General features: G+C 61.1%; 51 protein-coding genes (1 of these 51 cut by a window edge). 24 read left to right on the top strand and 27 right to left on the bottom strand.

Annotated features, from left to right (window positions below):
• Positions 1–17 precede the first annotated feature (17 nt).
• Both ASG55_RS02805 and ASG55_RS02800 read right to left on the bottom strand, forming a co-directional pair.
• On the bottom strand, positions 18–770 hold the full coding sequence (locus ASG55_RS02805; RefSeq protein WP_056783433.1) for a TPM domain-containing protein: 753 nt from the start codon (positions 768–770) through the stop codon (positions 18–20).
• Positions 771–783: 13 nt separating this feature from the next.
• The gene (locus ASG55_RS02800) at positions 784–1,392 is read right to left on the bottom strand and encodes a LemA family protein (RefSeq protein WP_024011957.1); all 609 of its coding nucleotides are present in this window, start codon (positions 1,390–1,392) and stop codon (positions 784–786) included.
• A gap of 257 nt (positions 1,393–1,649) precedes the next feature.
• On the opposite strand from ASG55_RS02800, the gene bglX reads away from it, so the two are divergent.
• Entirely contained in the window at positions 1,650–3,941 is a 2,292-nt protein-coding gene (gene bglX, locus ASG55_RS02795) for a beta-glucosidase BglX (protein WP_056783430.1), read from the top strand.
• Between the two features lie 132 nt (positions 3,942–4,073).
• Here bglX and ASG55_RS02790 read toward each other — a convergent pair whose 3' ends face one another.
• The 5 genes from ASG55_RS02790 to ASG55_RS02770 all read right to left on the bottom strand — a co-directional run bounded on the left by ASG55_RS02790 (position 4,074) and on the right by ASG55_RS02770 (position 8,409).
• Entirely contained in the window at positions 4,074–5,231 is a 1,158-nt protein-coding gene (locus ASG55_RS02790; RefSeq protein ID WP_056783426.1) for a phospholipase D-like domain-containing protein, read from the bottom strand.
• A gap of 1 nt (position 5,232) precedes the next feature.
• A complete protein-coding gene (locus ASG55_RS02785; protein ID WP_016771320.1) occupies positions 5,233–5,823 on the bottom strand; it encodes a YceI family protein in 591 nt (196 codons plus the stop codon).
• A gap of 170 nt (positions 5,824–5,993) precedes the next feature.
• Positions 5,994–6,290 (bottom strand): hypothetical protein, encoded by a 297-nt coding sequence (locus ASG55_RS02780; RefSeq protein ID WP_056783423.1) that lies wholly within the window; start codon positions 6,288–6,290, stop codon positions 5,994–5,996.
• Positions 6,287–7,366, bottom strand: a complete 1,080-nt coding sequence (locus ASG55_RS02775) for a serine hydrolase domain-containing protein (RefSeq protein ID WP_056783422.1) — start codon at positions 7,364–7,366, stop codon at positions 6,287–6,289. The genes ASG55_RS02780 and ASG55_RS02775 overlap by 4 nt, the downstream gene beginning before the upstream one ends.
• A gap of 164 nt (positions 7,367–7,530) precedes the next feature.
• Entirely contained in the window at positions 7,531–8,409 is an 879-nt protein-coding gene (locus tag ASG55_RS02770; RefSeq protein WP_056783420.1) for an acyl-CoA dehydrogenase family protein, read from the bottom strand.
• A gap of 153 nt (positions 8,410–8,562) precedes the next feature.
• Here ASG55_RS02770 and olsB point away from each other — a divergent pair, with 153 nt between their 5' ends.
• Both olsB and ASG55_RS02760 read left to right on the top strand, forming a co-directional pair.
• A complete protein-coding gene (gene olsB, locus ASG55_RS02765; RefSeq protein ID WP_016771324.1) occupies positions 8,563–9,318 on the top strand; it encodes an L-ornithine N(alpha)-acyltransferase in 756 nt (251 codons plus the stop codon).
• Positions 9,318–10,112, top strand: a complete 795-nt coding sequence (locus ASG55_RS02760) for a lysophospholipid acyltransferase family protein (protein WP_056783419.1) — start codon at positions 9,318–9,320, stop codon at positions 10,110–10,112. The genes olsB and ASG55_RS02760 overlap by 1 nt, the downstream gene beginning before the upstream one ends.
• 106 nt (positions 10,113–10,218) lie before the next feature.
• On the opposite strand, the gene ASG55_RS02755 is transcribed toward ASG55_RS02760, so the two are convergent.
• Positions 10,219–10,803 (bottom strand): acyl carrier protein phosphodiesterase, encoded by a 585-nt coding sequence (locus ASG55_RS02755; RefSeq protein ID WP_056783417.1) that lies wholly within the window; start codon positions 10,801–10,803, stop codon positions 10,219–10,221.
• A gap of 168 nt (positions 10,804–10,971) precedes the next feature.
• Between ASG55_RS02755 and ASG55_RS02750 the strand changes: the two genes are divergently transcribed.
• Genes ASG55_RS02750 through ASG55_RS02740 form a run of 3 tightly spaced genes read left to right on the top strand, consistent with a single transcriptional unit; the run spans position 10,972 to position 13,556 of the window.
• Positions 10,972–11,274: an ArsR/SmtB family transcription factor gene (locus ASG55_RS02750; protein ID WP_016771327.1), complete on the top strand. Its 303-nt coding sequence runs from the start codon at positions 10,972–10,974 to the stop codon at positions 11,272–11,274.
• 34 nt (positions 11,275–11,308) lie between these two features.
• The gene (locus ASG55_RS02745; RefSeq protein WP_056783415.1) at positions 11,309–12,475 is read left to right on the top strand and encodes an MFS transporter; all 1,167 of its coding nucleotides are present in this window, start codon (positions 11,309–11,311) and stop codon (positions 12,473–12,475) included.
• Between the two features lie 31 nt (positions 12,476–12,506).
• Positions 12,507–13,556 carry an alkene reductase gene (locus tag ASG55_RS02740; RefSeq protein WP_041478907.1) on the top strand — a complete coding sequence of 350 codons (1,050 nt, stop codon included), beginning with the start codon at positions 12,507–12,509 and terminating at the stop codon, positions 13,554–13,556.
• A gap of 211 nt (positions 13,557–13,767) precedes the next feature.
• On the opposite strand, the gene emhR is transcribed toward ASG55_RS02740, so the two are convergent.
• The gene (gene emhR, locus ASG55_RS02735) at positions 13,768–14,400 is read right to left on the bottom strand and encodes an efflux system transcriptional repressor EmhR (protein WP_016771330.1); all 633 of its coding nucleotides are present in this window, start codon (positions 14,398–14,400) and stop codon (positions 13,768–13,770) included.
• A 266-nt stretch (positions 14,401–14,666) separates the two neighbouring features.
• On the opposite strand from emhR, the gene emhA reads away from it, so the two are divergent.
• The 3 genes from emhA to emhC are packed head-to-tail and all read left to right on the top strand — an operon-like array spanning position 14,667 to position 20,449.
• Entirely contained in the window at positions 14,667–15,824 is a 1,158-nt protein-coding gene (emhA, locus tag ASG55_RS02730; RefSeq protein ID WP_056783413.1) for an efflux RND transporter periplasmic adaptor subunit EmhA, read from the top strand.
• Positions 15,825–15,827: 3 nt separating this feature from the next.
• Entirely contained in the window at positions 15,828–18,992 is a 3,165-nt protein-coding gene (gene emhB, locus ASG55_RS02725) for an efflux RND transporter permease subunit EmhB (RefSeq protein WP_041478908.1), read from the top strand.
• On the top strand, positions 18,989–20,449 hold the full coding sequence (emhC, locus tag ASG55_RS02720) for an efflux RND transporter outer membrane subunit EmhC (RefSeq protein ID WP_016771333.1): 1,461 nt from the start codon (positions 18,989–18,991) through the stop codon (positions 20,447–20,449). The genes emhB and emhC overlap by 4 nt, the downstream gene beginning before the upstream one ends.
• 27 nt (positions 20,450–20,476) lie before the next feature.
• On the opposite strand, the gene ASG55_RS26730 is transcribed toward emhC, so the two are convergent.
• A complete protein-coding gene (locus tag ASG55_RS26730) occupies positions 20,477–20,698 on the bottom strand; it encodes a hypothetical protein (RefSeq protein ID WP_156388160.1) in 222 nt (73 codons plus the stop codon).
• 128 nt (positions 20,699–20,826) lie between these two features.
• On the opposite strand from ASG55_RS26730, the gene ASG55_RS02715 reads away from it, so the two are divergent.
• Together ASG55_RS02715 and ASG55_RS02710 are read left to right on the top strand one after the other, a co-directional pair.
• Positions 20,827–22,086, top strand: coding sequence for an OprD family porin (locus ASG55_RS02715; RefSeq protein WP_056783411.1), 1,260 nt, complete (start codon positions 20,827–20,829; stop codon positions 22,084–22,086).
• A 293-nt stretch (positions 22,087–22,379) separates the two neighbouring features.
• Entirely contained in the window at positions 22,380–23,186 is an 807-nt protein-coding gene (locus ASG55_RS02710; protein ID WP_056783409.1) for a methyltransferase domain-containing protein, read from the top strand.
• 103 nt (positions 23,187–23,289) lie between these two features.
• On the opposite strand, the gene pcaC is transcribed toward ASG55_RS02710, so the two are convergent.
• The 11 genes from pcaC to pcaR form a co-directional block, all read right to left on the bottom strand.
• Positions 23,290–23,682: a 4-carboxymuconolactone decarboxylase gene (gene pcaC / locus ASG55_RS02705; protein WP_007917093.1), complete on the bottom strand. Its 393-nt coding sequence runs from the start codon at positions 23,680–23,682 to the stop codon at positions 23,290–23,292.
• A 10-nt stretch (positions 23,683–23,692) separates the two neighbouring features.
• Positions 23,693–24,484 (bottom strand): 3-oxoadipate enol-lactonase, encoded by a 792-nt coding sequence (pcaD, locus tag ASG55_RS02700; RefSeq protein ID WP_056783407.1) that lies wholly within the window; start codon positions 24,482–24,484, stop codon positions 23,693–23,695.
• Between the two features lie 11 nt (positions 24,485–24,495).
• Positions 24,496–25,860, bottom strand: coding sequence for a 3-carboxy-cis,cis-muconate cycloisomerase (locus ASG55_RS02695; protein ID WP_056783405.1), 1,365 nt, complete (start codon positions 25,858–25,860; stop codon positions 24,496–24,498).
• Between the two features lie 45 nt (positions 25,861–25,905).
• Complete coding sequence (locus ASG55_RS02690; protein ID WP_041478914.1) at positions 25,906–27,201, bottom strand: MFS family transporter; 1,296 nt, start codon at positions 27,199–27,201, stop codon at positions 25,906–25,908.
• 262 nt (positions 27,202–27,463) lie between these two features.
• Positions 27,464–28,030, bottom strand: coding sequence for a protocatechuate 3,4-dioxygenase subunit alpha (gene pcaG / locus ASG55_RS02685; protein ID WP_056783404.1), 567 nt, complete (start codon positions 28,028–28,030; stop codon positions 27,464–27,466).
• A gap of 1 nt (position 28,031) precedes the next feature.
• Positions 28,032–28,736: a protocatechuate 3,4-dioxygenase subunit beta gene (gene pcaH, locus ASG55_RS02680; protein ID WP_041478916.1), complete on the bottom strand. Its 705-nt coding sequence runs from the start codon at positions 28,734–28,736 to the stop codon at positions 28,032–28,034.
• Between the two features lie 36 nt (positions 28,737–28,772).
• Complete coding sequence (pcaF, locus tag ASG55_RS02675; protein ID WP_177342704.1) at positions 28,773–29,978, bottom strand: 3-oxoadipyl-CoA thiolase; 1,206 nt, start codon at positions 29,976–29,978, stop codon at positions 28,773–28,775.
• The gene (locus ASG55_RS02670; RefSeq protein WP_016771341.1) at positions 29,975–30,754 is read right to left on the bottom strand and encodes a CoA-transferase subunit beta; all 780 of its coding nucleotides are present in this window, start codon (positions 30,752–30,754) and stop codon (positions 29,975–29,977) included. Before ASG55_RS02670 ends, pcaF begins: the two co-directional genes overlap by 4 nt.
• The gene (locus tag ASG55_RS02665) at positions 30,754–31,611 is read right to left on the bottom strand and encodes a CoA transferase subunit A (protein ID WP_056783400.1); all 858 of its coding nucleotides are present in this window, start codon (positions 31,609–31,611) and stop codon (positions 30,754–30,756) included. The genes ASG55_RS02670 and ASG55_RS02665 overlap by 1 nt, the downstream gene beginning before the upstream one ends.
• 269 nt (positions 31,612–31,880) lie before the next feature.
• Positions 31,881–33,227, bottom strand: coding sequence for an MFS transporter (locus ASG55_RS02660; protein WP_041478919.1), 1,347 nt, complete (start codon positions 33,225–33,227; stop codon positions 31,881–31,883).
• A 292-nt stretch (positions 33,228–33,519) separates the two neighbouring features.
• Positions 33,520–34,362 carry a pca regulon transcriptional regulator PcaR gene (gene pcaR / locus ASG55_RS02655; protein WP_041478920.1) on the bottom strand — a complete coding sequence of 281 codons (843 nt, stop codon included), beginning with the start codon at positions 34,360–34,362 and terminating at the stop codon, positions 33,520–33,522.
• Between the two features lie 630 nt (positions 34,363–34,992).
• On the opposite strand from pcaR, the gene ASG55_RS02650 reads away from it, so the two are divergent.
• Both ASG55_RS02650 and ASG55_RS02645 read left to right on the top strand, forming a co-directional pair.
• Positions 34,993–35,193 (top strand): hypothetical protein, encoded by a 201-nt coding sequence (locus ASG55_RS02650; RefSeq protein WP_008080067.1) that lies wholly within the window; start codon positions 34,993–34,995, stop codon positions 35,191–35,193.
• Positions 35,194–35,563: 370 nt separating this feature from the next.
• Positions 35,564–37,039, top strand: coding sequence for an inorganic phosphate transporter (locus ASG55_RS02645; RefSeq protein ID WP_016771345.1), 1,476 nt, complete (start codon positions 35,564–35,566; stop codon positions 37,037–37,039).
• A gap of 987 nt (positions 37,040–38,026) precedes the next feature.
• Here ASG55_RS02645 and ccoM read toward each other — a convergent pair.
• From ccoM to ASG55_RS02635, 3 genes are all read right to left on the bottom strand, one after another.
• Positions 38,027–38,140: a cytochrome c oxidase subunit CcoM gene (gene ccoM, locus ASG55_RS27455; protein WP_016771346.1), complete on the bottom strand. Its 114-nt coding sequence runs from the start codon at positions 38,138–38,140 to the stop codon at positions 38,027–38,029.
• A 149-nt stretch (positions 38,141–38,289) separates the two neighbouring features.
• On the bottom strand, positions 38,290–38,451 hold the full coding sequence (locus ASG55_RS26945; RefSeq protein ID WP_016771347.1) for a hypothetical protein: 162 nt from the start codon (positions 38,449–38,451) through the stop codon (positions 38,290–38,292).
• A 94-nt stretch (positions 38,452–38,545) separates the two neighbouring features.
• A complete protein-coding gene (locus tag ASG55_RS02635; RefSeq protein WP_056783398.1) occupies positions 38,546–38,887 on the bottom strand; it encodes a hypothetical protein in 342 nt (113 codons plus the stop codon).
• Positions 38,888–39,138: 251 nt separating this feature from the next.
• Between ASG55_RS02635 and rapA the strand changes: the two genes are divergently transcribed.
• On the top strand, positions 39,139–41,985 hold the full coding sequence (gene rapA, locus ASG55_RS02630) for an RNA polymerase-associated protein RapA (RefSeq protein ID WP_041478023.1): 2,847 nt from the start codon (positions 39,139–39,141) through the stop codon (positions 41,983–41,985).
• 110 nt (positions 41,986–42,095) lie between these two features.
• Here rapA and ASG55_RS02625 read toward each other — a convergent pair whose 3' ends face one another.
• Positions 42,096–43,445 carry a spinster family MFS transporter gene (locus tag ASG55_RS02625; protein WP_056783397.1) on the bottom strand — a complete coding sequence of 450 codons (1,350 nt, stop codon included), beginning with the start codon at positions 43,443–43,445 and terminating at the stop codon, positions 42,096–42,098.
• Between the two features lie 301 nt (positions 43,446–43,746).
• On the opposite strand from ASG55_RS02625, the gene ASG55_RS02620 reads away from it, so the two are divergent.
• Positions 43,747–44,115 carry a YkgJ family cysteine cluster protein gene (locus ASG55_RS02620; protein WP_024011928.1) on the top strand — a complete coding sequence of 123 codons (369 nt, stop codon included), beginning with the start codon at positions 43,747–43,749 and terminating at the stop codon, positions 44,113–44,115.
• A gap of 150 nt (positions 44,116–44,265) precedes the next feature.
• A complete protein-coding gene (locus tag ASG55_RS02615) occupies positions 44,266–46,548 on the top strand; it encodes a putative bifunctional diguanylate cyclase/phosphodiesterase (RefSeq protein ID WP_056783395.1) in 2,283 nt (760 codons plus the stop codon).
• Here ASG55_RS02615 and ASG55_RS26080 read toward each other — a convergent pair.
• Positions 46,439–47,335, bottom strand: a complete 897-nt coding sequence (locus ASG55_RS26080; protein WP_162245410.1) for an NAD(P)-dependent oxidoreductase — start codon at positions 47,333–47,335, stop codon at positions 46,439–46,441. The genes ASG55_RS02615 and ASG55_RS26080 overlap by 110 nt on opposite strands.
• A 196-nt stretch (positions 47,336–47,531) precedes the next feature.
• On the opposite strand from ASG55_RS26080, the gene ASG55_RS02605 reads away from it, so the two are divergent.
• Complete coding sequence (locus ASG55_RS02605) at positions 47,532–49,730, top strand: hypothetical protein (RefSeq protein ID WP_056783394.1); 2,199 nt, start codon at positions 47,532–47,534, stop codon at positions 49,728–49,730.
• A 284-nt stretch (positions 49,731–50,014) separates the two neighbouring features.
• Here ASG55_RS02605 and ASG55_RS02600 read toward each other — a convergent pair whose 3' ends face one another.
• A complete protein-coding gene (locus ASG55_RS02600; RefSeq protein ID WP_016771353.1) occupies positions 50,015–50,320 on the bottom strand; it encodes a DUF2288 domain-containing protein in 306 nt (101 codons plus the stop codon).
• Between the two features lie 351 nt (positions 50,321–50,671).
• Here ASG55_RS02600 and ASG55_RS02595 point away from each other — a divergent pair, with 351 nt between their 5' ends.
• From ASG55_RS02595 to bufB, 7 genes are all read left to right on the top strand, one after another.
• Positions 50,672–51,799, top strand: a complete 1,128-nt coding sequence (locus ASG55_RS02595; RefSeq protein WP_016771354.1) for a branched-chain amino acid ABC transporter substrate-binding protein — start codon at positions 50,672–50,674, stop codon at positions 51,797–51,799.
• Between the two features lie 229 nt (positions 51,800–52,028).
• Positions 52,029–52,952 carry a high-affinity branched-chain amino acid ABC transporter permease LivH gene (gene livH / locus ASG55_RS02590; protein ID WP_016771355.1) on the top strand — a complete coding sequence of 308 codons (924 nt, stop codon included), beginning with the start codon at positions 52,029–52,031 and terminating at the stop codon, positions 52,950–52,952.
• The gene (locus ASG55_RS02585) at positions 52,949–54,205 is read left to right on the top strand and encodes a high-affinity branched-chain amino acid ABC transporter permease LivM (RefSeq protein ID WP_016771356.1); all 1,257 of its coding nucleotides are present in this window, start codon (positions 52,949–52,951) and stop codon (positions 54,203–54,205) included. Before livH ends, ASG55_RS02585 begins: the two co-directional genes overlap by 4 nt.
• Positions 54,202–54,969 (top strand): high-affinity branched-chain amino acid ABC transporter ATP-binding protein LivG, encoded by a 768-nt coding sequence (livG, locus tag ASG55_RS02580; RefSeq protein ID WP_016771357.1) that lies wholly within the window; start codon positions 54,202–54,204, stop codon positions 54,967–54,969. The genes ASG55_RS02585 and livG overlap by 4 nt, the downstream gene beginning before the upstream one ends.
• The gene (locus tag ASG55_RS02575) at positions 54,970–55,671 is read left to right on the top strand and encodes an ABC transporter ATP-binding protein (RefSeq protein ID WP_003222380.1); all 702 of its coding nucleotides are present in this window, start codon (positions 54,970–54,972) and stop codon (positions 55,669–55,671) included.
• A gap of 291 nt (positions 55,672–55,962) precedes the next feature.
• Positions 55,963–56,268 (top strand): BufA1 family periplasmic bufferin-type metallophore, encoded by a 306-nt coding sequence (locus tag ASG55_RS02570; protein ID WP_041478029.1) that lies wholly within the window; start codon positions 55,963–55,965, stop codon positions 56,266–56,268.
• 25 nt (positions 56,269–56,293) lie between these two features.
• Positions 56,294–57,007, top strand: the 5' portion of a protein-coding gene (bufB, locus tag ASG55_RS02565) for an MNIO family bufferin maturase (protein ID WP_056783393.1). 174 nt of this gene lie beyond the right edge of the window; 714 of the gene's 888 nt are visible here — the first part of the coding sequence; its start codon is at positions 56,294–56,296; its stop codon lies off the right edge, out of view.

Genomic DNA, 57,007 nt, shown 5'->3' with positions numbered 1-57,007 from the left:
TCATTATTCTTTTGATCTCACCAGCCGCCGGACGAACCGCCGCCGCCGAAACTGCCTCCGCCACCGCTGAAGCCGCCACCGCCACCGCCGCCGAATCCGCCGCCACCGCCAAAGCCGCCCCCTCCTCCGGAGCCACCACGGCCGGCAGGCAGGATACCGAGCATCTGGCAGACAAACACCGTCAGGATGAACAACATCACCAGAAACATGAACAGCGCCGGATGCCGTGAGATGAAATCATCCGCCGGGTCGCCGCTGGATTCGTACACGGTCGACGGTTCGTCCAGCGGATTGCCACCGAGCACCACCAGCATCGCCGCAACGCCATCGCTGATGCCTTTGCTGAAGTTGCCGGCCTTGAACGCCGGCGTGATGACCTGATGAATGATCACCGACGACTGCGCATCGGTCAGGCGATCCTCCAGGCCATAGCCGACTTCGATGCGCAGTTTGCGCTCGTCACGGGCGACGATCAGCAAGGCGCCGTTGTTCTTGTCTTTCTGACCGATGCCCCAGTGCCGACCGAGCTGAACGCCGAAATCCTCGATGGTGGTGCCCTGCAGATCCGGCAGCGTGACCACCACCAATTGCTCGCCGGTGGCCTGTTCGTGCGCCTGCAATTGCTGGCTCAGTTGAGTGCGAATCGATGGCTCGAGCATTTGCGCCTGATCGACCACGCGCCCGCTCAGCGGCGGAAACGTCAATTCGGCCCGGGCGCTGACGGCGAACAGCCACAGCATCAGCACCAGGCTTAGTTTCAACACACGCATGGACGACCTCGAATCAGAATTTCACTTCCGGGGCCTTCTCCGCGCCGGGCGTGGTGGCTTCGAAGGTTTCGCGCATCGGCAGATCGCTGTACATCACGCTGTGCCACAGGCGACCGGGGAAGGTGCGGATCTCGGTGTTGTACTTCTGCACCGCCAGAATGAAATCGCGACGCGCCACGGCAATGCGGTTTTCCGTGCCTTCGAGTTGCGATTGCAGGGCGAGGAAGTTCTGGTTGGCCTTCAGATCCGGGTAGCGCTCGGAGACCACCATCAAACGGCTCAATGCGCCGGTCAGTTGATCCTGCGCCTGCTGGAACTGCTTGAGCTTCTCGGGATTGTCGAGGGTGCTGGCATCGACCTGAATCGAGGTGGCCTTGGCTCGCGCCTCAATCACTGCGGTCAGGGTTTCCTGTTCGTGGGCCGCGTAGCCCTTCACGGTTTCCACCAGATTGGGGATCAGGTCGGCACGGCGCTGGTACTGGTTCTGCACCTGACCCCAGGCGGCTTTGGCCTGTTCGTCGAGCGTCGGGATATTGTTGATGCCGCACGCGGTCAACAGCGTGGCGAACACCAGCAACGTGGCGATCTGTAACCGTGAACGGGAGGTTGAGCTGATATTCATTGCAGTGATGCTCCATGACACATTTGATTTAAAACCGAGCGCTGGGCATTCCCGGCCAGCGGTTGGGGCATAATCGGCGCCGCCACTGGCATGCGACGGGTTAATCGGCTAAAAAGTGCCCTTCGCGTTCACGTTGCCGCTGTCGGCTGCGGTTTTCCGGCTCAGGATTTTGCGCCGGCACCCGAACAACAATAGTCGCTCCCTACATTTTGGCTGGCCGGTGTTGCATCACCGTTTGGGCTCTAGAGAAAAAATTCATGAAGAAGCTGTGTTTGCTGGGTCTGTTCGTCAGCCTGGCCAGTCATCAGGTACTGGCCGCCACGACCCCGGTACCTTTGGAAAACAAGGACGCTTTCATCAGCAACCTGATGAAAAAAATGACCCTCGACGAGAAGATCGGCCAGTTGCGCCTGATCAGCATCGGCCCGGAAATGCCCCGCGAGCTGATCCGCAAGGAAATTGCCGGCGGCAACATCGGCGGCACGTTCAACTCGATCACCCGCGCGGAAAACCGTCCGATGCAGGACGCTGCCATGCGCAGTCGCCTGAAGATTCCGATGTTTTTCGCGTACGACGTGATCCACGGTCACCGTACGATTTTCCCGATTCCGCTGGCCCTTGCGTCGAGTTGGGACATGGACGCCATCGGCCAGTCCGGCCGCGTTGCGGCTAAAGAAGCCGCCGCCGACAGCCTCGACATCACCTTCGCGCCGATGGTGGATATCTCCCGCGATCCGCGCTGGGGCCGCAGTTCCGAAGGTTTCGGCGAAGACACCTACCTGACCTCGCGCATCGCCAAAGTCATGGTCAAGGCCTATCAGGGCGAGACCCCGAGCGCCGCCGACAGCATCATGGCCAGCGTCAAGCACTTCGCCCTTTACGGCGCGGTCGAGGGCGGCCGCGACTACAACACCGTCGACATGAGCCCGGTGAAGATGTACCAGGATTACCTGCCACCGTACCGCGCCGCGATCGATGCCGGCGCTGGCGGTGTGATGGTGGCGTTGAACTCGATCAACGGCATTCCGGCCACGGCCAACACCTGGCTGATGAACGACCTGCTGCGCAAGGACTGGGGCTTCAAAGGCCTGGCGGTCAGCGATCACGGCGCGATTTTCGAACTGATCAAGCACGGCGTCGCTCGCGACGGTCGCGAAGCGGCGAAGCTGGCGATCAAGGCCGGCATCGACATGAGCATGAACGACACCCTCTACGGCAAAGAACTGCCGGGGTTGCTCAAGTCCGGCGAGATCGAACAGAAAGACATCGACAACGCTGTGCGCGAAGTGCTCGCGGCCAAGTACGACATGGGCCTGTTCAAGGACCCGTACCTGCGCATCGGCAAGGCTGAAGATGATCCGGCCGACACCTACGCCGAAAGCCGCCTGCACCGCGCCGAGGCCCGCGAAGTCGCGCGTCGCAGTCTGGTGCTGCTGAAGAACCAGAACGAAACCCTGCCGCTGAAGAAAGACGCGAAAATCGCGCTGGTCGGTCCATTGGCGAAAGCGCCGATCGACATGATGGGCAGCTGGGCCGCCGCCGGGCGGCCGGCGCAATCGGTCACTTTGTTCGATGGCATGAATTCCGTGATCGGCGACAAGGCCAACCTGATCTACGCCCGTGGCGCCAACATCACGGGCGACAAGAAGGTTCTCGATTACCTGAACTTCCTCAACTTCGATGCCCCGGAAGTGGTCGATGACCCGCGCCCGGCCAACGTGCTGATCGACGAAGCGGTGAAAGCGGCGAAGGATGCTGACGTGATCGTCGCCGCTGTCGGCGAGTCCCGTGGCATGTCCCACGAATCCTCGAGCCGCACAGACCTGAACATCCCGGAAACCCAGCGCGAATTGATCCGTGCGTTGAAAGCCACTGGCAAACCGCTGGTACTGGTGCTGATGAACGGCCGTCCGCTGACGATTCTCGAAGAGAACCAGTCGGCCGATGCGATTCTGGAAACCTGGTTCAGCGGCACCGAGGGCGGCAACGCCATCGCCGACGTGCTGTTCGGCGACTACAACCCGTCGGGCAAACTGCCGGTGACTTTCCCGCGTTCCGTGGGCCAGATCCCGACCTACTACAACCACCTGAGCATCGGCCGGCCGTTCACTCCGGGCAAACCGGGCAACTACACATCGCAGTATTTCGATGACACCACCGGCCCGCTGTTTCCGTTCGGTTATGGCTTGAGCTACACCACCTTCGCCCTGAGCGATATGGCGCTGTCATCGACCACCCTGAACGCCAGCGGCAAGCTCGACGCCAGCGTCATGGTCAAGAACACCGGCAAGCGTGACGGCGAAACCGTGGTGCAGTTGTACATCCAGGACGTCACCGGTTCGATGATCCGCCCGGTGAAAGAACTGAAGAACTTCCAGAAGATCATGCTCAAGGCCGGCGAACAGAAGGTCGTGCACTTCACCATTACCGAGGAAGACCTGAAGTTCTACAACGCCCAGCTCAAATACGCGGCCGAGCCTGGCAAATTCAACGTGCAGATCGGCCTGGATTCGCAGGCGGTGACGCAGCAGAGTTTTGAATTGCTGTAATTTTTTCAGGTAACACATAAACCTGTGGGAGCTGGCTTGCCAGCGATGGCGGCCTGACAGTCAACTGATATGTTGAATGTGATGGCCTCATCGCTGGCAAGCCAGCTCCCACAGTGGTTTTGGGTGTCCCCGCTATCCGCGTCGATCGAGAATATTCACCACCAACCGATCCACCCAGCCCCACACCCGCTGCTTGACCCGCCGCCACAACGGTCGGCGCTGCCATTCCTCCAGGCTCACCAGCTGACTCAAGCCGAAGTCCTTCACAAAGCTCGCCTCCACCGCTGCCGTCAACGCCGGGTCCAGCGCCTCCAGGTTCGCCTCCAGATTGAAACGCAGATTCCAGTGATCGAAGTTGCACGAACCGATGCTTACCCATTCGTCGACCAGAACCATTTTCAGGTGCAGGAAGCACGGCTGGTATTCGAAGATCTGCACCCCGGCCTTGAGCAGGCGCGGGTAGTAGCGATGCCCGGCGTAGCGCACTGACGGGTGATCGGTGCGCGGCCCGGTCAGCAGCAAGCGCACATCGACGCCGCGCGCGGCAGCCTTGCGCAGGGAGCGGCGGATTTTCCAGGTCGGCAGGAAGTACGGCGTGGCCATCCAGATGCGTTTTTGCCCGCTGTTCAACGCACGGAACAACGACTGCAAAATGTCGCGATGTTGACGGGCATCGGCATACGCCACGCGGCCCATGCCTTCGCCCTTGTCCGGTACGCGGGGCAGGCGCGGCAAACCGAAATGCGCGGCCGGGCGCCAGGCGCGGCGGTAACGGTTGGCGATCCACTGGCGATCAAACAGCAATTGCCAATCGATCACCAACGGGCCGCTGATCTCGACCATCACTTCGTGCCACTCGCTGACATCATGGCCCGGCGTCCAGAATTCATCGGTCACGCCGGTGCCGCCGACCACTGCCAGGCATTGGTCGACCAGCAGCAATTTACGGTGGTCGCGATAGAAATTGCCGACCCAGCGCCGCCAGCTCAGGCGATTGTAGAAACGCAGCTCGACGCCGGCCTGGGTCAGGCGCTGGCGCAGATGCAGCGTGAACGCGAGGCTGCCGTAATCATCGAACAGGCAACGCACGCGCACTCCGCGCTCGGCCGCCGCGACCAGCGCCTGGACGATGGCTTCGGCGCAGGCGCCGGCCTCGACCAGGTACAGCTCCAGTTCGATCTGTTCTGTAGCTCCAGCGATGTGCTCGAGCATGCGCGGAAAGAACTGCGGGCCGTCGATCAACAGTTCGAAACGGTTGCCGTCACGCCAAGGGAACACCGCACCGCGCATGTCAGCGCGCCGTGAAAATCAGCACCGCACCCACCGGCACCGACAGACTGATCGCCGACAGATCGGCGAGTTTGCGCAGGTTTTCCAGGCCAGGCGCCAGATCGAAATCCTCGGCATTGATCACCAGCGGCTCCAGCGTGACCACCTGAAAACGCCGGTCATCGAGACGAGTGGCGAGCAACTCGGCCGGGTATTCGTGCTGCTTGCCGTGCAGGCTGACGGTCAGCGGCAGGCGCAACTCCAGCTGCGCGCCCGGGGCCAGATCGTTGATCGGACGCAGGTCGATCTGGGTAGTGATGGTGGCTGCGGGAAACTGCTCGATCTGGAACAGCTCCTTGCGCATGCGCTCATCACGCAGCGGAATGCCGCTGTTGATCGATTCGAGCTCGACTTCAACTTCGGCGCGACCGTTGGGGTCGACCTTGCCGTGCAGCACCAGAAAGCGCTGCACCTCCGACACGCTGGCATTTTTTGTGCTGACGAATGACAGCCGCGACGACTCGCCGTCCAGATACCAATTGGCCTGGGCCGGCAGCGCAACGGCGGTCAACAGCAGACTGGCGAAGGTTGTATAGAGGGAGCGGTTGAACATTGAACACTCGTGTGGGCGATAAACCTGCACGAACCTTAACCGCCCGCCAAGTTATTGCAAGCCCTGTGGGAGCGAGCCTGCTCGCGAATGCAATGCTCGCCGCACAGCATGTATTGCGGCTTGCGACGATTTCGCGAGCAGGCTCGCTCCCACAGGGGAGACCAGATAATTCAGGGATTCAGGCGACAGCCCTGGCGTTCGCTCAGCCACTGCGCGCTGTTGCTGCGGCCCATGCCGCTGACGGTGATGGTTTTGCTCGAAGCGTCATCGGTAAAACCGCTGGTTGGCAGCCATTGCTTCACATAGCCACGGCAATACCCGGCGTCGTTGTTCATCACATAACGACACGAGCAATATTCCTTGGCGGTGTAGGCGCTGATGATGTCCGGGAAAGCCCAGAGATTCTCCCGCTCATACCAACCCCAGCCGAGCAGCACGACCAACAGCAACAATAGAAAGCGCTTCATCGCCGCACCGCCTGCAACACGCGTTTGAGCAGTTCGTTGTGCCGGTAGCTGCCATCGCGGTCATCGCCGTAACGCACGATCACCAGTTTCTGGCTGGGCATCACATACAGCGCCTGGCCCCAGTGGCCGAGGGCGGCGAAGGTGTCGGGTGGGGCGTCGGGCCATGGTGATGTGGCGCCGTCGACACGACGATTGAGCCACCAGTGGCCGCCGGGTACGGCTTCGTCCTGATGCGCCTTGTAGCCGGCAAACGGTGTGAGGTTGAACGCGAGCCAATCCTCGGGCAGCAACTGCCGATCGTTCCAGCGCCCGCCCCGCGCCATCAATAGACCGACCCGCGCCAGATCCCGCGCGGTGAGATAGGCGTAGGACGAGGCGACAAAGGTGCCGCTGGCATCGCTTTCCCACACGGCGTGGCGAATGCCCAACGGCTCGAACAATGCTGTCCACGGATAATCGGCATAACGCTCTGCGCCGACCATGGTTTTCAGGGCAGCGGCGAGCAGATTGCTGTCACCGCTGGAATAACGGAAAGCCTGACCCGGCGCGGCGTAGGCGTCGTGGCCCGCAGTGAACGCGGCCATGTCGCGATGGCCGCGGGTGTAGAGCATCGCCACCACCGAAGATTTCAGCGGGGCGTATTCGTAGTCTTCCTGCCAATCCAGACCGGAGGCCCAGTTCAGCAGATGGCCGAGGGTGATCGCCGGGTGTTTGTCCAGCGTCGGGTAGAACTTCAGCGCCGGATCGTCGAGTTTGAACCGGCCTTCGCCGTAGGCCACACCGAGGACCGTTGCCAGCAGGCTTTTGCTGATCGACCAGGTCAGATGCGGTGTCTGAGCAGTGGTCGGAGCGGCGTAGCGTTCGTAAATGATCTGGCCGTCGCGGATGATCAGCAAGGCGTCGGTGCGGATGCCTTCGCGGGTGGCGTCGTTGCGCGGCGCGAAGGCGTAGTTTTCCAGCGCCTCGACGGCCGGGCCGGTGATCTGCGGGGCGATGGGCCATTGCTCGCCGGGCCACTGTTCGGCGCGGACGGTGAGGCTGATCAGCAGCAGGAACAGGGACAGGCCTTTGAACATGGTGGGCGCTCTGGGAATGAACCTGTCGAGACTAGTCGGGGTTTATGACAGATGTATGGTGATTTTGAGGCCGCCTTCGCGAGCAGGCTCGCTCCCACAGTTGATCGCATTTCAATTGAAGAATACCGTCCCTGTGGGAGCGAGCCTGCTCGCGAAGGGGCCGCTCAGGTCACCGCCAAAGCCTTGGCCAACCGCTTCGCCCTCGCCCCTGCCGCCAACTGCATCACGCCCTTGTCCCGCTGCCACATCTGCGCCCACTCCACCGGGCCATTGCCCAATGCCTGGTCCACCTCCCCCGCCAGCGCTTCAAACTGCGCAAACAACCCGCCCAACAGCACATGCCCGGGCGGATTGTTCGGCGCTTGCCGGCTGGCCTCGGCGCACCCGGCCAGCAGCGCCAGCAATCGCAGTTGCAGGGCCTGCGGCCAGTCGCTGTCCTGGCCGATGCCGTACAGCCACGCAGTCATGGCGCTGAGCACGTAGACATCTTCAAGGGTGCGAAACGGTTTGACGTAGGCGTCCCAGCCATCGCCAGCGAGCAATTCGCACAGGGCGCCGTCGAGGTACAGGCGACCGTGGCTGATGTCCGGCATCAACGGCAACGCCGGAAGTTTTTCCACCTTCACGCCGGGCTCGCCGGGATACACCACCGCCAGACTCAGGCGCGGTGGTTCGCCAGGCTCCTCACTGCGCGCAGCCACCAGTAACCAATCGGCGGCGTCGCCTGCGGTGACGAAATCCTTGCGCCCACTCAAGCGCAAATCGCGCAGCCGCGTTTGCATATCGGCCGGACGCAGGCTGCGTTGCTCGGTCGCGCACAAGGCGCCGAGGCTCAGCGGCGCGCTCGGCCACAACATGCGCAGCGCCGCCTGATAACCCACCAGAAACGCCAGCCCCGGCGTCGCCATCCGCCGCCCGCCGGCCACCGCCAATTCGAACGGCGTGACGTTGCCCAGCGTCTGCAACAACGTTGCAAAGCCCTCGGCCAGATCAGCTGCGGCGGGCAAGCGTTCACGGCGGTGCAGCAGATCTGGCCAGGGCATGGGCGCCTCCTTGTGGGCTGTCATATAAGCATCACCGAACGTTCATGGCGATGACACCGGGGCTACATAGCCTGACTTTGCACAACACGGCTGCATAAAGAAAGTCGATCGGCTGCAACCCACGACGGGTTAAAGGCCCGTACGGAGATTCACATGACGCAAATCGCCCGCATCAGCGACACCGGCAATGAACGCCGCCTGCAAGCCGAACGCCTGATCGGCGCCGAAGCCTTGCAGCAAGCCCAGGCCCTGCGCTTCGCCGTCTTCAGCGGCGAGTTCAACGCCAAACTGAAAGGCGCCGAACTGGGTCTGGACATGGATGATTATGATGTTCACTGCAGCCACATCGGCGTGCGTGACCTGAACACCGGGCGCCTGGTCGCCACCACGCGTCTGCTCGATCACACCGCCGCCAGCAGCCTCGGCAAGTTCTACAGCGAAGAAGAATTCAGCCTGCACGGCCTCGCCCATCTGCAAGGCCCGATCCTGGAAATCGGCCGCACCTGCGTCGATCCGGCGTACCGCAACGGCGGCACCATCGCCGTGCTCTGGGGCGAATTGGCCGAAGTGCTCAATCAGGGCGGCTACAGCTACCTGATGGGTTGCGCGAGCATCCCGATGCAGGACGGCGGCATTCAGGCCCACGCGATCATGCAGCGTCTGCGCGAGCGTTATCTGTGCACCGAACACTTGCGCGCCGAACCGAAAAATCCGCTGCCGACGCTGGATATCCCGTCCAACGTCATCGCCGAAATGCCGCCGCTGCTCAAGGCTTACATGCGCCTCGGTGCGAAGATTTGCGGCGAGCCGTGCTGGGACGAAGACTTCCAGGTCGCCGACGTGTTCATCCTGCTCAAGCGCGACGAACTCTGCCCGCGCTACGCCAAACACTTCAAGGCGGCGGTGTGATGAGCCGGTTGCGGGTGTACGCGCGAATCGCGCGAGTGCTGCTGGTGGTGACGCTGGGGCTGACCATGGCCAGCGTCTTCGGCGTGTTCGAACGCATCGGTCTGGCGCACTCGATGGGGCGGCGTCAGCGCTGGTCGCGCTTCTTCATGGCGCGGCTGAGCAACGCCCTGCCGTTTCGCGTGAGCGTGCATGGCGAGCTGCCAAAACAGCCGATGTTGTGGGTCAGCAATCACGTGTCGTGGACCGACATTCCGCTGCTGGGCATGCTCACGCCGCTGTCGTTTCTGTCCAAGGCCGAAGTACGCACCTGGCCGGTGGCCGGCTGGCTAGCGGCCAAGGCCGGCAGCCTGTTCATCCGCCGTGGGTCGGGCGACAGCCAGTTGATTCGCAAGCAGATGACCCGCCATCTGCAAACCGAACATGCGCTGCTGATGTTCCCCGAAGGCACCACCACCGATGGCCGTTCGCTGCGCACCTTTCATGGTCGCCTGCTGTCGGCGGCGATCGATTCCGAGGTGATGCTGCAACCGGTGGCGATTCGTTATCTGCGTGACGGCGAAATCGATACGCTCGCACCGTTCATTGGTGACGATGACCTGCTCTCGCACCTGATGCGCCTGTTCAGCAACGACTGCGGCGATGTCGAGGTGCATCTGCTCAAGCCGATTGCCTGTCAGGGCCGCGAGCGCGCGGCGCTGGCGTTCGAAGCGCAGCAGGCGGTGCAGAAGGTGTTGTTTGGTGAGGTGGCGAAACCTGCCGAACCGCGTCGCGCAGGCGATTTGATCGCCGCCTGAAAATACAAATCCCCTGTGGGAGCGAGCCTGCTCGCGAAGGCGGCGTGTCATTCAGCATCTATATTGGCTGAGACACCGCATTCGCGAGCAGGCTCGCTCCCACAATTCAGATTTTCGGTGGTCTCGTGTTTTGTGCGAAATCCTGCAGTTGCGGGTAGAACTGGCTGAAGTCTTCACTCAGCGGCTCATACAACCGCCGCAACTCCGCCATCGCCCCGGCCAATTCCTCGGGCCTGGTCAGCCGTCGCGAGATCCCGCGCAGCACCTGCTCCAGCACCTCAAACTCGCGATACGAGCCCAGCCAGTCGTTGGCGACCATGTGCGGGGCGATCTTTGCCAGCCGCTCCGGCAATTGCCGTTCGCGGGACAGCACCTGATAGACGTCTGCGGTGAACTGCTCCAGCGGTCGGTCGGCATACAGCGTCCAGTCCCGCGCCAGGCAATGATCGAAAAACACATCGAGGACGATTCCGGCATAGCGCCGCCGCGTTTCGCTGAAGCGCCCCAAAGCAATGTCCACCAGTGGATGCCGATCGGTGAACACGTCGATGCGCCGATGCAGCGCAATCGCCGCCTCTACCTCGGGGTCGAACTGGCCTTGCAGCCGACCTTTGACGAAGTCGCCATACAGGCTGCCGAGTAACTGACCAGGGCGCTGGCCGCCGAGATGCAAATGCGCGAGATAGTTCATGGGCGCAGCTTAGCACTGCGGTCGCTGCTCCAGCACCCTCGTATCGTTATAACCCGATATAGCGATTTATGCGTTCGTCAGACCGAATTCATATTGGTATATCGCGATCCAACGATTTAAAGTTCGCTCCATCGCGATATATCGCTACTGCCACCACGAGCCCAAGCCATGAACCTCGACCTCGACGAAATAATAAAAGCCCTGGCGCACCCAGTACGGCGAGACATCCTCAACTGGCTGAAAGACCCGAAAGGCGAATTCCCCGAGCAGTTGCACAACCACGAATACGGTATTTGCGCCGGGCAGATCGATCAGCGTTGCGGCCTGTCGCAATCGACCGTGTCGGCCCATCTGGCGACGTTGCAACGGGCCGGGCTGATCAGCAGCCAGAAGGCCGGGCAGTGGCATTTCTTCAAACGTAACGAGGACGTCATCCAGGCGTTTCTCAGCACTCTCAGTAAAGAGCTCTGACCCTTAACGTCAGTCAGCCGACAAGGAAACCTGCATGCCCCTTTCGCTTCTCATCCTCGCCCTGAGCGCCTTCGCCATTGGCACCACCGAGTTCGTCATAATGGGCCTGCTGCCCGACGTGGCGGCGGATCTCGGTGTGTCGATTCCCGGCGCCGGCTGGCTGGTCACCGGGTACGCCCTGGGCGTGGCCATCGGTGCACCGTTCATGGCGCTGGCCACCGCCAGGTTGCCGCGCAAGGCAGCGCTGGTGGCGTTGATGGGCATCTTTATTGTCGGCAACCTGCTCTGCGCCATCGCCAGCGACTACAACGTGCTGATGTTTGCCCGGGTCGTCACCGCGCTGTGTCACGGTGCGTTCTTCGGCATCGGCTCGGTGGTGGCGGCCAATCTGGTCGCGCCAAACAAACGTGCCTCGGCAGTAGCCTTGATGTTCACCGGTCTGACCCTGGCCAACGTACTTGGCGTACCGCTGGGCACCGCATTGGGTCAGGAAGCGGGCTGGCGTTCGACCTTCTGGGCGGTGACCGTCATCGGTGTGATCGCGCTGATCGGCTTGATCCGCTTTCTGCCGGCCAAGCGGGACGAAGAGAAACTCGACATGCGCGCCGAACTCGCCGCCCTTAAGGGCGCCGGCATCTGGCTGTCGCTGAGCATGACCGCGCTGTTCGCCGCCTCGGTGTTCACCCTGTTCACCTACGTTGCGCCGCTGCTCGGTGAAGTCACCGGTGTGTCGCCACGTGGCGTGACCTGGACGCTGATGCTCATCGGTCTGGGCCTGACTGTCGGCAACATCATCGGCGGCAAACTCGCCGACAAAGGCATGGCCGCCACGCTGATCGGCGTGTTCATCGCCATGGCCGTGGTTTCCACGGTGTTGAGCTGGACCAGCGTCGCGCTGATCCCGACTGAAATCACTCTGTTCCTCTGGGCCACCGCGTGTTTCGCCGCTGTGCCGGCGCTGCAGGTCAACGTGGTGACCTTCGGCAAGGCTGCGCCGAACCTGGTTTCGACCCTGAACATCGGCGCCTTCAACGTCGGCAACGCCCTCGGCGCCTGGGTCGGCGGCAGCGTCATCGCCCACGGCTACGGCCTGACCAGCGTGCCACTCGCCGCCGCCGCGCTGGCCGTACTTGCCCTGCTGGTGACCCTGATTACCTTCCGCCAGAACGGCAATGCCGAGCTGGCGCCTGCTTCCAACTGATCAACTTCCTTATTAAAAGAGGCTTTTAGACATGGCGACTATTTTTGACCCGATCAAACTCGGCGACATCGAGCTGAACAACCGCATCATCATGGCCCCGCTGACCCGCTGCCGCGCCGACGAAGGTCGTGTGCCGAACGCGCTGATGGCCGAATACTACGTACAACGCGCCTCGGCCGGCCTGATCCTCAGCGAAGCCACTTCGGTAACGCCGATGGGCGTCGGCTACCCGGACACCCCGGGCATCTGGTCCAACGATCAAGTGCGTGGCTGGGCCAACGTGACCAAGGCGATTCACGGCGCCGGCGGCAAGATCTTCCTGCAACTGTGGCACGTTGGCCGCATTTCTCACCCTTCGTACCTGAACGGTGAAGCACCGGTTGCGCCAAGCGCCATCCAGCCAAAGGGCCACGTCAGCCTGGTCCGCCCGCTGGCCGACTATCCGACCCCGCGCGCGCTGGAAACCGCTGAAATCGCCGACATCGTCGACGCCTACCGCACCGGTGCCGAGAACGCCAAGGCCGCCGGTTTCGACGGCGTGGAAATCCACGGCGCCAACGGCTACCTGCTCGACCAGTTCCTGCAAAGCAGCACCAACCAGCGCACCGACCAGTACGGCGGCTCGCTGGAAAACCGTGCGCGCCTGCTGCTGGAAGTGACCGACGCCGCGATCGAAGTATGGGGCGCTGGCCGCGTTGGTGTGCACCTGGCACCGCGTGCCGACTCCCATGACATGGGCGATGACAACCTTGCCGAGACCTTCACCTACGTCGCCCGTGAACTGGGCAAGCGTGGCATCGCGTTCATCTGCTCGCGCGAAAAAGAAGGCGCCGACAGCCTCGGCCCGCAACTGAAAGAAGCTTTCGGTGGCCCGTACATCGCCAACGAAAAATTCACCAAGGAAAGCGCCAACGCGTGGCTGGCCAGCGGTAAGGCAGACGCCGTAGCGTTCGGCGTGCCGTTCATTGCCAACCCGGACCTGCCGGCACGTTTGCAGGCTGATGCGCCGCTGAACGAGCCGCATCCGGAGACTTTCTACGGCAAGGGTCCGGTCGGTTATATCGACTATCCGACCTTGTAATCACGCTGTAGCGCAGAAATGAAAAAGCCCCTGACTTTTGAGAGTCAGGGGCTTTTTGCTATTGGCGCAGGACAAGCGCAAGCAAACACCGTTTAACAACAGCGACACAATTTCCCTACAAAATCTGCGACTCGCTACGATTAAACTCCCCGCCGCGATGATCAGCCATGGCGGCTGATTGACATCCTGCCGGGCAATTGCGCATTTTGTTTCATTTGCGCAGGCTTGGGCTCAGGCGCAGCATGTCCAGCCCGGTGTCGACCCAGCGTTCAGCCTCGGCATGCAGTTCGAAGCTGTCCGGGGCCAGCAGCCAGCCGTACAGCAGGCCGTCGATGTAGGCATGAATGCTGATGGCCGCGCGGGCAGTGTCGAGATCTTCCGGCAACTGGCCGCGATTCACCGCATTACGCAGGGTCAGGCCGATGCGCAGATTGCAATCGAGACTGGCCGTCCGGCGCTGCTGGCGCAGATCGCACATTTCATCGGTGAACTCGCACTTATGAAACAGAATTTCGTTGATGCGCCGGGTTTTCGGGTCCAGTGCAACTTGATGAAACAAATGAATCAGCAACTGCCGCATGCAGCCCAGCGGGTCCGGTTCGTCCTCGCTTTCGCTGGCCTTGGCCAGTTCATCCAGCGGTTCGTGCAGGCTGTCGAGCATCGCCTGGACCAGATCGGCCTTGTTGCTGAAATGCCAGTAGATGGCGCCACGCGTTACGCCGGCGAGGGTCGCGATGTCCGCCAGGGTGGTGCGGGCAACCCCCCTTTCATAAAAGGCTTTCTCGGCCGCTTCCAGGATCTGGCTGCGGGTTTCCTGAGCTTCCTCTTTGGTACGACGGACCATGGCAGTAAAACCTCAAACAGGATGTTTCAGGGATGGCTGAATATCCGCTGAATAAAGAGGGGGCGATCTCTCGTGAATCGACTCCCCGGCCTACAATTTCAAACCTTGCGACGACTTTTGTATCAGGGTGGGTACGCGGCGCAGGTATTTACAAACAACCATGAACGTAAGTATATTACTTAGCAAGCTACTTATCCACCCGGTGCCCGATTTTTACTCTTTCACACTTCTTGTGCGCTTCATGCGCGCCTGACCCGAGGATCTTCATGCAATTCAAGCCAGCTGTTACCGCTCTGGTCACTGCCGTCGCCCTGGCATCGCTGCTCAGCGGATGTAAAAAGGAAGAAGCGGCCCCAGCCGCTCCGCCCCCTCAGGTCGGCGTCGTCACCCTGCAACCACAAGCCTTTACCCTGACCTCGGAACTTCCGGGCCGCACCAGTGCGTTCCGCATCGCTGAAGTTCGCCCGCAGGTCAACGGCATCATTCTCAAGCGTCTGTTCAAGGAAGGCGCCGACGTCAAAGCCGGTCAGCAGCTTTATCAGATCGATCCGTCGGTCTATGAAGCGACGCTGAAAAGTGCCGAAGCCAACCTGCGTTCGACCAAGTCCATCTCCGACCGCTACAAGCAATTGGTCGATGAGCAAGCCGTAAGCCGTCAGGAATACGACACCGCATTGGCCAACCGCCTGCAATCGGAAGCGTCGCTTCAGACTGCGCAGATCAACGTGCGTTACACCAAGGTCTATGCGCCGATCTCCGGCCGTATCGGCCGCTCTTCGGTGACCGAAGGCGCACTGGTCAGCAATGGCCAGGCCGATGCAATGGCAGTGATTCAGCAGCTCGATCCGATCTACGTCGACGTCACCCAGTCGTCGGTGGAACTGCTGGAACTGCGCCGCGAACTGGAAAGCGGCCGTCTGCAGAAGGCTGGCGACAACGCCGCTGCGGTCAAGCTGACCCTGGAAGACGGCAGCCAGTACAAGCTCGACGGCAAGCTGGAATTCTCCGAAGTCTCGGTTGACCAGACCACCGGCTCGGTGACCCTGCGCGCAGTGTTCCCCAACCCGGATCACACCCTGCTGCCAGGCATGTTCGTCCACGCCCAGTTGCAGGCCGGCGTCAACAGCGCGGCGATCCTCGCGCCACAGCAAGGCGTGACCCGCGACCTCAAAGGCACCCCGACCGCACTGGTCGTCGGCGCCGACAACAAGGTCGAGCTGCGTCAGCTCAAGGCCAGCCGCACTGTCGGCAGCCAGTGGCTGATCGAAGACGGCCTGAAAGCCGGCGATCGTCTGATCACCGAAGGGCTGCAGTACGTCAAACCGGGCGTCGAGGTCAAAGCGACCGAGGCGACTAACGTCGGCACCAAGAACCCGGCCCCCGCAAAGGCAGCTGACAAAGCCGCCGGCGGCAAAGGGGAGTAACCCATGTCAAAATTCTTCATCGACCGTCCGATTTTCGCCTGGGTAATCGCCCTGGTGATCATGCTGGTCGGGGCACTTTCGATCCTGAAATTGCCGATCAACCAATACCCGAGCATTGCGCCACCGGCCATTGCTATCCAGGTGACCTACCCAGGCGCGTCTGCACAAACCGTGCAGGACACCGTGGTACAGGTCATCGAGCAACAGCTCAACGGTATCGACAACCTGCGTTATGTGTCGTCGGAAAGTAACTCCGACGGCAGCATGACCATCACCGCGACCTTCGAGCAAGGCACCAACTCCGACACCGCGCAGGTCCAGGTTCAGAACAAGCTGAACCTGGCCACCCCGCTGCTGCCGCAGGAAGTGCAGCAACAGGGTATCCGCGTGACCAAGGCAGTGAAGAACTTCCTGCTGGTGATCGGCGTGGTTTCGCGTGACGGCAGCATGAGCAAGGACGACCTGTCCAACTACATCGTGTCGAACATGCAGGACCCGATCTCGCGCACCGCCGGTGTCGGTGACTTCCAGGTCTTCGGTGCGCAGTACGCGATGCGTATCTGGCTCGACCCGGCCAAGTTGAACAACTTCAACCTGACCCCGGTCGACGTGAAGAACGCCATTGCCGCGCAAAACGTCCAGGTGTCGTCCGGTCAGCTCGGTGGCTTGCCTGCCGTGCAGGGCCAGCAACTGAACGCGACGATCATCGGCAAGACCCGTCTGCAGACCGCTGAGCAGTTCAAGGAAATCCTGCTCAAGGTCAACAAGGACGGCTCGCAGGTTCGCCTCAAAGACGTGGCTGAAGTTGGTCTCGGCGGCGAGAACTACGCGATCAGCGCCCAGTTCAACGGCAGCCCGGCTTCCGGTCTGGCGGTGAAACTGGCCAACGGCGCCAACGCCCTCGATACCGCCAAAGCGCTGCGCAACACCATCGACAGCCTCAAGCCGTTCTTCCCGCAAGGCATGGAAGTGGTGTTCCCGTACGACACCACCCCGGTGGTGACCGAGTCGATCAAAGGCGTGGTGCACACGCTGGTCGAAGCGATCGCGCTGGTGTTCTTGGTGATGTTCCTGTTCCTGCAGAACTTCCGCGCCACCGTCATCACCACGATGACCGTGCCAGTGGTACTGCTCGGTACATTCGGCATCCTCGCCGCCGCTGGTTTCAGCATCAACACCCTGACCATGTTCGGCATGGTGCTGGCCATCGGTCTGCTGGTGGACGATGCCATCGTCGTGGTGGAAAACGTCGAGCGGGTGATGAGCGAAGAAGGCTTGTCACCGAAGGAAGCGACGAAGAAATCCATGGGCCAGATCCAGGGCGCGCTGGTCGGTATCGCCCTTGTGCTCTCGGCGGTACTGCTGCCGATGGCATTCTTCAGCGGCTCCACTGGTGTGATCTACAAGCAGTTCTCGATCACCATCGTGTCGGCCATGGCCCTGTCGGTGCTGGTTGCCCTGATCTTCACCCCGGCGCTGTGCGCAACCATGCTCAAGCCGATTCCGAAAGGCGAGCACGGTACTCCGAAGAAAGGTTTCTTCGGCTGGTTCAACCGTAACTTTGACCGTGGCGTGCGCAGCTACGAGCGCGGCGTCGGCAACATGCTGACCCGCAAGGCGCCGTACCTGCTGGCGTATCTGCTGATCGTCGTCGGCATGATCTGGCTGTTCACCCGCATCCCGACCGCGTTCCTGCCGGAAGAAGACCAGGGCGTACTGTTCGCCCAGGTGCAGACCCCGGCCGGTTCCAGTGCCCAGCGCACGCAGGTGGTCGTGGATGAAATGCGTGAGTACCTGCTGCGTCCGAACAAGGACGGTGGTGAGGCGGACGCGGTGGCTTCGGTGTTCACCGTGACCGGCTTCAACTTCGCCGGCCGTGGGCAGAGCTCGGGTATGGCGTTCATCATGCTCAAACCGTGGGGCGAGCGTAACGCCGACAACAGCGTGTTCAAGCTCGCCGCGCGTGCCCAGCAACACTTCTTCAGCTTCCGCGACGCGATGGTGTTTGCCTTCGCCCCGCCAGCGGTTCTGGAATTGGGTAACGCCACCGGTTTCGACGTGTTCCTGCAAGACCGCGCCGGTATCGGTCACGAAAAACTGATGGAAGCGCGCAACCAGTTCCTCGGCATGGCGGCGCAAAGCAAGGTGCTGACCCAGGTGCGTCCGAACGGCCTGAACGATGAGCCGCAGTTCCAGCTGGAAATCGACGACGAGAAGGCCAGTGCCCTCGGCATCACCATCAGCGACATCAACAACACCCTGTCGATCGCGCTGGGCAGTAGCTACGTCAACGACTTCATCGACCGTGGTCGGGTGAAGAAAGTCTACGTGCAGGGCCAGCCGGATTCGCGCATGAGCCCCGAAGACTTGAAGAAGTGGTACGTGCGCAACGCCGAAGGCACCATGGTTCCGTTCTCGGCGTTCGCCAAGGGTGAGTGGGTCTACGGTTCGCCGAAACTGGCGCGTTACAACGGTGTGGAAGCGGTCGAGGTCCTCGGGGCTCCGGCGCCTGGCTACTCCACCGGTGAAGCGATGGCTGAAGTCGAAGCGATTGCCAAGAAGCTGCCGGCCGGTGTCGGTATATCCTGGACCGGTCTGTCCTACGAGGAACGTCTGTCCGGCTCGCAAGCGCCAGCGCTGTACGCCCTGTCGCTGCTGATGGTGTTCCTGTGTCTGGCGGCGCTGTATGAGAGCTGGTCGATTCCGATCGCGGTCATGCTCGTGGTACCGCTGGGGATCATCGGTGCACTGATGGCTACCAGCCTGCGCGGTCTGTCCAACGACGTGTACTTCCAGGTGGGCTTGTTGACGACCATCGGTCTGGCGGCTAAAAACGCCATTCTGATCGTCGAATTCGCCAAGGAACTGCATGAACAGGGACGCAGCCTGCGTGAAGCGGCAATTGAAGCCTGCCGCATGCGTCTGCGCCCGATCATCATGACCTCGCTGGCCTTCGTTCTCGGTGTTGTGCCGCTGGCGATTTCCACCGGCGCCGGTTCAGGCAGTCAGCACGCGATCGGTACCGGCGTGATTGGCGGTATGCTCACGGCCACGATCCTGGCGATCTTCTGGGTCCCACTGTTCTTCGTTACTGTGTCGTCCATCGGTCAGCGTAAAAAGACCGACGCGGATGAGACTACTGAAACTCCTAAAGAGGCTGGCCAATGAGCAAGTCGCTACTCTCCATCGCAGTCGCCGCCTTCGTGCTGAGCGGTTGCTCGCTGATACCTGACTATCAGCAGCCTGAGGCTCCGGTCGCAGGCCAGTACCCGCAGGGGCCGGCATATTCGCCGGCCCAGGCTCCGGCGCAAGCCGCTGCCGAACAGGGCTGGAAGCAGTTTTTCCATGACCCTGCCCTGCAACAGCTGATCCAGGTCGCCTTGGAAAACAACCGCGACCTGCGTGTCGCGGCGCTGAACATCGACGCTTACGCGGCGCAGTACCGCATCCAGCGCGCCGACCTGTTCCCGGCAGTGTCGGCCAATGCCGCCGGCAGCCGCCAGCGTCTGCCGGCCCGTGCCTCGCAGACCGGCGAGTCGATGATCAGCAGCTCCTACTCGGCTACCGTCGGCGTCAGCGCCTACGAACTCGACCTGTTCGGTCGGGTGCGCAGCCTGAGCGAGCAAGCGTTGCAACAGTACTTCGCTACTGAAGAAGCACGCCGCAGTACGCAGATCAGTCTGGTCGCCAACGTCGCCAATGCTTACCTGACCTGGCAAGCGGACAAGGAACTGCTCAAGCTGACGCAGGACACCCTCGGTGCCTTCGAAGAAAGCTACAAGCTGACCAGCCGCAGCAACGAAGTCGGTGTGGCCTCGGCGCTGGATCTGGCACAGTCGCGCACTTCCGTGGAAAACGCCCGGGCACAATTGGCGCGTTATACCCGCCAGGTCGCGCAGGACGAAAACAGCCTGACCCTGCTGCTCGGCACCGGTATTCCGGCCAATCTGCAAACGGCCAAACCGCTGTCTGATGATCTGCTCAGCGACGTACCGGCCGGTCTGCCTTCGGACCTGCTGCAACGTCGTCCGGACATCCTCCAGGCCGAGTACAACCTGAAGGCGGCCAACGCCAACATCGGTGCGGCCCGTGCAGCGTTCTTCCCGAGCATCAGCCTGACCGCCAACGCGGGCAGCCTGAGCCCGGACCTGTCCGGCCTGTTCAAGGGCGGTTCGGGGACGTGGCTGTTCCAGCCGCAGATCAACCTGCCGATCTTCAACGCCGGCAGCCTGCGCGCCAGCCTCGACTACGCCAAGATCCAGAAGGACATTGGCGTGGCGAACTACGAGAAGTCCATCCAGACCGCCTTCCAGGAAGTCGCCGACGGCCTCGCCGCCCGCCAGACCTACACCGAGCAGTTGCAAGCGCAGCGTGACTTCGTTCAGGCCAACCAGGATTACTACCGCCTGGCCGAACGTCGCTATCGCATAGGCGTCGACAGCAACCTGACCTTCCTCGATGCCCAGCGTCAGTTGTTCAGCGCACAACAAGCGCTGATCACCGACCGCCTCGCGCAGTTGACCAGTGCGGTCAACCTGTACAAGGCCCTGGGCGGTGGCTGGAATGCGCAAACCGCGCAGAACGAAGCGCTGAAAGAAGAAGCGCCGAAGATGAAGCTGTTCTGATCCTCGGCTGAATACATTAAGCCCACCTTATTGGTGGGCTTTTTGTTTTTTGAAGATCAAAAGATCGCAGCCTTCGGCAGCTCCTACATTTGAAATGCGTTGCCCTGTAGGAGCTGCCGAAGGCTGCGATCTTTTGATCTTCAATGCTGTTCGATAATCGCCCAAAACCCGCTTTTCCCAATTGAATCCAAACATCCGCCCCCCGCACCATTCGCTCCACAAAACCAATAACAACAGGTTCGACACCATGCTCCCGCGCCCTGCCCCGTCCGGCTGACCGCCACCGCTGCATCTCAGACCTGCATCACGTTGCCTGCGCCGCACCCGCCGCGACAGCGCAGCCGTTCGCCCTAAAAAAACAAGAGAGACCCAAGTCCATGACAGTTTTCCCTGTGCCCTACGCATTGCCCGCTGTGATCGCCCTGGCCATCGCCGGTCTGGCCCTGCCGGCAAGCGCCGAAGAAGGCGGCTTCGTTGAAGGCGCCAAGGTCAACCTCAACCTGCGCAACTTCTATATCAACCGCAACTTCACCAACCCGACCAAAACCCAGGGCAAGGCTGAAGAATGGACGCAGAGTTTCATCCTCGACGCCAAATCCGGCTTTACCCAAGGCACCGTCGGTTTCGGCATGGACGTACTCGGGCTGTATTCGATCAAGCTCGATGGCGGTAAAGGCACGGGCGGCACGCAGTTGTTGCCGCTGGACCATGACGGCCGCCCGGCGGACAACTTCGGTCGCACCAACGTCGCTTTCAAAGCCAAACTGTCCCAGACCGAGGTGAAGGTCGGCGAGTGGATGCCGGTATTGCCGATTCTGCGTTCGGACGACGGTCGCTCGCTGCCGCAAACCTTCCGTGGCGGCCAGATCACCTCCAAGGAAATCGCCGGCCTGACCCTCTATGGCGGCCAGTTCCGCGCCAACAGCCCGCGCGACGACAGCAGCATGAGCGACATGTCGATGACCGGCAAAGCCGCGTTCACCTCTGATCGTTTCAACTTCCAGGGCGGCGAATACCTGTTCAACGACAAGCGCACGCAGATCGGCCTGTGGAACGCGCAGCTCAAGGACATCTACAGCCAGCAGTACCTCAACGTGCTGCACAGTCAGCCGCTCGGCGACTGGACGCTGGGCGCCAACCTCGGATTTTTCTACGGCAAGGAAGATGGCAGCGCGCGTGCCGGCGATCTGGACAACAAGACCTGGTACGGCATGTTTTCGGCCAAGTACGGCGGCAGCACGTTCTACCTCGGCCTGCAGAAACTGACCGGCGACAGCGCCTGGATGCGCGTCAACGGCACCAGCGGCGGCACCTTGGCCAACGACAGCTACAACGCCAGTTATGACAACGCTCAGGAACGCTCCTGGCAGTTGCGCCACGACTACAACTTCGCCGCCATGGGCATCCCCGGCCTGACCCTGATGAACCGCTACATCAGCGGCGACAACGTGCACACCGGGACGATCACCGACGGCAAGGAATGGGGCCGCGAATCGGAACTGGGTTACACGGTGCAGAGCGGCACGTTGAAGGATCTGAACGTCAGATGGCGCAACTCGACCATGCGCCGCGACTTCAGTAACAACGAGTTCGACGAGAACCGATTGATCGTCAGCTACCCGATCAGCCTGCTTTAACCAAACATGCTCCACTGTGGGAGCGAGCCTGCTCGCGAAAGCGCTGCTTCAGTCGACATCTGTGTCGAATATGAAATGGCCTTCGCGAGCAGGCTCGCTCCCACATTTGATTCCCATCACAGATGCATGCCATTGGTCAGGCCATGTAGCGCTTTTGCGGGCGGCGGTTACAGTGAGCAAACCTTGAAGGACTCAGGTGCTCCAACCCTTCACGCTTCCGTTTCGTAGTCGGTCTCCAGCTGTGCACCAGGTTGTCATCGGAAGACACCATTTGATCACCGGAGGATCACCTCATGATCACGCGCCGCACCACTGCACCCGATTGGGACGCCAAGGCGTACCAACAGTTTTCGCGTCTCAGACAACGTCCGGTCAACGAATTGCTCGACCGCGTCGACCTGCACAACCCGCAACGCATTTACGACCTCGGCTGCGGCACCGGCATTGCCACGCAGTTGTTGGCCAAACGCTGGCCGCGCGCGCAGTTGCAGGGCGTCGACAGCTCCGCGCAGATGCTCGATGAGGCACGCTGCCTGCCGATCCGGGCGTTGTGGAAACATTGCGACCTGCTTGATTGGCAACCTGAGCAGCCGGCGGATCTGCTGTTCGCGGCCGCCGTGCTGCACTTTATCGAAGGCCATGAAAAACTGCTGCCGCGCCTGCTCGGTTATCTGAATCCCGGCGGCTGTCTGGCGGCGCACATGCCGGACTGGCGCGATGCGCTGTGGTATCGGCTGATGCTCGATACCCTCGAAAACGGCGGCCCCGGTGGCACACCACTGGGCACGCCTGAACTGCGCCAGCGCATGGCGGCGCGGCCGTTATTGGCACTGGAGGATTACTATCGGTTGCTCGCGCCCATGACTACGTCGCTGGATATCTGGGAGACCGAGCAGTTGCAGGTGGTTGACGACAAGTCGCCGGTGTATGACTGGGTGAAGGTCTCGGCGCTGCGGCCAGTGATGCAGGCGTTGAGTTCAGCGGAACAGGCGCGGTTTATCTATCACTACCTGATGCGGGTGCATGAGCATTATCCGCAGGAGGCGGATGGGCATACGTTGTTTGCATTCAAGCGAATATTTATTGTCGCCAGGGTGTGATTCGTTACGGCCGCTACCGCTTTCGCGAGCAGGCTCGCTCCCACAGGGAAATGCATTCCAATGTGGGAGCGAGCCTGCTCGCGAAGGCGTCAGTGCAACAACCTCACTCGCGGGATTCAACCCCGAGTTCATCCCACACCGATTCGGCCAGATGAAACGTCGCGTTCGCCGCCGGTATGCCGCAGTAGATTGCGCTCTGCATGATCACTTCCTTGATCTCGCCACGGCTCACACCATTATTGGCCGCCGCACGCAGGTGCAGTTTCAGTTCGCCCTCGCGGTTCATGCCGATCAGCATGGCGATGGTGATCAGGCTGCGGGTATGGCGGGGCAGGCCCGGGCGGGTCCAGATGTCGCCCCAGGCGTGGCGGGTGATCATCTCCTGGAATTCCGAGTTGAACTCGGTCAGCGTGGTCAGGCTGCGATCAACGTGGGCATCGCCCAGCACCGCGCGGCGGACTTGCATGCCTTCGTCGTAACGTTGTTTCTCGTCCACAAAATCTTCCTCACTGAGCCTGCAAAAACGCCAGCACACGGTCGCTGAAATCGGCGCCGGCCTGCACGTTGGACAAATGCGCCGCATGGAACTCGGCGTACTCGGCGTCGCGCACATGGTCGCGAATGAAGTGCCCGCCGGACGGCGGCGTCACCGCATCTTCGCTGCCGGCAATCACCAGCAACGGCACGTTGATCGAAGCCAGTTGTTCACGAAAATCGGCATCGCGCACGGCCGCGCAGTTGGCCGCATAGCCTTGTGGATTGGTTGCGGCAAGCATGTCGGTAATCTTCTTCGCCGCCTCGGGATGCGCTGCGGAAAAGTCTGGGGTGAACCAGCGCGCAACCGAGGCATCACGCAGTGCGACCATCGCCGCCGGGCCGTCACGCAACACGGTTTCGATGCGTGGATTCCATACCGACGGATCGCCGATTTTCGCCGCCGTGTTGCAGACGATCAGTTTGTGCAGACGATGGCCTGCGTTGATCCCCAGCCACTGACCGATCAGCCCGCCCATCGACAGTCCGCAGAAATGCGCGCGCTCGATATGCAGCGCATCGAGCAGACCGAGTACGTCATGGCCCAATTGCTCGATGCTGTACGGCCCTTCGGTGACCAGCGATTGCCCATGGCCGCGCGTGTCGAAACGCAGCACGCGAAAATGCTCGGTGAACGCCGGCATCTGCGCGTCCCACATGTGCAGGTCGGTGCCCAGCGAGTTGGACAGCACCAGCACCGGCGCAGCGGCCGGGCCTTCTATTTGATAGTGCAGTTCGCCATCGGCGAGTTGAACGAAAGCCACAGCCCTCTCCTTCAGACAGTCAAAGCGTTGTGTTCAGCCACCGCACGCTCGACCCAGACTTGCGCCTGGCCGAGGTAATGCGCGGGGTTGAGAAGATCATCGAGTTCAGCGCCACTGAGTTCGGCGGTGACTTGCGGCTCGTCAGCCAGCACCGCACGCAGATGGCGCTGCTCGGCCACGGCGCGTTTGCAGCATTGTTCGAGCAGGTGATGCGCGGTGTCGCGGCCGACGCGTTGGGCGAGGACGATGCTCACCGCTTCGGCCAGCACCAGGCCTTGGGTCAATTCGAGGTTGCGGGCCATGCGCGCCGCATCGACTTCCAGACCGTCGGCCAGCAAACGTGCCTGTTGCAGCGAACCGGACACCAGGCAGCAGATCTCCGGCAGGGTTTCCCATTCGGCGTGCCACAAACCGAGGCTGCGTTCGTGTTCCTGCGGCATCGCGCTGAACAGCGTCGACACCAGCCCCGGCACCCGCGTTGCCGCGCCGATCAGCACCGCCGCGCCGACCGGGTTGCGCTTGTGCGGCATGGTCGACGAACCGCCCTTGCCCGGTGCCGCTGGCTCAAAAACTTCCGCTGCTTCGGTCTGCATCAACAGGCTGATGTCGCGGCCGAATTTGCCGAGGCTGCCGGCGATCAGGCCAAGCACGGCGCCGAATTCGACGATGCGGTCACGCTGGGTGTGCCACGGTTGCTCGGGCAGGGTCAGTTGCAGCTCTTCGGCCAAGGCCTCAGCGATTGGCAACGCCTGTGCCCCCAGCGCCGCGAGCGTGCCGGAGGCGCCACCGAATTGCAGCACCAGGAGACGCGGTTTCAGTTGTTGCAGACGCTGACGGCTGCGCGTCACGGCGCCCAACCAACCGGCGATTTTCATACCGAGGGTCACTGGCGTCGCGTGTTGCAGCCAGGTGCGACCGGCCAGTGGCGTGGCGGCGAAACGTTGTGCCTGAGTGGCGAGCGAGTCGGCCAGTTGTGCCAGTTGGTTTTCGATCAGCGTCAGCGCCTGGCGCAATTGCAGGACCAACCCGGAATCCATCACGTCCTGACTGGTCGCGCCCAGATGCACATAGCGCTCGGCCTCGGCATCGCTCGAGGCGATCTGCTTGCCCAAGGCCTTGACCAGTGGAATCGCTGAATTGCCGGCCGTGGCAATCGCCTCGCCCAGCGCTGCGAAGTCATACAGACCGGCGTCGCACGCTGCGGCAATCGGCGCCACAGCGGATAAAGGAATCAGCCCGACCCGCGCCTCGGCCCGGGCCAGCGCCGCTTCGAAATCGAGCATCGCCTGCACCCGGCCCTGATCGCAGAACACTTCGCGCATATCGCGGGCGGTGAAGTAGGCATCGAACAATTGATTGCCCGGTCGCTGAGTCATAAACAGTCCTTGCCGGCGCGGGCCTCGCAGCCCGCGCACATGGGTTTACAGATCGTGGTGCAGATACTTCGCCTGCTTGGGCAAACGCAGGCTGAACAGGAAAGCCACCGCCATCATCGCCGTGACGTACCAGTAGAAGGCGTTTTCCATGCCGCCGGCCTTGAGGCTCAAGGCAACGAATTCCGCCGAACCGCCGAAGATTGCATTGGCCACCGCGTAAGCCAGGCCGACACCAAGCGCGCGCACTTCCGGCGGGAACATCTCGGCCTTCACCAGACCGCTGATCGAGGTGTAGAAACTGACGATTGCCAGCGCCAGGGTGATCAGCACGAAGGCGAGGAACGGGCTGCTGATACTTTTCAGGCTGAGCAGAATCGGCACGGTGAACAGCGTGCCAAGCGCGCCGAACCAGAGCATCGAATTACGCCGGCCGATCTTGTCGGCGAGCATGCCGAACAACGGCTGCATGCACATATACAGGAACAGCGCGCCGGTCATGATGTAGCTGGCGGTCTTGGCGTGCATGCCGGCGGTGTTCACCAGGTATTTCTGCATGTAGGTGGTGAAGGTGTAGAAAATCAGCGAGCCGCCAGCGGTGTAGCCGAGCACGGTGATGAACGCCGCTTTGTGATCGCGGAACAGTGCAGTAATGCTGCCGGCGTCTTTGTGCGCGCGGGTTTCTTTGTTGGTGGTTTCCTTCAGCGAACGACGCAGGAACAGCGAAATCAGCGCCGCCACCGCACCGACCACGAATGGAATCCGCCAGCCGTAGGCACGCAGGTCTTCTTCAGTGAGGAACTGTTGCAGCACCACCACCAGCGACACCGCCAGCAATTGCCCGCCAATCAGCGTCACGTACTGGAACGAGGCGAAGAATCCGCGCTGGCCCTTGAGCGCGACTTCGCTCATGTAAGTCGCGGTGGTGCCGTACTCGCCGCCGACCGACAGACCTTGCAGCAAACGCGCGAACAGCAACAGCACCGGTGCCCAGACGCCGATGTCCTTGTAGGTCGGCAAACAGGCGATCAGCAACGAGCCGAAGCACATCATCAGAATCGAGATGAGCATCGAGTTCTTGCGCCCGTGCTTGTCAGCGACCCGGCCGAAAATCCAGCCACCAATCGGACGCATCAGGAACCCGGCGGCGAATACGCCAGCGGTGTTGACCAGTTGCACGGTGGGGTTATCGGAGGGGAAAAACGCCGGGGCAAAATAGATCGCGCAGAAGGCGTAGACGTAGAAGTCGAACCATTCGACGAGGTTGCCGGACGAAGCGCCGACGATAGCGAAGATGCGCTTGCTGCGCTCTTCGCCGGTGTAGTGGGAGGTGGTGGTTGTCATTGTTTTTTCACTCGATAGGGACAGTCACAGTCTAGACATACTTTGCAACAGTCCCGTTCCACATCGGATCATCACCCACGTCTGGATCAGCCTTCGTGGCGAGGGGATTTATCCCCGCTCGAGTGCGAAGCACTCGCAAATCAGATACACGCGGTTCATCTGAATACCGCGCCGACTGGTTTTTGGGGCTGCTTCGCAGCCCAGCGGGGATAAATCCCCTCACCACAGGGACTCTGTCCTACAGGGGATTTGGGGTGTTCTCTCAATAATCGAAGAACACCGTCTCGGCATCGGTGCCCTGCAGAACCACATTCCACTGGTAAACACCCGAAGCATCCTGCTTGGCCAGCAACGTCTGGCGACGCTCCGCCGGCACGCACTCGAGCAACGGGTCAGCAACGTTTGCCGGTTCGCCTTCAAAATAAATCCGCGTCAGCAAATGCTTGACCAGACCACGGGCAAACACCAGCACCACCAGATGCGGCGCTTGGGTCGAGCCTTTCAACCCCGGCACGGTGCCCGGTTTGATCGTGGTGAAACGGAAGCGCCCTTCAGCGTCCACCGGTACCCGGCCAAAGCCTTCGAAATTCGGGTCGAGCGGTTTGTCCTGCTGATCTTCCGGGTGGTCGTACTTGCCGGCGGCGTTGGCCTGCCAGACTTCGAGCATGGCGTCGTTGACGACATCGCCATTGCCATCCACCACTTGGCCGGTGATTGCCACGCGCTCGCCGAGGGTCAGCTCGTTGGCCAGGGTTTCGCGGTTCAGCCAGGTCAGGCCGATGTGGTAATACGGCCCGACGGTGTGGGACGTGGTCGCATAGAGCGTCATCTTATTTCTCCATCGGCGTGGCTTCACGGCCGCGCAGCACGATGTCCCAGCGGTAACCGAGGGCGTAGGACGGAATGGTTTTTTCCAGATCGAAACTGGCGATCAGGCGTTCCTTGGCCGAAGTGTCCGGCACGCAGTTGTAGATCGGGTCATACGCCAGCAGCGGATCACCGGGGAAGTACATCTGCGTGACCAGACGCGTAAGAATGCTCGGCCCAAACAGGGAAAAGTGGATGTGCGCCGGGCGCCAGGCGTTGTGGTGGTTGCCCCACGGATAGGCGCCGGGCTTGATGGTCTGGAACTGGTACCAGCCATCGGCATCGGTGACGGTGCGGCCGGTGCCGGTGAAGTTCGGGTCCAGCGGCGCGTCGTGCAGGTCGCGGGCATGGTTGTAGCGGCCGGCGGCGTTGGCCTGCCAGATCTCCACCAGAATCCCCGGCACCGGCAGGCCGTCTTCGTCGAGCACGCGGCCGTGAATGATGATGCGCTCGCCCAATGGCTCGCCGTCGTGCTGAGCGGTGAGGTCATTGTCCTTCTCGGCAACGTGTTCGGCGCCGATGGTCGGCCCGGTGATTTCCGAGAGTGAATGGGGCAGGTGCACCAACGGCTTGGACGGCGAGCGCAGGTTGGTGGATTGATACGTCGGGTGCAGGTAGTCAGGCTGAGTGCCTGCCTGTGGGCGACGGTAACCAGGCTTGTCAGTCATTTCGCTTTCCTCAGTTCTTGTAAGTGCCGCAGTGCGTCAGACACGTTCGATGGCCAGGGCCAGACCCTGGCCAACACCGACGCACATGGTCGCCAGACCTTTCTTGCCGCCAGTCTTTTCCAGATGATGCAGGGCGGTCAGCACCAGCCGCGCACCGCTCATGCCCAACGGGTGACCGAGGGCAATCGCGCCGCCATTCGGGTTGACCTGCGGCGCATCGTCGGCCAGACCCAACTCGCGCAATACCGCGAGGCCCTGGCTGGCGAACGCTTCGTTGAGCTCGATCACGTCGAAATCGCTGACCGCGACGCCAAGGCGCTCGGCGAGTTTGCGCACCGCCGGCACCGGGCCGATGCCCATCACCCGTGGTGCGACACCGGCGCTGGCCATGCCGAGCACTTTTGCGCGGGCGGTCAGGCCGTGTTTTTTCACCGCTTCGGCCGAAGCCAGAATCAGCGCAGCAGCACCATCGTTGACCCCCGAGGCATTGCCGGCGGTGACGGTTTTGTCCGCGCCGTTGACCGGTTTCAACTTGTTCAACGCTTCAATCGTGGTATCGGCGCGCGGATGTTCGTCCTGGCTAACCACGGTTTCGCCCTTCTTGTGGGCAATCCGTACTTCAACAATTTCTTCGGCGAAGTAACCGGCGGCCTGCGCGGCGGCGGTACGTTGCTGACTGCGCAAGGCAAAGGCGTCCTGATCTGCGCGCGAGACCTTATAGTCGTCGGCGACGTTGTCAGCGGTTTGCGGCATGGCATCGACGCCGTACTGCGCCTTCATCAGCGGGTTGATGAAACGCCAGCCGATGGTGGTGTCCTCCAGCTTCATGTTGCGCGAGAACGCCGCGTCGGCCTTGCCCATCACGAATGGCGCGCGGGACATCGACTCGACGCCACCGGCAATCGCCAACTCCATCTCGCCACTGGCGATAGCGCGGAATGCGGTGCCGATCGCGTCCATGCCCGAAGCGCAGAGGCGATTGAGCGTAACGCCGGGCACGCTGTCCGGCAGTCCCGCCAGCAGCAGCGCCATGCGCGCAACGTTGCGGTTGTCTTCGCCGGCCTGATTGGCGCAGCCGAGGAACACCTCATCGACGGCATTCCAGTCCACCGATGGATTGCGCTCCATCAGGGCCTTGATCGGCACGGCGGCCAGGTCGTCGGCGCGCACGGCGGACAATGCGCCACCGAAGCGGCCAATGGGGGTGCGAATCGCGTCGCAGATATACACGTCACGCATCATGCTTCTCCCGGTGCCTGACCGTGGGCGGCAGCGGTGCGCGCTTCAAGATCACGCAGCGCCGTCAGCTCGACTTCGGTCGGCTCAGCGGTGGTTTCAACAGAGTCGGCAAAACGAATCGCCCAACCGGTGGCGGCGACCACTTGCTCGCGGGTCACGCCCGGATGCAGCGCAGTGACCACGAATTCATGCGTACCCTCCTCCGGTTCCATGATGCACAGGTCGGTGATGATGCCCACCGGCCCGGCGCCCGGCAGGCCCAGCCGTTTACGCGAATCGCCGCCCTCGCCGTGACCGACCGAGGTGATGAAGTCGAGCTTGTCGACAAACGACCGCGCCGACTGTTTAAGGATGATCAGCACGCTTTTCGCCGAACCGGCAATCTCCGGCGCGCCACCGGCACCCGGCAGACGCACTTTCGGCGCGTGGTAGTCGCCGACCACGGTGGTGTTGATGTTGCCGAAACGGTCAACCTGCGCGGCGCCGAGGAAACCGACGTCAATGCGCCCGCCCTGCAACCAATAGCGAAAAATCTCACCGGTCGGCACCACCGTGTCGGCGGTCTCGGCCAACTCGCCGTCACCGATCGACAGAGGCAGTACGCTCGGCTTGGCGCCAATCGGGCCGGATTCGTAGATCAGCACCACGTCCGGCGATGAAGTCAGACGCGCGAGGTTGGCGGCTTTCGATGGCAGGCCGATGCCGACGAAACATACCGAGCCGTTCTTCAGGCGCCGGGCCGCCGCGACGGTCATCATTTCATTGGTGGTGTAAGTCATTACTTGGCCTCCGAAGCAGCGGCCAATTTGGCCTGGAATTCGCTGAAGTCAGCGCAGCCATGGATGTATTCGTTGATCCACGCGGTAAACGTCTCACGGTCGCGAGCGATCGGGTCCCACGCCTGATAGAAACGATTGTCACGCTCGGTGTAACCGTGGGCGTAGGACGGATGCGCGCCGCCCGGCACGTGACAGACCGCACTCAAGGCCCAGGTCGGCAGTACGCAAGCGTTCATCGGTGCGTTGAGGTCGTCGACGATTTCTTCCACGGTGACGATGCAGCGTTTGGCGGCCAGCGCGGCTTCTTTCTGCACACCGAGAATGCCCCAGAGCAACACGTTGCCCTTGCGGTCGGCTTTCTGCGCGTGAATCACGGTGACGTCCGGGCGCACCGATGGCACTGCCGCCAGCACTTCGCCGGTGAACGGGCAGGTCACGGTTTTGATCAGCGGATTGACCTTCGGCAGGTCGGAGCCGGCGTAGGCACGCAGCACTGCGAACGGCAGGCCGGACGCGCCGGCGACGTAGGCGTTGGCGAGGTCGGCGTGGCTGTGTTCTTCGATTTCCAGCGGATGCGGCCATTGTTTTTCGACCGCGTCACGCAGGCGGTGCAGCGAGCCCACGCCCGGGTTGCCGCCCCAGGAGAAAATCAGTTTGCGCGCGCAACCGGCGCCGATCAGTTGGTCGTAGATCAGGTCAGGCGTCATCCGCACCAGCGTCAGATCTTTCTTGCCTTGACGAATGATTTCATGACCCGCTGCCGTAGGGATCAGGTGAGTGAAGCCTTCGAGGGCGACGGTATCGCCGTCGTTGACGAATTGCTTCACCGCGTCGTGCAGCGGAAGGATCTCAGCCATGGAGCGGGCTCCTGTTCTTGTAAGGAATCGCCAGTGATAAAAAGGCGCGAGGTTCAGCGCCGGAGTCACTGAAGATTAAGCTCGGGAAAATCGCCAAACAATCCGATAATCGACTGAGTGTTCGTTTATCGAACGGATTGTTGTTCAGCTAACAATCAGATCAAAAGCTTCGCGAGCAGGCTCGCTCCCACCTTGGAATGCATTCCAGAATGTGGGAGCGAGCCTGCTCGCGAAGGGGCCAGCCTGTTCAATAACGATCTGCGCCCGATTCAGGTCGCATCCGCATGACTGACCATGCCCTTGATCAACACCGCCGCCGTCGCCAACCCCGCCGGGATCACCAGCGCGGTCAGCACTTGCTCGAAATTCCAGCCCAGGCCGAGCAAGGTTGCGCCCATCCACGCCCCAAGAATCGCGCCGAAGCGGCCGATGCCGAGCATCCACGACACCCCGGTCGCGCGGCCTTGCGTCGGGTAGAAGCGTGCTGCCAATGACGGCATCGCCGATTGCGCGCCGTTGACGCACATGCCTGCGACCAGCACCAGCGTCGCCAGCAAGGTGATGTTGCCCAGGCTTTGCCCTACCGCGTAGGCAAACACCCCGGCCAGCAGGTAGAAAATGCCGATGACCTTGTGCGGATTGAAGCGATCCATCGCCCAGCCCACCCCGACCGCGCTCAACACGCCGCCAAACTGGAACAACGCACCGATGAACGCGGCCTGCTCCATGCTCGCGCCGCTGTCGCGCATCAGCGTCGGCAGCCAACTGGTCAGCAGGTAGACGATCACCAGGCCCATGAAATAAGTCAGCCACAACAGCAGCGTGCCGGTGCTGTAAGTGCCGGAGAAGATCACCGCAAAGACATTACGCGCCTTGACGGTTTTCTGTTCCGGCACGCTGAAGCTCGCAGCCTGGGCGACGGTAATTGGATCGATCGGTGCCAAGGTCTTGCGAACTTTGTCGGTGCCGCGGTTGCGTACCACCAGGTAGCGCGCCGACTCCGGCAGCCAGAACACCAATACCACGGCGAGGATCAGCGGCAGGATCCCGCCGATCATCAACAGCGCGTGCCAGCCGAACGCCGGGATCAGTTTTGCCGAGATGAAACCGCCGCCGGCCATGCCGAGGTTGAAGCCGCAGAACATGCTGGTCACCAGCAGCGACTTCTTGCGCTCCGGGGTGTATTCCGAAAGCAGCGTCGTCGCGTTGGGCATGCCCGCGCCGAGACCGAGGCCGGTGAGGAAGCGCAACACCAGCAGTTGCTCGACGTTGGTGCTGTAGGCCGAGGCCAGGCTGAAGCCGCCGAACAGAATCACCGCGCCGACGAGTACGACTTTGCGCCCGAAGCGGTCAGCCAGAGGGCCGGAGCCGAGTGCACCGAAGACCATGCCGATCAGCGCGGCACTCATCACCGGGCCGAGGCTGGCGCGGTCGATACCCCAGTCTTGCGACAGCGCCGGGGCGATGAAACCCATGGCGGCGGTGTCGAGGCCGTCGAGAAATACGATCAGGAAACACAGGATCACCACTCGCCACTGATAGCGCGAGATCGGTTGGGCGTTGATAAAGGTCTGCACATCGAGGCAGTTACCCACAGCGGACTGAGGCTGGTTCATTATTTTTATTCCACGCAAAAAACGCAGTCGAACGGCGGCCGGCCAAAGGAAGGCACGGTCACAAGAATAGAAGGTTGTTATCAGGCGTTGCGGTGAACCCGGCAACAACGGGTGGGATACAGACAGTCGGGGAGCGAGCGCATGGTGAGTTGCCTCTTGTCATTATTATGGGGTCGACAGTCCGGCGAGCTCATTCACATCAGGCCGGATGACGCTGCCGCGACATTAATGATCCGAGGGTTTTAGCGTCAATTCGATAAACGCAACACTGTGCGTTTATCGAACAGCTTCCTCAGGCGAACAGCTGCGCGCTGAGGTCGCGACTGGCGCTGAGCAGTCCGGGCAAGAAGCGCTGCTCCAGCTCGGCGCGGCTGACCCGCCCGGCGTGGGTGCTGACATTCAGCGCCGCGACCACTTGCCCGGAGGCGTCGTAAACCGGCACGGCGATCGAACGCAGACCCTGTTCCAGTTCCTGATCGACAATGCACCAGCCCTGCTGCCGCACCTGCTGCAAACATTCGAGCAACGCGTCGGAGGTATGAATGGTGCGGCTGGTCTTGGCCACCAGTTCGGCGTGGTCGAGGTATTCGCCCAGTGAAGTGTCATCCAGTGCCGCTAGCAGAATCCGCCCCATCGACGTGCAATACGCCGGCAACCGCCCACCGACGGAAAGGTCGACCGAGATCAATCGCTGAGTGGTCGCCGAACGCGCGATATAGAGAATGTCATCGCCCTCCAGCGTCGCCATGTTGCAGGCTTCGTGCAGTTGCTCGCTCATGCGGTCCAGATACGGCTGGGCGGAAACGGCCAGCGGTGTCGAGGACAAATAGGCATGGCCGAGGGTCAGTACTTTCGGCAGCAGCGAATAGGTACGGCCGTCAGTGGTGGCGTAGCCGAGTTTGATCAGCGTGTGCAGGCAACGGCGTACGGCGGCGCGGGGAATTTCCGTGCGATGACTGATCTGCGCGATGGTCAGGTGGCGTTTACGCTCCTGAAACGCCTGCACCACCGCCAGACCACGGGCCAGGGAGGTCATGAAATCCGGATCACCGGTCAGCGCCTGAATGCGCTTGGCCGGCGAAGCGACGATGGGCGGCGCCACCGACGTGAAGGAGTTGCGCATTTGATCGTTCATTTCTTGTCCTTGTCCGGCACGCATCGATGCCTAGTCAAACGGCTCGCCGCGCGATGCACAAGCACCGGGCGCCAACATTGGGCGATTATCGAACCGCCGACCGATAATCGCAATCCAGCCCCCCGCCCTCCTCTTCATCCTTGAGGTAGCTTTAGCGATTCTGCTCGCAACTTAGTTGTTCCAGTTAATGGCGCCAAAAACAGAACGCCTGTTCTATAACGCGGTCTTTACACTTAACTAGCGGTAAAAGTTGCCGGTAACAAAACCCTCACACATTCAGAACCGTTTTTAACTTGGCAAAGATAGTCATTCCCGAATCGGCCGCTATAATGCACCCTAGTCGCGGCGCTTTAATCAAAAGCCCGCGACTTGCTGAAACGAGGTCCTTCGTCTCAGCTCCGGCCAGCGCCCGGCGCCCATCACACATGCAACGCCAGCGCTCGCTGAAACAGGAAACTGATGCTGCGTCAGTTTTTATCTGGTGCCGTAGCCGCCTGTAACACGGAAGTCTTGATCGCCTCTCCAATGCCACCCGGCCTGATCGGGCTGTGGATGACTGGCGGGTTCGCTCAATTGACTCGTTGCAGTGTGTTTCACCGGATATTCAATTCAACTCATACAGGTAGCACCGTGACGAAAGACGAACTGCGCGCGGAACTAGAGCGCCAGGAACAACGTTACAAGGAAGTTTACGGCGGGGAAGTCACCACCTACGCCGCTCAGCCGGAACCGGAACGCAAGGCATGGCGCAAGCGCCCTACTGTTCAGGATCAGGTGTTCAAGCAGGAAATCGAAAAGATCGAAAAGGAACTCAAAGCCGAAGAGCCATGAGCCACGGCGGTTGAGCATTCGAAAGTCGGCGTCCGCCTGAGCCACAGCGCGGTGGAAGACGACACCTCGCGCGCCCGCTAACCGCGGGCAGCGGCTGCATCGCTGTTCTGGGGCTTATGAACGAGCGTCCCACAGGTTTCAGAGATATTTCAGACAAGCGTTTGAGCATTTGCGATGTCTGAAAAAACGGCTCGAAAATATAGTTTATTCAATAAAATCAAGTAGTTGAAAAAACCTGCGTGCTGCTTGGTTTTCACGCCCTGCAACAAATTAAATCGAAGAAGGGTGTGACCAGTGAGCAGACGGGGCATCGATTTCCTGTCTTTTCTGGCATAATCGCGCCCCCTTACGACCGGGTCAGAAAACCTTCATGATCGATTTATTCAGCGGACTGGATGCTTGGGTGCTTGTGAGCCTCTTGCTCGCCCTGACGTTTGTCCTCGCCTTCGAGTTCATCAATGGATTTCATGACACCGCTAACGCGGTAGCCACTGTTATCTACACCAAAGCCATGCCGCCACACCTGGCGGTGTTCTTTTCCGGTGTGTTCAATTTCCTCGGCGTGCTGCTGGGCGGCGTTGGCGTGGCTTATGCCATCGTCCACCTGCTGCCGGTTGAGCTGCTGATCAATGTGAACACCGGCCATGGCCTGGCGATGGTGTTCTCGTTGCTCGCCGCGGCAATCGCCTGGAATTTGGGCACCTGGTACTTCGGTATCCCGGCTTCCAGCTCGCACACCCTGATCGGCTCGATCCTCGGCGTCGGTCTGGCCAACGCGCTGATCAACGACATTCCGTTGAGAGATGGCGTGAACTGGCAGAAAGCGATCGACATCGGCGCCTCGCTAGTGTTCTCGCCGATGGCCGGCTTCCTCATCGCCGCGCTGGTGCTGATCGGCCTGAAATGGTGGCGCCCGCTGTCGAAGATGCACAAGACGCCGGAACAGCGTCGCAAGATCGACGACAAAAAGCACCCGCCGTTCTGGAACCGTCTGGTTTTGGTGATCTCGGCCATGGCCGTGAGCTTCGTGCACGGTTCCAACGACGGCCAGAAAGGCATCGGCCTGATCATGCTGGTGCTGATCGGTATCGTCCCGGCGCAGTTCGTACTCGATCTGAACAGCACCACCTACCAGATCGAACGCACCCGCGACGCGACCCTGCACCTGAGCCAGTTCTACCAGCGCAACGCCGATTCGCTGGGTGAGTTCCTGGCCCTGGGCAAGAGCGTGGAAGGCGACCTGCCGGAGAAGTTCCGCTGCAACCCGCAGCAGACCGAACCGACCATCACCGCCCTGCTGCATACCCTCAAAGGTGTAGCGGACTACCATTCGCTGTCGTCGGACAGCCGCATCGAAGTGCGTCGCTACCTGCTCTGCCTGGACGACACGGCGAAGAAAGTCGGCAAATTGCCTGGCCTGGAAGCTCGTGAAAAAGCTGACCTCGACAAGCTGCGCAAAGACCTGACCACCACCACCGAATACGCGCCGTTCTGGGTGATCCTGGCGGTCGCCCTGGCCCTGGGCCTGGGCACCATGGTCGGCTGGAAGCGTGTGGTGCTGACCATTGGCGAGAAGATCGGCAAGCAGGGCATGACCTATTCCCAGGGCATGTCGGCGCAGATCACCACCGCCAGTTTGATCGGCATGGCCAACATCTTCAGCCTGCCGGTGTCGACCACTCATGTGTTGTCTTCGGGTGTGGCCGGGACCATGGTTGCCAACAAGAGCGGCCTGCAGGGTGGCACGGTCAAGACTATTCTGCTGGCCTGGGTGTTGACCTTGCCAGCGACCGTGGCGCTGTCGGCCGGGTTGTTCTGGTTGGCTTCGAAGGCTTTGGGTAGTTGATCTTTAGCTGTTGATTGGAAAAGGCGTGATTCGTGAGGATCACGCCTTTTTTGTTATAGGGATTGGGGGCATATCCGTTGCTGCGGGTGCTGCCGCTGGCGGTTTCGCTCTTACAGCGACTCACTTTTTCAAACGCCAAAAAGTAAGCAAAAGGCTTTGCCCCGGCGTACGGCCCGCTCGCTGGGGCTCGGGGTACCTTCGTTACGGGACCGATCCGGGCGCAGCGGCTCCGGTTGGCTTCGCTGCNAAAAGGCTTTGCCCCGGCGTACGGCCCGCTCGCTGGGGCTCGGGGTACCTTCGTTACGGGACCGATCCGGGCGCAGCGGCTCCGGTTGGCTTCGCTGCACCTACACTCGCTGTGTACGACTGCGTCGTACAGTCGCTACGCTCCCACCCCCGGATCGATCCCGTAACGAAGCCTGCCGAAGGGGCAAAAGATCAAAAGCAAAAGCCAAAGCCAGATCAAGAGCCCCTCACCCTAGCCCTCTCCCAGAGGGAGAGGGGGAGAGGGCTGGGGTGAGGGGCGAATCCACCGAAAATCTCAAGCCATGCGACGCTTCTAACCACTCAACAATGAGCGCAAGCTCGAGTGCTTTTGATCTACGGGCGACGTCGGAAGGCTGAGCGGAGGGATTGATCCGGGCGTGGGAGCGCAGCGACCGTCTGGCGCAGCCAGACACAGCGGAAGGAGGTGCAGCGAAGCAAACCGTAGCCGCTGCGCCCGGATCGATCCCGCAGCGAAGGGACCCGAGCCTGCGAGGGCCGAACGCAGGAGCTAGCGTTTTTTGCTTACTTTTTTAGGCGCTTGTAAAAAAGTAAGTCGCCGTCAGGCGAAACCGCCAACAGCCGCTACCGAAGCAACGGATATTCACCCAACCCCCCAACAGCCTGGTCGGCCCAAAGGCCGCCACGGCCGCCAAGGCACAAAAAAAAGGGGCAACCGAAGTCGCCCCAAAATGCCTTGCGTGCCCATCAATCCAGAAGAACTCACTTGCGCCGCTTATGCGCATCCTTCCAGATAAAAAATCCAAACCCTGCAAAAAACAGCACCATGAGCCCCACCGTGAGAACCCCGGCAAACACCACGTTATCGAAAAACATGACTGACCTCCCGGCCCTGCTTTGCTTTGCTGCGATGGATTCAAATTAACAAACACACAGGCGCACATATTGACCAGGATCAATATCCGCAACGAAGGGAAATAAAGGAGGGGAAATAACTGATCTGCATCAACCAATGCAGCGGGAGATCAACGCTTTTTCGGCTTGTTCTTCGACTTTTTCTTGGCTTTTCCCAACGGCATCGCCTGCTCGAAAGCCTGGCGCACTTCGTTCAGGCGCTTCTCGTTGAGGTCATGCACACGCTTGGCGCGTTCAGTGCTGAGGTCGATCAGTTTGTCGTCTTGGCTCATGGCGTCCGGCACATCGCAGAAGAGATCACAGCTGCCGTCACCGACAGGATTGCGCCAATCATGCCGCCTGGCGCAGGCGCTGACCAGTCACTGTTCAAATCTCGATATCGACCCACAGCCCCTGACGCGGCTGATCGTCTATCAACGGCACCACCGGCACGGTGTTGTCGGCGTTCAGCTCAGTGCCCGGCACGGCCAGATGCTCTTCCGGATCCTCATCCGCCTCGCGGCGCCGACGGTCACGTTCCTGCTGGCGGCGCTGTTCGTCGCGCGCCAGCAACCGATCCTCTTCCGGATCGCGCTTTTGCAGATCGATCGTGCTTTCGTTGGAGCTTTCCTGCACCGGCACCACCGGCGGGATGTCCGGCCGCTGTCGGATCGGATCCTGCTGGGAAGTGATCGGCACGGCGCTCAAGGGGAGCATCGGTGGCAACATATAAAGGTCTCCTGTCTGCAGGCTATCGGCTGGGGTGCAGGCGCCTTGAGCCGCCTGTCGTAATTGTGTGATGCACCTCGCACCTGTAGGAGCTGCCGCAGGCTGCGATCCTTATCAGACAGCTCAAACCTGAAGGGTTCTCAAAGATCAAAAGATCGCAGCCTTCGGCAGCTCCTACGCCAGTAATCTTTGGCCCTGAAGCCGTCATTCCGTTAAGATAGCCCGCTTTTTCAAGGTGGGAGTCAGGCAGCATGGCGCAGCAGTATCAACCGGGGCAACGCTGGATCAGTGACAGCGAAGCAGAGCTTGGTTTAGGCACCGTTCTGGCACAGGACGGCCGCTTGTTGACCGTGCTTTACCCGGCCACTGGCGAAACCCGCCAGTACGCGCTACGGAATGCGCCCCTGACCCGCGTGCGGTTCTCGCCGGGCGACTCCATCACCCATTTCGAAGGCTGGAAGATGACCGTGCAGCAGGTCGACGATGTCGACGGGCTGATGGTCTATCACGGCCTCAACGGGCAGAACGAAGTCGTCACCCTGCCGGAAACCCAGCTGTCGAACTTCATTCAGTTCCGTCTGGCCAGCGACCGTCTGTTCGCCGGGCAGATCGACCCGCTGCCGTGGTTCTCCCTGCGCTACAACACCCTTGAACACACCAGCCGCCAGTTGCAGTCCTCGCTGTGGGGCCTGGGTGGCGTGCGTGCGCAACCGATCGCGCACCAGCTGCACATCGCCCGCGAAGTCGCCGACCGTATCGCCCCGCGCGTATTGCTGGCGGACGAAGTAGGTCTGGGTAAAACCATCGAAGCCGGTCTGGTCATCCATCGCCAACTGCTTTCGGGGCGCGCCAACCGCGTGCTGATCCTGGTCCCGGAAAACCTCCAGCATCAGTGGCTGGTGGAGATGCGCCGCCGCTTCAATCTGCAGGTCGCGCTGTTCGACGAAGAACGCTTTATCGAAAGCGATGCCACCAACCCGTTCGAAGACACGCAACTGGCGCTGGTCGCGCTGGAGTGGCTGGTCGACGACGAGAAGGCGCAGGACGCCTTGTTCGCTGCCGGTTGGGACCTGATGGTGGTGGACGAAGCGCATCACCTGGTCTGGCATGAAGACAAGGCCAGCGCGGAATATTCGCTGGTCGAGCAACTGGCCGAAGTGATTCCCGGCGTGCTGCTGCTCACCGCCACCCCGGAACAACTCGGTCAGGACAGCCACTTCGCCCGTCTGCGCCTGCTCGACCCGAACCGTTTCCACGACCTGGCCGCGTTCCGCGCCGAGAGCGACAACTATCGCCCGGTCGCCGAAGCGGTGCAGGAACTGCTCGACAAGGGCCGTCTTTCCGCCGAAGCGCACAAGACCATTCACGGTTTCCTCGGCAACGAAGGCGAAGCCCTGCTCACCGCCGTCAACGATGGCGACACTGAAGCCAGCGCCCGCCTCGTGCGTGAGCTGCTCGATCGCCACGGCACCGGCCGCGTGCTGTTCCGTAATACCCGCGCCGCTGTGCAGGGTTTCCCGGAGCGCAAACTGCACCCGTACCCGTTGCCGTGCCCGGACGAATACCTCGAACTGCCACTGGGCGAACACGCCGAGCTGTACCCGGAAGTCAGCTTCCAGGCGCAGCCGGAAGCCAGTGAAGAAGAGCGCTGGTGGAAATTCGATCCGCGCGTCGAGTGGCTGATCGATCAGCTAAAAATGCTCAAGCGCACCAAGGTGCTGGTGATCTGCGCCCACGCCGAAACCGCGATGGACCTGGAAGACGCGTTGCGCGTGCGTTCCGGCATCCCGGCCACGGTGTTCCACGAAGGCATGAACATCCTTGAGCGTGACCGCGCCGCCGCCTACTTCGCTGATGAAGAGTTCGGCGCGCAAGTGCTGATCTGCTCGGAAATCGGCAGTGAAGGTCGCAACTTCCAGTTCGCTCACCATCTGGTGCTGTTCGATCTGCCGTCGCACCCGGACCTGCTCGAGCAGCGCATCGGCCGTCTCGACCGGATCGGCCAGAAGCACATCATCGAACTGCACGTGCCGTACCTGGAAACCAGCCCGCAAGAGCGCCTGTTCCAGTGGTACCACGAAGCGCTCAACGCCTTCCTCAACACCTGCCCGACCGGCAACGCCTTGCAGCATCAGTTCGGCCCACGCCTGCTGCCGCTGCTCGAAGAAGCCGATGACGGCGAGTGGCAAGCGCTGATCGACGAAGCACGCGCCGAGCGTGAGCGTCTCGAAGCCGAGCTGCACACCGGTCGCGACCGTCTGCTGGAATTGAATTCCGGCGGCGCTGGCGAAGGTGAAGCGCTGGTCGAGGCGATTCTCGAGCAGGACGATCAGTTCGCCCTGCCGATCTACATGGAAACCCTGTTCGACGCGTTCGGCATCGACAGCGAAGACCATTCGGAAAACGCCCTGATCCTCAAGCCGAGCGAGAAGATGCTCGACGCCAGTTTCCCGCTCGGCGACGACGAAGGCGTGACCATCACTTACGACCGCAACCAGGCGCTGTCGCGCGAAGACATGCAGTTCATCACCTGGGAACACCCGATGGTGCAGGGCGGCATGGATCTGGTGCTGTCCGGTTCGATGGGCAACACCGCCGTAGCGCTGATCAAGAACAAGGCGCTGAAACCAGGCACCGTGTTGCTGGAATTGCTCTACGTCAGCGAAGTGGTCGCACCGCGCTCGCTGCAACTGGGTCGCTACCTGCCACCGGCGGCGCTGCGTTGCCTGCTCGATGCCAATGGCAACGACTTGTCGCCACGGGTGTCGTTCGAAACCCTCAACGATCAGCTGGAAAGCGTGCCCCGCGCAAGCGCCAACAAGTTCATCCAGGCCCAGCGCGATCAGCTGACGCCACGGATCAACGCCGGCGAAGAAAAGATCGCCCCGCGTCACGCCGAGCGTGTGGCTGAAGCGCGCCGTCGTCTGGCCGCCGACACTGACGAAGAACTGGCGCGCCTGACCGCCTTGCAAGCGGTCAACCCGACCGTGCGCGACAGCGAACTGGAGGCGTTGCGCACTCAGCGTGAGCAGGGTCTGGCGATGCTCGACAAAGCGGCGTTGCGCCTGGAAGCGATTCGGGTGTTGGTGGCGGGTTAACCGCCCCGCTCCACCGCTGAAAACCAAGAGGCCCGCAGTGATGCGGGCCGATCGTTCCCACGCTCTGCGTGGGAACGATCATGTGGGAGCGAGCCTGCTCGCGAAAACGGTCAGGCAGTCGCCGCAGAAATTTCAGGCTCAACCACCGCCACCAACCCCTCCTTCATCCGCTGTGCATCGCGAACAAAACACCGCGATGCCAGAAACAGAAAGACCATGGTCAGGAACAGCGCTACCGGGATCAGGTACATAGCGTCGTGCAGGCCGACAGCCTTGAACGCTTCGGTCATCTGCTCAGCCCCTGCCGCCAGCATCGCCGTGTGCGCGAAGTGATCCGACAGACCACCCACGACCACCGGCCCCAACCCGCCGCCGAGCAGATACAGACCGGCAAAGAACAACGCCATCGCCGTGGCCCGCAGGCGCGGTTCGACGACGTCCTGAATTGCCGTGTACACGCAGGTATAGAAGTTGTACGCGAACAGCCAGCCAACGCTGAACACCGCGACGAACACGCCGATCTCAATGCGCCCGGCATGCAGCGCCCAGGCTGTGCACAACGTTGAAATGATCAGGCTGAACGCGGCAAACAGCAGCCGCCCACTGGCGAAGCGCTGGTGGATCTTGTCGGCGATCCAGCCGCCAAGGGTCAGCCCGACCAATCCCGTCACGCCAACGATCAACCCGGTTGCCACCGCCGCCTCCTGCAACGGCATGAGAAAGTAGCGTTGCAGCATCGGCACCAGAAACGAGTTGCAGGCATAGGTCGCGAAGTTGAAGCACAGCCCGGCCATCACCAGCCACAGGAAGGTCGGCACAGCGAGAACGCGGCGGATAGGCCTGTCGACTTTCTCCTGCGAGACCTGCACGGTTTCAGCCGCGCCGCGTTTCGGCTCTTTGATGAAGAACATGAACACCGCGAGGATCAGCCCCGGCACGGCGGCGATGAAGAACGGCGCGCGCCAGCTGTCGAACGCCTTGACCATCGCGCCGATGGTGAAGAACGCCAGCAGCAGCCCCAGCGGCAGGCCAAGCATGAAAATACCCATCGCCCGCGCCCGACGGTGCGCCGGAAACAGATCGCCGATCAGCGAGTTGGCCGCTGGTGCATAACTGGCTTCGCCGATGCCGATGCCCATGCGCACGATCAAAAAGCTCCAGAAACTGCCGACCATACCGTTGACCGCAGTCAGCGCACTCCAGGTGGCCAGGCCCCAGCCCATCAGCTTGCTGCGTGAACCGGTGTCGGCCATGCGCCCGAGTGGCAGGCCGGCGATGGCGTAAACGATGGTGAACGCGGTGCCGATGATGCCCAGCTGAAAGTCGCTGAGGTGCCATTCCATGCGGATCGGTTCGATGATGATCGCCGGGATGGTGCGGTCGAAGAAATTGAACAGGTTGGCGAGGAACAGCAGGAACAGAATGCGCCAGGCATTCGCCGCTTGGGTCGAGTTCTGCATGGGTCCGTCTCTTTATTGTTATGAGGGCTTCACTGCCAGTGCGTCGAGCCCGGAACCTGCAATCTAGTCAGCCGCACGGGGGCTGTCTGTCATCATTCGTCAGCCTGATATCGACCCATCGCACTGTAACGAAACGTAAGCCCTTGATAAGTCTGGAATCCCCCGCCACACGGGGCTTTCGCGGCAAAATCCGGCGACAAAAAAATAGTTTCGCGCCCCCCTTCCCAACGCCATGGCAAAGTCTAGAATGGCCGCCGGATCCGTCCGGATCTTCCGATCAATCCCTTTGATACCCCCGCCCATGTCCGAAGCCAGTCCGTGTCTGAATTGCGGTGCCTGCTGTTCCCATTTTCGTGTGTCTTTTTTCTGGGGTGAGTGCTCATCCTCTGGCGGAACGGTGCCCGATGAACTGGTCGCGCAGATCACCCCGAGCCGGGTGGCAATGATCGGCACCGATCGCAAACCGGCGCGTTGCATGTCCCTGGCGGGTGAGGTCGGCAGTGCCGTGGCCTGCACGATCTATGACAAGCGCTCGAGTACGTGTCGTGAGTTCGAGGCGTCGTGGGAGAACGGCGAACACAATCCGGACTGCGACAAGGCCCGCGCTGCCCACGGCCTGCCGCCCTTGCCGCCACACTGGAATGATCTGCCGCTGGAGCGCATTGCCTGAGCCTTAGCGCAAATCGCTATGAGGCTAATGGCAAAATCATTACCACCAATGTGCCACTACGCCTTGCAGCGTGAAAACCGCCTCTATACTCCATCCATTCGCCTGCGTTGATTGACGCACGGGCCAGATGAATCCGAGACGGGGCATGCTATGGAGTGGCTTGGTTTGCAGTTTGTTGCCGAGCTGCCGGCGAGCGGGCAGATTCTCCTCGATTGCAGCCACAACCCTTTGTTGGTGATGGTGGCCTATCTGGTCGCCTGCGCGGCGAGTTTCGCCACCCTGGACATGGCAGAGCGCCTGGTGCATGCCGAAGATCCGGGGTCGCGGCGCATCTGGCGCTGGATCGGCGCGACCTGCCTGGCCGGCGGCATCTGGGCCATGCACTTCATCGGCATGCTGGCCTTCCAGACCCCCATCGATATTCAGTACGACCTCGGCATCACCCTCTTGTCGTTACTGATCGCTCTGCTCGCCTCGTGGCTGGCCATGCACACTCTCAGTGAGGTGCAGCCGAGCGCGCTGCATTGCCTGAAGACCGCGTGTGTCATCGGTTTGGGCATCGCTGGCATGCATTACGTCGGCATGGCCGCGATGAAGTCGAGCGCCACCGCCTACTATCAGCCAAGGCTGTTCGCGCTGTCGGTGCTGATTGCCATCGGCGCCAGTTTCACCGCGCTGTGGGTGGCGCGCTATCTCAGCGAAGGCAGCGGCGTCGCGCATCAATTGCTCAAGTACAGCGCGGCGCTGATTCTCGGCGCCGGCATCATCAGCATGCACTTCACCGGCATGGCTGCGCTGGATCTGGTGCTTCCCGAAGGTGCCCTGGCAGCGAGCGGCAGTGAAACCGGGCATTTGCAGCTGGGCCTGACCGTGGCGCTGATCATCCTGTTGATTCTCGGCAGTGCGATCAGCGCCGCCCTCGCCGACAAGAAACTGCAGAACAAGGAAAACGACCTGCGCCGGGTCAACGCCCTGCTCAGCCAACTCGATCAGGCGCGCATGTCTTTGCAGCAAGCGGCCAATTACGACGCGCTGACCAACCTGATCAACCGCCGTGGTTTCAACCAGATGTTCGCCGAAAAACTCAGTCAGAAAACCAGCGAGGGCGGCATGCTCGCGGTGATGTTTCTCGACATCGACCACTTCAAGCGCATCAACGATAGCCTCGGCCATGATGCCGGTGACGCGCTGCTCAAAGTCATCGCCCAACACATCAAGAGCTCAGTGCGCAGCCATGAAGACGTGGTCGCGCGGTTCGGCGGCGACGAGTTCTGCATCCTCATCAGCCTGCGTGACCGCGAAGAGGCGCGCGGTATGGCGCAGCGCATCATGCACAAGATGAAAGAGCCGATCGAACTGGCCGGCCGGCGCATGGTGATGACCACCAGCATCGGCATCAGCCTGTTCCCAGAAGACGGCACCACTTGCGAAGAGCTGCTCAAACACGCCGACCTGGCCTTGTACCAATCCAAAGGCGCCGGGCGCAACGGTCTGCACTTCTTCAATTCCAGCCTGAAGACCCGCGCCAGTTTCGAGCTGCAACTGGAAGAAGAACTGCGCAGTGCGCTACGGCAAGACAACGCGCTGATGCTCTACTACCAGCCGATCTTCGAAGTGAAAACCGGACGCGTGACCAAGCTCGAGGCGCTGATTCGCTGGCAGCATCCGGTTCACGGTTTGCTCACACCGGATCGCTTCATAGGTATCGCCGAGAACAACGGTTTGATCGCCGAACTGGACAATTGGGTGCTGCGCCGCGCCTGCAAGGATCTTGGCGAGCTGTCGCGGCATGGTTGTGCCGAATTGAAAATCGCCTGGAACTGCTCGCCGCTGAATCTGGCGCGCGAAGAGCTGGCCGAGGAGATCGAGCACGCCTTGCACACGGCGGGCGTTGCCCCGGAACGCCTGGAACTGGAGGTCACCGAAAACGCCTTGATGGGCAATATCGCCGACACTCTGGTGCTGCTGCGGCAGATCCGCGCCCTCGGTGTGTCGCTGTCGATCGATGATTTCGGCACCGGCTATTCGTCGCTGGCCTACCTCAAGCGCCTGCCGCTGAACACCCTGAAAATCGACCGCTCGTTCATCCTCGACATTCCCACCGCCACGGCGGACATGGAGATCGTGCAGGCGATCATCGTCATGGCCCACACTCTGCATCTGCAGGTGGTCACCGAGGGCGTCGAGAGCCTGGAGCAATACGAGTTTCTCGAGCGTTCGGGCTGCGACTTCATTCAGGGTTATCTGCTCAGCCGCCCGGTGCCGCTGGACGAATTGCGCGCGGTGCTCGATGAAATCAACCAGCGCAAACCCGTCCTCGGGGTCAATCCGTTGAGTCTGGCGCGCGATACATTTGCACCAGCGTCGCTGGATCCTTCGCTAAAAAGCCTTGCGCCCCATGCAGGCGCATCAATTGTGCGGCCAATCCGCTGATTGGCGTCGCCGAGCCCTGCTCGCGGGAAAATTTCACTGCTGTGTCGAGATCCTTGAGCAGCGTGCGCACGTGCCACTTGACCGGTTCGAAACGGCTTTCGGCCATTTGCGGCGCAAGGATCTGCAACGGCTTCGAATCAGCAAAGCCACCGGCCAGCGCCTCGGCGATCAGACTGGCATCGACCCCGGCCTGTTCGGCCAACGCCACCACTTCGGCAATCACCAGCGCATTGCACGCGACGATCATCTGGTTGCAGGCCTTGGTCACCTGGCCGGCGCCAACGCCGCCCATGTGCGTGACGCGCTGACCGAGGCTGAGCAGCACCGGGCGTACGCGCTCAAGATCTGCCGCTGCACCACCGACCATGATCGCCAGACTGCCGGCCTCGGCGCCGACCACGCCGCCGGACACCGGGGAGTCAAGCCAGCCCATGGCGGTTTTCTCGGCCAGCGCTGCGGCCATCTCGCGAGTCGCGGTCGGTTCAAGACTGGAGAAATCCACCAATAGCTGGCCGTTTTTTGCCCCTTCGGCGATACCGCCAGTGCCAAACACCACCTCACGCACCACGGCGGTATCGGCCAGACACAGCATGACGATGTCGGCGTGTGCGCACAGTTCGGCAGGGCTCGATACCTGGCGGGCGCCGGCCGCAACCAGCGGTGCGCACTTGTCCGGGTTGCGGTTCCACACCGCCAACGGGTAACCCGCCGCCAGCAGACGCCGGCACATGGGCAGGCCCATCAGGCCGATTCCGGCAAACCCCAACGAAGGTAGCGTTGACATCATTTCGCCTCTTTTCGATTAAAGATCACCGAATCATGGCCGATTCATCAACGATCAGGAAAGGATTCCGCCCGGCGATCAGACCAGCCAGCACTACGACGCCCGGGCCGTATTCGCGCACACAAGACGCGAGATCTTATTCCGTGAGGTTCGCCGGCACTGTTCGGCGGGCCAACCCAGTCCAGGTAAATGGCGCACCATGACCTCTAAAAACAACCCCGCCAGTGCAACAGCCGATCTGACCCTGAGCCCCGCCGCGAACAGCGCGTCATCATCCAGGCCGACGCCGCCTTCGCGCCCGCTGTCGACCCAGCAATACCTGTACTTCACCGAAACCAACACCGACCGCATCCTCGATAACCTCGACGGCCTGCGCGATTCGGTATTCCCGCGCCCGGCGCATCAGGAAGGCGACAACGAGCAGCACAACGACCAGGAATTTCCCTCGGTGTGCCTGATCGGCCTCGGTCGCTGCGGCTCCAACATCGCCCTCGACGTGGCGGAACTGGTGTACAACGCGCGCAAGTTCTACCTCAACGAATTCAACAACGAAGACCGCCCGACCGACCGGCGTCTGGCCGACAAGGGCTACAGCCCGGCGCAGTGGATCAAGAACAATCTGCGCATCGGCACCAGCAAATCGACCAAACCGGTGTTTCTCGTCGAACCGCTGGTGATGCTCGGCGACCTCGACAAGGACATTGCCGGGCGCATCCGTTTCTCGCGCAAGGGCGAGAAAAGCGGCTTCCTGCGCGACTACAGCAAAATGAAGATCATGGACTTGTCCGAAGTCCACGCCGGTGGCGCCGGTAACGCGCCGATCCTCGGCCAGTACCTGGCGAAGATCATCCTCAACAAGGACACCCAGCGCTTCTCCAGCCCCGACTGGAAAATGATCCACTCGTACCTGATCGACAGCTGCGGGATCAAGGCCAACCAGTCGCGCCTGTATTTCTCGATCTTCAGTGCCGGCGGCGGTACCGGTTCGGGCATGGCCTCGGAGTTCGGTCTGGCGCAGCAGCACTCGTACATGAACAAGACCTTCGACACCAAGCCGATGGACGAGCATGACGGCAAGAGCGGCCATTCGTTTGTCTTCGAGCCGATCTTCACCAGCGGCATCTGCGTGCTGCCGAACATTTCCGACCACCGCAGCGAAATGTCCGAGGCGCTGCATATCAACGCCGGGCGCCTGCTCTGCAAATACCTGTCGGAGGAATGGGATTTCTCCTACAACTTCGCCAACGAAGACAGCAGCGAAGCCAGCGTGATGGGGCGTATCCGCCCGTGGAACGCGATGATGCTGATCTCCAACGACATCATGCGTTACGCCGAAGAAAGCGATGACGGCAACATCCAGAACATTGATGTCAATGCCATGGAGAAGCACGCCAACCAGTACATCTCGCAACAGATCTTCAACATTCTGACGGCGCAGGCAGTCACCACCGACTACGACCAGAACTACTTCCGCCGCGCCGGCATCGACATCGGCGAAACCATCCGCCTGGACGCCAACGACCTGTTCATGAGTCTGGCCGGGCCAGTGGCGATTGCCTACGCCGAATCGGTAGTCCCGAAAACTCCGCCGCCGAGCAGCGACAAGTTCAAGGTCTTCGATAAAGAGCCGCAGCGCCTGAACATCGACGACCTGTTCTTCCGTTCGATCGACCTGCCGCACTTCAACAAGGTCACTCAGGCCATCGAAGGCATCAGCCTGCTGCCGATCGAATCCAAGCGTTATCGCGCTTCGCTTGAGCAGTACAAGAATTCCGGCTACGACGCCGCCGCGCTGCACGATTTGCACTTCTTCAAGAATTGCTCGTCGGTGGTCTCGATCGTCTCGCTGCCGAAAGACTACAAACTGTCGTACATGGATCTGAACCGGTTGAAGACCCACCTCAACAGCCTGTTCCCCAACACCACGCTCAAGCGCTATGCGCTGGTGATCGGCGCTTCGGCCAACCTGTCGCTGACCACCCTGATCGCCAAGAGCCCGTGCCTGTCGGACGACTTCCTCACACTGATCGTGGCATTCATCAAGCGCTGCTTTGCGAAGAATCCGTACCGTTTCGACGAGACGCTGGATAACTCGATTCTCGACTTCATCATTCAGGAAGACTTCGACGAGGAGCGGATCGACGACCTGCTCAACGAATTCGAGAACCCGGCGAAGATCCTCGATACCAACTGGTACGCGATCAAACCGATGTACGAGAAGAAATACCGTGAGTTGATCAACGACAAGGACAAGTTCGTCTCGATCAATGACATTCGCCTGTCACGCGATTGCGTGAAGAAGTCGATCAAGTACCTGCGCGAGATCTACCGCCACCGGATTGGCAAGACCAAGGTCATTTCGCTGAATAACCATACCGGCAAGACTTACTCGGTCTGATCCAGCACCGAGTCGCCCTATTCGCGAGCAGGCTCGCTCCCACAGGAAAGTGCATTCCAGTGTGGGAGCGAGCCTGCTCGCGAAGGCGCCCTCGACTTCACCGACAAACTCCAACGCTGCGAACATTCAGAAACAATTAAGCGACCCTCAGGCCGCTCCATAAACTGTTCCCGTTACGTTTACGTCACCGTGAGGCGTGGCATTTCTCCACGGCAAGGTGCTATCACGCTACTCCGCTACACACTTGCGGTGCGGCAATCGAGGCACCAAAAGGGTGCAGGCAATTAAACGGCCGCCCTTTCCTGGATCAGAATCCACGGCGAAACCACCACGGCCCACAGCTGCGGATCACGTTCGAAAATATCCAGCGCCCGCGTTTCAGACAGCTTGGCGACCTTGTCGTCGGCCAGCCAGGCCGCGACTTTCTCGCCTTCATCCGAGGCCACGGCCTCGGCGGCGGCGATCAAATCGAGGTCAGGGTCGACCCACAATAGGGCACCCTTGGCGAAGAACGGCTCCAGCTCTTTCCAGGTAATAGATGCCGTTTCACCAAGCAGCTTGGCATAGAGGGTGCTAGGTTCTTGATTCATGGGAGCTGTCCGGAAAAGAAATCGACGCGAATGATAACGTCGGTGGTCCGTCAGAAAAACCCGGTTGCAAATCGCTGCACCGAACGAAAAGAGCAGGAACGCCAGGGAATGCTGCCTTTTGGGATATATGCCCCCGATTGCCCCGCCGCAATTCTGTCTCTTTCATTCAAAAATGCGACACCCCCAAGTTTTGCCCCGTGGCGCCCGCTTCCCAGTTGATCAAGCGGCGCTCTACACTGTACCGGTACAGTTGCCGGGGCATTTTCCGGAGGGTATCGCAAAGATATCTGACCCGGTTCTGCTGCTACGGCGCCAGAACTCTAAAAAATACAACAGTAAGAGTGGAGCACTATGACTAAGGCTACTAAGCAGATTTCCAAACTGTTTGCCGCTATGGTTCTGGCCGGGGTTGCCAGCCATTCGTTCGCAGCTGACACCATCAAAATCGGTATCGCCGGTCCTAAAACCGGTCCAGTAGCCCAGTACGGCGACATGCAGTTCAGTGGCGCGAAGATGGCCATCGAGCAGATCAACGCCAAGGGCGGCGTCGACGGCAAGAAACTCGAAGCCGTTGAATACGACGATGCCTGCGATCCGAAACAAGCGGTAGCGGTAGCGAACAAGGTCGTCAACGACGGCGTCAAGTTCGTGGTCGGTCACCTGTGCTCCAGCTCCACTCAGCCCGCTTCGGACATCTACGAAGACGAAGGCGTGATCATGATCACCCCGGCTGCCACCAGCCCGGACATCACCGCCCGTGGCTACAAAATGATCTTCCGCACCATCGGTCTCGACAGCGCCCAAGGCCCTGCCGCCGGCAACTACATCGCCGATCACGTGAAACCGAAAGTGGTTGGCGTGCTGCACGACAAACAGCAGTACGGTGAAGGCATCGCCACCGCGGTGAAATCGACCCTCGAGAAGAAAGGCACCAAGGTTGCCGTCTTCGAAGGCGTCAACGCTGGCGACAAAGACTTCTCCGCCATCATCGCCAAGCTCAAGCAAGCCGGCGTCGACTTCGTCTACTACGGCGGCTACCACCCGGAGCTGGGTCTGATCCTGCGTCAGGCTCAGGAAAAAGGCCTGAAAGCCCGCTTCATGGGTCCGGAAGGCGTGGGTAACGACTCGATCACCCAGATCGCCAAGGACGCGTCCGAAGGCCTGCTGGTGACCCTGCCGAAATCCTTCGACCAGGATCCGGCCAACGTTGCTCTGGCTGACGCGTTCAAGGCCAAGAAGGAAGATCCGAGCGGTCCGTTCGTGTTCCCGTCCTACTCGGCGGTGACCGTGATTGCCGAAGGCATCAAGGCGGCCAAGTCCGAAGACGCGACCAAAGTGGCTGAAGCCATCCACGCCGGTTCGTTCAAGACCCCTACCGGCGACCTGAGCTTCGACGACAAGGGCGACCTGAAGGACTTCAAATTTGTCGTGTACGAGTGGCACAACGGCAAACCTAAAACCGAAGTTTCGCCTCAGTAAGGCCTTGCCCGACTGACTGCCAATAAAGCCCACGGCGTGCCGTGGGCTTTGTTTTGCGAATGTATGGGCCGCGCTGGCGTGATCCGCCAGTCTGCCCACCTGAAAATCTCAAAACCGTCATCAGCGGTTCGCTGGCAAAACCCGGATTCGAAGTGGATAGAGATCCACGGGGCCGGGCGGGAAAATGACTCCACCAGTGAAATGCGTACAGGTTTTTAGGAGCGCTGTAATGCCTGACCTCTATCACTTCTTCCAACAGCTGGTTAACGGCCTCAACGTTGGCAGCATGTATGCCCTGATCGCCATCGGCTACACGATGGTCTACGGCATCATTGGAATGATCAACTTCGCCCACGGCGAGGTGTACATGATCGGTTCCTACGTGGCCTTCATCGCCATCGCCGGGCTGACCATGATGGGACTCGACAGTGTCCCGCTGTTGATGACCGCGGCGTTCATCGCCAGCATCGTCGTCACCAGTTCCTACGGTTACAGCATCGAACGGATCGCCTACCGCCCCCTGCGCGGCAGTAACCGTCTGATCCCGCTGATTTCTGCCATCGGTATGTCGATCTTCCTGCAGAACACCGTTCTGCTGGCGCAAGACTCCAAGGACAAAGCTATCCCCAACCTGATCCCGGGCAACTTCGCCTTCGGTCCGGGTGGCGCACAAGAAGTGCTGATTTCCTACATGCAGATCGTGGTGTTCGTGGTGACCCTGATCGCCATGCTCGGCCTGACCCTGTTCATCTCCCGTTCCCGTCTGGGCCGCGCCTGCCGCGCCTGTGCCGAGGACATCAAGATGGCCAACCTGCTCGGCATCAATACCAACAACATCATCGCCCTGACCTTCGTCATCGGTGCTGCGCTGGCGGCGGTCGCTGCGGTGCTGCTGAGCATGCAATACGGCGTGATCAACCCCAACGCCGGTTTCCTCGTCGGCCTCAAGGCCTTCACCGCTGCGGTACTGGGCGGCATCGGCAGCATCCCCGGGGCAATGCTCGGCGGCCTGGTGCTCGGTGTAGCGGAAGCGTTCGGTGCCGATATCTTCGGCGACCAGTACAAGGACGTCGTTGCGTTCGGCCTGCTGGTTCTGGTGCTGTTGTTCCGTCCGACCGGCATTCTGGGCCGTCCGGAGGTTGAGAAAGTATGACTAGGAATCTTAAACAGGCACTGTTCAGTGCCTTGCTGGTGTGGGCGGTGGCCTACCCGGTACTGGGTCTGAAACTGACCATCGTCGGCATCAATCTGGAAGTGCACAACACCAGCCCTGCGGTACTCGCGACCATCGCGATCTGCTCGGTGCTGATGTTCCTGCGCGTGCTGTTCAACCAGCAGATCAGCAAGGCCTGGCGCTCCTCGCCGGGCATGCCGCTGATCCCGGCCAAGGCCAGCAACTTCCTGACCCTGCCAACCACCCAGCGCTATTTCATCATTGCGCTGATTCTGATCGCCCTGGTCTGGCCGTTCTTCGGCTCCCGTGGCGCGGTGGATATCGCAACGCTGATCCTGATCTACGTGATGCTCGGCCTGGGCCTGAACATCGTCGTCGGTCTGGCCGGTCTGCTCGACCTGGGTTACGTCGGTTTCTACGCCGTCGGCGCCTACAGCTACGCGCTGCTGTCGCATTACTACGGCTTGAGCTTCTGGATCTGCCTGCCGATTGCCGGCCTGATGGCGGCGACGTTCGGCTTCCTGCTGGGCTTCCCGGTGTTGCGTCTGCGTGGCGACTATCTGGCGATCGTGACCTTGGGTTTCGGCGAGATCATCCGTCTGTTCCTGCGTAACCTGACCGATATCACCGGTGGCCCGAACGGCATCAGCAACATCGAGAAACCGACGTTTTTCGGTCTGACCTTCGAGCGCAAAGCCGCCGAAGGCCTGCAGACGTTCCACGAGTATTTCGGCCTGCAATACAACTCGATCAACAAGGTGATCTTCCTTTACCTGGTTGCGCTGTTGCTCGCACTGGCCGCGCTGTTCGTGATCAACCGTCTGCTGCGCATGCCGATCGGCCGTGCGTGGGAAGCACTGCGTGAAGACGAAATCGCCTGCCGCGCGTTGGGCCTGAACCCGACCGTGATTAAGCTCTCCGCGTTCACCCTGGGTGCTGCGTTCGCCGGTTTCGCCGGCAGCTTCTTTGCTGCGCGTCAGGGTCTGGTGACGCCCGAGTCGTTCACCTTCATCGAGTCGGCGATCATCCTCGCCATCGTCGTGTTGGGTGGCATGGGCTCGCAACTGGGCGTGATTCTGGCGGCGATCGTGATGATCCTGTTGCCGGAAATGATGCGTGAGTTCAGCGAGTACCGCATGTTGATGTTCGGTGCGCTGATGGTGCTGATGATGATCTGGCGTCCACAAGGTCTGCTGCCGATGCAACGCCCACACATGGAGTTGCGCAAATGAGCCGCGAGATCCTTAAAGTCGAAAATCTGAGCATGCGCTTCGGCGGCTTGCTGGCGGTCAACGGCGTGGCGCTGACCGTCAAGGAAAAACAGGTGGTTGCCCTGATCGGCCCGAACGGCGCCGGCAAGACCACCGTGTTCAACTGCCTGACCGGTTTCTATCAGCCTACCGGCGGCAGCATCCTGCTCGACGGCGAGCCGATCCAGGGCCTGCCGGGCCACAAGATCGCCCTCAAAGGCGTGGTGCGGACCTTCCAGAACGTGCGTTTGTTCAAGGACATGACTGCGGTCGAAAACCTGTTGATCGCCCAGCACCGTCATCTGAACACCAACTTCCTGTCCGGCCTGTTCAAGACCCCCGCGTTCCGCAAAAGCGAGCGCGAGGCGATGGAATTTGCCGAATACTGGCTGGAAAAGGTCAACCTCAAAGAGTTCGCCAACCGCACCGCCGGCACCCTCGCCTACGGCCAGCAACGGCGTCTGGAAATCGCCCGCTGCATGATGACCCGCCCACGGATCCTCATGCTCGACGAACCGGCCGCCGGCCTGAACCCGAAGGAAACCGAAGACCTCAAGGCGCTGATCGGTGTGTTGCGCGAAGAGCACAACGTCACCGTGCTGCTGATCGAACACGACATGAAACTGGTCATGAGCATTTCCGACCACATCGTCGTGATCAACCAGGGCACTCCGCTGGCCGACGGCACGCCGGAACAGATCCGCGACAATCCTGAAGTGATCAAAGCCTACCTGGGGGAAGCGTAAATGCTGCAGTTCGAAAACGTTTCCACCTTCTACGGCAAGATTCAGGCCCTGCACAGCGTCAACGTCGAAGTCCGTCAGGGCGAGATCGTGACGCTGATCGGCGCCAACGGTGCCGGCAAATCCACGCTGCTGATGACACTCTGCGGTTCGCCGCAGGCGCACAGCGGCAGCATCCGCTACATGGGTGAGGAACTGGTCGGCCAGGACTCGTCGCAGATCATGCGCAAGAGCATCGCCGTGGTCCCGGAAGGTCGTCGAGTGTTTGCCCGTCTGACCGTGGAAGAAAACCTGTCGATGGGCGGATTTTTCACCGACAAGGGCGACTATCAGGAACAGATGGACAAGGTCCTCGGACTTTTCCCACGCCTGAAAGAGCGTTTCAACCAGCGCGGCGGCACCATGTCCGGCGGCGAACAGCAGATGCTCGCCATCGGCCGTGCACTGATGAGCAAGCCCAAGCTGCTGCTGCTCGACGAGCCGTCGCTGGGTCTGGCGCCGATCATCATCCAGCAGATCTTCGACATCATCGAACAGCTGCGCAAGGACGGTGTGACGGTGTTCCTGGTCGAGCAGAACGCCAACCAGGCGCTGAAAATCGCCGACCGCGCCTACGTTCTGGAGAACGGCCGCGTGGTCATGCAAGGCACCGGTGAAGCGCTGCTGACCGACCCGAAAGTGCGCGAGGCGTACCTCGGCGGTTGAGTGTTATCGCTGCACAGAAAAACGGCTTTCGGGCCGTTTTTTGTTTCCTGAGCACCACCAAGGTAACCCTGTGGGAGCGAGCCTGCTCGCGAAAGCGCTCTGTCATTCAACATTATGGGTGCCTGACACACCGCCTTCGCGAGCAGGCTCGCTCCCACAGGGATACTGCTGAATCCGAAATTTTTTATATATTTCTCGCCCCACCTGTAACGCATCCCGCCACCCGTTCTCTAGAGGGACAAGCAAGCGCAACAGCACTTGCAGAAACCCTGATAAACCTGGAGAAACATCATGACTGCGACTACCCGTACCCTGTCCGCCACCGCTCTGGTTCTGGCTCTCGGTTCCGCTCTGAGCATCGCCACTGTCTCCACCGCTCAGGCCGCTGATGCCAACATGGAAAAATGCTTCGGCGTAGCCCTGAAAGGCAAGAACGATTGCGCCGCAGGTGCCGGCACCACCTGCGCCGGCACGGCGAAAATGGACTATCAGGCCAACGCCTGGAAGCTCGTTCCGAAGGGCACCTGCGCCACCACCGAGAGCAAAACCTCGCCGACCGGTTTCGGTCAGCTCGAAGCCTTCAAAGCCAAGTCCTGATCCACGGCCTGCCTGAGTGACGCCCATGTTCAGTCATCACGAACCGTCCCTGCCGCGCACTCAGGCAGCTCGCACCGAGCTCCCTGCCCGCGCCGGGCTGGGGCTCAAGACCGGGCACTTCCTTGATGTGCTCGGCTCCGTACCGGACCTCGGTTTCTTCGAGGTCCACGCCGAAAACTACATGGTGGCCGGCGGCCCGTTTCATCATTTTCTCGGTCTGATTCGCGAACAGTACCCGCTGTCACTGCATGGCGTGGGGCTGTCGATCGGTGGCGAAGGCCCGCTGGACAGCCAGCACCTCAAACGCCTCGCCGAGCTGATCGAGCGCTATCAACCGCAAGCCTTTTCCGAACACCTGGCATGGTCGAGCCACGGCCCGGTGTTCCTCAATGACCTGCTGCCACTGGCTTACGACACGCCGACGCTGAACCGCGTCTGTGCGCACATCGACCAGGTGCAGAACACTCTGAAGCGACCGATGCTGCTGGAGAACCCGGCGACCTATCTGGCGTTTGAGCATTCGACAATCGACGAGGCCGAGTTCATCGCCGAAGTAATCCGCCGCAGCGGCTGCGGCTTGTTGCTTGACGTCAACAATGTCTACGTGTCGTGCATCAATCATCAGCGCGATCCTTTGGCCTACCTTGATGCGTTACCGCTGCACGCAGTCGGCGAGATTCATCTGGCCGGCTTCGCTGAAGATTGCGACAACCTCGGCGACCGCTTGCTGATCGACGAT

Origin of the sequence: Pseudomonas sp. Leaf434, assembly GCF_001425545.1 — a bacterium.
Taxonomy (GTDB): Bacteria; Pseudomonadota; Gammaproteobacteria; order Pseudomonadales; family Pseudomonadaceae; genus Aquipseudomonas; species Aquipseudomonas siliginis.
Note: the sequence above shows the minus strand (reverse complement) of the source record. Positions and strands in the feature narration are given on the sequence as shown.

Excerpts from the sequence above, each read along its gene's own strand:
- ASG55_RS02805 (WP_056783433.1), bottom strand. The coding sequence starts at position 770 with ATGCGTGTGTTGAAACTAAGCCTGGTGCTGATGCTGTGGCTGTTCGCC.
- ASG55_RS02800 (WP_024011957.1), bottom strand. The coding sequence starts at position 1,392 with ATGAATATCAGCTCAACCTCCCGTTCACGGTTACAGATCGCCACGTTG.
- bglX (WP_056783430.1), top strand. The coding sequence starts at position 1,650 with ATGAAGAAGCTGTGTTTGCTGGGTCTGTTCGTCAGCCTGGCCAGTCAT.
- ASG55_RS02790 (WP_056783426.1), bottom strand. The coding sequence starts at position 5,231 with ATGCGCGGTGCGGTGTTCCCTTGGCGTGACGGCAACCGTTTCGAACTG.
- ASG55_RS02785 (WP_016771320.1), bottom strand. The coding sequence starts at position 5,823 with ATGTTCAACCGCTCCCTCTATACAACCTTCGCCAGTCTGCTGTTGACC.
- ASG55_RS02780 (WP_056783423.1), bottom strand. The coding sequence starts at position 6,290 with ATGAAGCGCTTTCTATTGTTGCTGTTGGTCGTGCTGCTCGGCTGGGGT.
- ASG55_RS02775 (WP_056783422.1), bottom strand. The coding sequence starts at position 7,366 with ATGTTCAAAGGCCTGTCCCTGTTCCTGCTGCTGATCAGCCTCACCGTC.
- ASG55_RS02770 (WP_056783420.1), bottom strand. The coding sequence starts at position 8,409 with ATGCCCTGGCCAGATCTGCTGCACCGCCGTGAACGCTTGCCCGCCGCA.
- olsB (WP_016771324.1), top strand. The coding sequence starts at position 8,563 with ATGACGCAAATCGCCCGCATCAGCGACACCGGCAATGAACGCCGCCTG.
- ASG55_RS02760 (WP_056783419.1), top strand. The coding sequence starts at position 9,318 with ATGAGCCGGTTGCGGGTGTACGCGCGAATCGCGCGAGTGCTGCTGGTG.
- ASG55_RS02755 (WP_056783417.1), bottom strand. The coding sequence starts at position 10,803 with ATGAACTATCTCGCGCATTTGCATCTCGGCGGCCAGCGCCCTGGTCAG.
- ASG55_RS02750 (WP_016771327.1), top strand. The coding sequence starts at position 10,972 with ATGAACCTCGACCTCGACGAAATAATAAAAGCCCTGGCGCACCCAGTA.
- ASG55_RS02745 (WP_056783415.1), top strand. The coding sequence starts at position 11,309 with ATGCCCCTTTCGCTTCTCATCCTCGCCCTGAGCGCCTTCGCCATTGGC.
- ASG55_RS02740 (WP_041478907.1), top strand. The coding sequence starts at position 12,507 with ATGGCGACTATTTTTGACCCGATCAAACTCGGCGACATCGAGCTGAAC.
- emhR (WP_016771330.1), bottom strand. The coding sequence starts at position 14,400 with ATGGTCCGTCGTACCAAAGAGGAAGCTCAGGAAACCCGCAGCCAGATC.
- emhA (WP_056783413.1), top strand. The coding sequence starts at position 14,667 with ATGCAATTCAAGCCAGCTGTTACCGCTCTGGTCACTGCCGTCGCCCTG.
- emhB (WP_041478908.1), top strand. The coding sequence starts at position 15,828 with ATGTCAAAATTCTTCATCGACCGTCCGATTTTCGCCTGGGTAATCGCC.
- emhC (WP_016771333.1), top strand. The coding sequence starts at position 18,989 with ATGAGCAAGTCGCTACTCTCCATCGCAGTCGCCGCCTTCGTGCTGAGC.
- ASG55_RS26730 (WP_156388160.1), bottom strand. The coding sequence starts at position 20,698 with ATGGTGTCGAACCTGTTGTTATTGGTTTTGTGGAGCGAATGGTGCGGG.
- ASG55_RS02715 (WP_056783411.1), top strand. The coding sequence starts at position 20,827 with ATGACAGTTTTCCCTGTGCCCTACGCATTGCCCGCTGTGATCGCCCTG.
- ASG55_RS02710 (WP_056783409.1), top strand. The coding sequence starts at position 22,380 with ATGATCACGCGCCGCACCACTGCACCCGATTGGGACGCCAAGGCGTAC.
- ASG55_RS02695 (WP_056783405.1), bottom strand. The coding sequence starts at position 25,860 with ATGACTCAGCGACCGGGCAATCAATTGTTCGATGCCTACTTCACCGCC.
- ASG55_RS02690 (WP_041478914.1), bottom strand. The coding sequence starts at position 27,201 with ATGACAACCACCACCTCCCACTACACCGGCGAAGAGCGCAGCAAGCGC.
- pcaG (WP_056783404.1), bottom strand. The coding sequence starts at position 28,030 with ATGACGCTCTATGCGACCACGTCCCACACCGTCGGGCCGTATTACCAC.
- pcaH (WP_041478916.1), bottom strand. The coding sequence starts at position 28,736 with ATGACTGACAAGCCTGGTTACCGTCGCCCACAGGCAGGCACTCAGCCT.
- pcaF (WP_177342704.1), bottom strand. The coding sequence starts at position 29,978 with ATGATGCGTGACGTGTATATCTGCGACGCGATTCGCACCCCCATTGGC.
- ASG55_RS02670 (WP_016771341.1), bottom strand. The coding sequence starts at position 30,754 with ATGACTTACACCACCAATGAAATGATGACCGTCGCGGCGGCCCGGCGC.
- ASG55_RS02665 (WP_056783400.1), bottom strand. The coding sequence starts at position 31,611 with ATGGCTGAGATCCTTCCGCTGCACGACGCGGTGAAGCAATTCGTCAAC.
- ASG55_RS02660 (WP_041478919.1), bottom strand. The coding sequence starts at position 33,227 with ATGAACCAGCCTCAGTCCGCTGTGGGTAACTGCCTCGATGTGCAGACC.
- pcaR (WP_041478920.1), bottom strand. The coding sequence starts at position 34,362 with ATGAACGATCAAATGCGCAACTCCTTCACGTCGGTGGCGCCGCCCATC.
- ASG55_RS02645 (WP_016771345.1), top strand. The coding sequence starts at position 35,564 with ATGATCGATTTATTCAGCGGACTGGATGCTTGGGTGCTTGTGAGCCTC.
- ccoM (WP_016771346.1), bottom strand. The coding sequence starts at position 38,140 with ATGTTTTTCGATAACGTGGTGTTTGCCGGGGTTCTCACGGTGGGGCTC.
- ASG55_RS26945 (WP_016771347.1), bottom strand. The coding sequence starts at position 38,451 with ATGAGCCAAGACGACAAACTGATCGACCTCAGCACTGAACGCGCCAAG.
- ASG55_RS02635 (WP_056783398.1), bottom strand. The coding sequence starts at position 38,887 with ATGTTGCCACCGATGCTCCCCTTGAGCGCCGTGCCGATCACTTCCCAG.
- rapA (WP_041478023.1), top strand. The coding sequence starts at position 39,139 with ATGGCGCAGCAGTATCAACCGGGGCAACGCTGGATCAGTGACAGCGAA.
- ASG55_RS02625 (WP_056783397.1), bottom strand. The coding sequence starts at position 43,445 with ATGCAGAACTCGACCCAAGCGGCGAATGCCTGGCGCATTCTGTTCCTG.
- ASG55_RS02620 (WP_024011928.1), top strand. The coding sequence starts at position 43,747 with ATGTCCGAAGCCAGTCCGTGTCTGAATTGCGGTGCCTGCTGTTCCCAT.
- ASG55_RS02615 (WP_056783395.1), top strand. The coding sequence starts at position 44,266 with ATGGAGTGGCTTGGTTTGCAGTTTGTTGCCGAGCTGCCGGCGAGCGGG.
- ASG55_RS26080 (WP_162245410.1), bottom strand. The coding sequence starts at position 47,335 with ATGATGTCAACGCTACCTTCGTTGGGGTTTGCCGGAATCGGCCTGATG.
- ASG55_RS02605 (WP_056783394.1), top strand. The coding sequence starts at position 47,532 with ATGACCTCTAAAAACAACCCCGCCAGTGCAACAGCCGATCTGACCCTG.
- ASG55_RS02600 (WP_016771353.1), bottom strand. The coding sequence starts at position 50,320 with ATGAATCAAGAACCTAGCACCCTCTATGCCAAGCTGCTTGGTGAAACG.
- ASG55_RS02595 (WP_016771354.1), top strand. The coding sequence starts at position 50,672 with ATGACTAAGGCTACTAAGCAGATTTCCAAACTGTTTGCCGCTATGGTT.
- livH (WP_016771355.1), top strand. The coding sequence starts at position 52,029 with ATGCCTGACCTCTATCACTTCTTCCAACAGCTGGTTAACGGCCTCAAC.
- ASG55_RS02585 (WP_016771356.1), top strand. The coding sequence starts at position 52,949 with ATGACTAGGAATCTTAAACAGGCACTGTTCAGTGCCTTGCTGGTGTGG.
- livG (WP_016771357.1), top strand. The coding sequence starts at position 54,202 with ATGAGCCGCGAGATCCTTAAAGTCGAAAATCTGAGCATGCGCTTCGGC.
- ASG55_RS02575 (WP_003222380.1), top strand. The coding sequence starts at position 54,970 with ATGCTGCAGTTCGAAAACGTTTCCACCTTCTACGGCAAGATTCAGGCC.
- ASG55_RS02570 (WP_041478029.1), top strand. The coding sequence starts at position 55,963 with ATGACTGCGACTACCCGTACCCTGTCCGCCACCGCTCTGGTTCTGGCT.